General features: G+C 74.6%; 46 protein-coding genes and 1 pseudogene (1 of these 47 cut by a window edge). 22 read left to right on the top strand and 25 right to left on the bottom strand.

The features are described from left to right. Nucleotides 1–106: 106 nt before the first annotated feature. From IG94_RS0106070 to IG94_RS0106020, 11 genes are all read right to left on the bottom strand, one after another. The gene (locus IG94_RS0106070; protein ID WP_031032119.1) at nucleotides 107–1,360 is read right to left on the bottom strand and encodes a membrane protein; all 1,254 of its coding nucleotides are present in this window, start codon (nucleotides 1,358–1,360) and stop codon (nucleotides 107–109) included. Nucleotide 1,361: 1 nt separating this feature from the next. After that, on the bottom strand, nucleotides 1,362–2,936 hold the full coding sequence (locus tag IG94_RS0106065; RefSeq protein WP_031032117.1) for a right-handed parallel beta-helix repeat-containing protein: 1,575 nt from the start codon (nucleotides 2,934–2,936) through the stop codon (nucleotides 1,362–1,364). Nucleotides 2,937–2,974: 38 nt separating this feature from the next. Continuing rightward, a complete protein-coding gene (locus IG94_RS0106060; RefSeq protein WP_031032114.1) occupies nucleotides 2,975–4,936 on the bottom strand; it encodes an alginate lyase family protein in 1,962 nt (653 codons plus the stop codon). Beyond that, nucleotides 4,933–7,140 carry a bi-domain-containing oxidoreductase gene (locus IG94_RS0106055; RefSeq protein WP_031032112.1) on the bottom strand — a complete coding sequence of 736 codons (2,208 nt, stop codon included), beginning with the start codon at nucleotides 7,138–7,140 and terminating at the stop codon, nucleotides 4,933–4,935. Before IG94_RS0106055 ends, IG94_RS0106060 begins: the two co-directional genes overlap by 4 nt. Before the next feature lie 79 nt (nucleotides 7,141–7,219). Beyond that, nucleotides 7,220–9,154 carry an asparagine synthase (glutamine-hydrolyzing) gene (gene asnB / locus IG94_RS0106050; RefSeq protein ID WP_031032109.1) on the bottom strand — a complete coding sequence of 645 codons (1,935 nt, stop codon included), beginning with the start codon at nucleotides 9,152–9,154 and terminating at the stop codon, nucleotides 7,220–7,222. A gap of 3 nt (nucleotides 9,155–9,157) precedes the next feature. Beyond that, a complete protein-coding gene (locus IG94_RS0106045) occupies nucleotides 9,158–10,645 on the bottom strand; it encodes a Wzz/FepE/Etk N-terminal domain-containing protein (RefSeq protein WP_052410564.1) in 1,488 nt (495 codons plus the stop codon). 143 nt (nucleotides 10,646–10,788) lie between these two features. Continuing rightward, a complete protein-coding gene (locus IG94_RS0106040) occupies nucleotides 10,789–12,156 on the bottom strand; it encodes a Wzz/FepE/Etk N-terminal domain-containing protein (protein ID WP_031032105.1) in 1,368 nt (455 codons plus the stop codon). Next, nucleotides 12,146–13,456: a glycosyltransferase family 4 protein gene (locus tag IG94_RS0106035; protein WP_372459473.1), complete on the bottom strand. Its 1,311-nt coding sequence runs from the start codon at nucleotides 13,454–13,456 to the stop codon at nucleotides 12,146–12,148. Before IG94_RS0106035 ends, IG94_RS0106040 begins: the two co-directional genes overlap by 11 nt. Beyond that, nucleotides 13,446–14,765, bottom strand: a complete 1,320-nt coding sequence (locus IG94_RS0106030) for a nucleotide sugar dehydrogenase (protein ID WP_031032100.1) — start codon at nucleotides 14,763–14,765, stop codon at nucleotides 13,446–13,448. The genes IG94_RS0106035 and IG94_RS0106030 overlap by 11 nt, the downstream gene beginning before the upstream one ends. A 70-nt stretch (nucleotides 14,766–14,835) precedes the next feature. Beyond that, on the bottom strand, nucleotides 14,836–16,317 hold the full coding sequence (locus IG94_RS0106025) for a sugar transferase (protein ID WP_031032098.1): 1,482 nt from the start codon (nucleotides 16,315–16,317) through the stop codon (nucleotides 14,836–14,838). A 501-nt stretch (nucleotides 16,318–16,818) separates the two neighbouring features. Continuing rightward, nucleotides 16,819–17,478 carry a TetR/AcrR family transcriptional regulator gene (locus IG94_RS0106020; RefSeq protein ID WP_031032096.1) on the bottom strand — a complete coding sequence of 220 codons (660 nt, stop codon included), beginning with the start codon at nucleotides 17,476–17,478 and terminating at the stop codon, nucleotides 16,819–16,821. A 136-nt stretch (nucleotides 17,479–17,614) separates the two neighbouring features. Between IG94_RS0106020 and IG94_RS0106015 the strand changes: the two genes are divergently transcribed. Continuing rightward, nucleotides 17,615–18,262, top strand: a complete 648-nt coding sequence (locus tag IG94_RS0106015) for an SRPBCC family protein (protein WP_043482978.1) — start codon at nucleotides 17,615–17,617, stop codon at nucleotides 18,260–18,262. Between the two features lie 278 nt (nucleotides 18,263–18,540). Then, nucleotides 18,541–21,240 carry an AAA family ATPase gene (locus IG94_RS0106010; protein ID WP_211269654.1) on the top strand — a complete coding sequence of 900 codons (2,700 nt, stop codon included), beginning with the start codon at nucleotides 18,541–18,543 and terminating at the stop codon, nucleotides 21,238–21,240. Nucleotides 21,241–21,331: 91 nt separating this feature from the next. Here IG94_RS0106010 and IG94_RS0106005 read toward each other — a convergent pair whose 3' ends face one another. Continuing rightward, nucleotides 21,332–21,733: a hypothetical protein gene (locus IG94_RS0106005; protein WP_031032086.1), complete on the bottom strand. Its 402-nt coding sequence runs from the start codon at nucleotides 21,731–21,733 to the stop codon at nucleotides 21,332–21,334. 116 nt (nucleotides 21,734–21,849) lie between these two features. Beyond that, on the bottom strand, nucleotides 21,850–22,554 hold the full coding sequence (locus IG94_RS0106000) for a DJ-1/PfpI family protein (RefSeq protein ID WP_031032085.1): 705 nt from the start codon (nucleotides 22,552–22,554) through the stop codon (nucleotides 21,850–21,852). A gap of 230 nt (nucleotides 22,555–22,784) precedes the next feature. Here IG94_RS0106000 and IG94_RS0105995 point away from each other — a divergent pair, with 230 nt between their 5' ends. From IG94_RS0105995 to IG94_RS0105980, 4 genes and pseudogenes are all read left to right on the top strand, one after another. Next, on the top strand, nucleotides 22,785–23,573 hold the full coding sequence (locus IG94_RS0105995; RefSeq protein ID WP_078892167.1) for a FadR/GntR family transcriptional regulator: 789 nt from the start codon (nucleotides 22,785–22,787) through the stop codon (nucleotides 23,571–23,573). Beyond that, nucleotides 23,574–23,738, top strand: a pseudogene (locus tag IG94_RS40215) (galactonate dehydratase); the annotation flags it as partial. It abuts the gene before it with no gap. A gap of 222 nt (nucleotides 23,739–23,960) precedes the next feature. Further along, a complete protein-coding gene (locus IG94_RS0105985; protein WP_031032077.1) occupies nucleotides 23,961–24,593 on the top strand; it encodes a bifunctional 4-hydroxy-2-oxoglutarate aldolase/2-dehydro-3-deoxy-phosphogluconate aldolase in 633 nt (210 codons plus the stop codon). A 97-nt stretch (nucleotides 24,594–24,690) separates the two neighbouring features. After that, on the top strand, nucleotides 24,691–25,686 hold the full coding sequence (locus tag IG94_RS0105980; protein ID WP_043482975.1) for a sugar kinase: 996 nt from the start codon (nucleotides 24,691–24,693) through the stop codon (nucleotides 25,684–25,686). Nucleotides 25,687–25,757: 71 nt separating this feature from the next. On the opposite strand, the gene IG94_RS0105975 is transcribed toward IG94_RS0105980, so the two are convergent. After that, a complete protein-coding gene (locus IG94_RS0105975; RefSeq protein WP_031032072.1) occupies nucleotides 25,758–26,183 on the bottom strand; it encodes a hypothetical protein in 426 nt (141 codons plus the stop codon). Nucleotides 26,184–26,384: 201 nt separating this feature from the next. Between IG94_RS0105975 and IG94_RS0105970 the strand changes: the two genes are divergently transcribed. Beyond that, nucleotides 26,385–26,933: a hypothetical protein gene (locus tag IG94_RS0105970; RefSeq protein ID WP_031032070.1), complete on the top strand. Its 549-nt coding sequence runs from the start codon at nucleotides 26,385–26,387 to the stop codon at nucleotides 26,931–26,933. A 99-nt stretch (nucleotides 26,934–27,032) separates the two neighbouring features. On the opposite strand, the gene IG94_RS0105960 is transcribed toward IG94_RS0105970, so the two are convergent. Then, nucleotides 27,033–27,836, bottom strand: coding sequence for a thioesterase family protein (locus IG94_RS0105960; protein ID WP_031032067.1), 804 nt, complete (start codon nucleotides 27,834–27,836; stop codon nucleotides 27,033–27,035). Between the two features lie 184 nt (nucleotides 27,837–28,020). Here IG94_RS0105960 and IG94_RS0105955 point away from each other — a divergent pair, with 184 nt between their 5' ends. From IG94_RS0105955 to IG94_RS0105945, 3 genes are read left to right on the top strand one after another with little or no spacing between them, the layout of a single operon-like run. Further along, a complete protein-coding gene (locus IG94_RS0105955) occupies nucleotides 28,021–28,248 on the top strand; it encodes a hypervirulence associated TUDOR domain-containing protein (protein ID WP_031032066.1) in 228 nt (75 codons plus the stop codon). A 22-nt stretch (nucleotides 28,249–28,270) separates the two neighbouring features. Further along, nucleotides 28,271–28,612, top strand: coding sequence for a DUF3140 domain-containing protein (locus tag IG94_RS0105950; protein ID WP_031032065.1), 342 nt, complete (start codon nucleotides 28,271–28,273; stop codon nucleotides 28,610–28,612). Beyond that, nucleotides 28,605–29,063, top strand: a complete 459-nt coding sequence (locus tag IG94_RS0105945; RefSeq protein WP_031032063.1) for a hypothetical protein — start codon at nucleotides 28,605–28,607, stop codon at nucleotides 29,061–29,063. Before IG94_RS0105950 ends, IG94_RS0105945 begins: the two co-directional genes overlap by 8 nt. Nucleotides 29,064–29,117: 54 nt before the next feature. Here the strand turns inward: IG94_RS0105945 and IG94_RS0105940 are convergent, their stop codons facing one another. Beyond that, nucleotides 29,118–30,494, bottom strand: coding sequence for a cryptochrome/photolyase family protein (locus IG94_RS0105940; RefSeq protein WP_031032062.1), 1,377 nt, complete (start codon nucleotides 30,492–30,494; stop codon nucleotides 29,118–29,120). 153 nt (nucleotides 30,495–30,647) lie between these two features. After that, nucleotides 30,648–32,198, bottom strand: a complete 1,551-nt coding sequence (locus IG94_RS0105935) for an SDR family oxidoreductase (protein ID WP_031032060.1) — start codon at nucleotides 32,196–32,198, stop codon at nucleotides 30,648–30,650. 105 nt (nucleotides 32,199–32,303) lie between these two features. On the opposite strand from IG94_RS0105935, the gene IG94_RS0105930 reads away from it, so the two are divergent. Continuing rightward, nucleotides 32,304–32,825 (top strand): MarR family winged helix-turn-helix transcriptional regulator, encoded by a 522-nt coding sequence (locus IG94_RS0105930; protein ID WP_031032059.1) that lies wholly within the window; start codon nucleotides 32,304–32,306, stop codon nucleotides 32,823–32,825. Nucleotides 32,826–32,991: 166 nt separating this feature from the next. Then, complete coding sequence (locus IG94_RS0105925; protein WP_031032058.1) at nucleotides 32,992–35,082, top strand: MMPL family transporter; 2,091 nt, start codon at nucleotides 32,992–32,994, stop codon at nucleotides 35,080–35,082. A 23-nt stretch (nucleotides 35,083–35,105) separates the two neighbouring features. Here IG94_RS0105925 and IG94_RS0105920 read toward each other — a convergent pair whose 3' ends face one another. Continuing rightward, nucleotides 35,106–35,552 (bottom strand): PPOX class F420-dependent oxidoreductase, encoded by a 447-nt coding sequence (locus IG94_RS0105920; RefSeq protein ID WP_031032054.1) that lies wholly within the window; start codon nucleotides 35,550–35,552, stop codon nucleotides 35,106–35,108. Nucleotides 35,553–35,705: 153 nt separating this feature from the next. After that, nucleotides 35,706–36,005, bottom strand: a complete 300-nt coding sequence (locus tag IG94_RS42815) for a hypothetical protein (RefSeq protein WP_052410558.1) — start codon at nucleotides 36,003–36,005, stop codon at nucleotides 35,706–35,708. A 236-nt stretch (nucleotides 36,006–36,241) separates the two neighbouring features. Here IG94_RS42815 and IG94_RS0105910 point away from each other — a divergent pair, with 236 nt between their 5' ends. The 7 genes from IG94_RS0105910 (at nucleotide 36,242) to IG94_RS0105880 (ending at nucleotide 42,069) form a co-directional block, all read left to right on the top strand. Beyond that, nucleotides 36,242–37,243, top strand: a complete 1,002-nt coding sequence (locus tag IG94_RS0105910; protein WP_031032049.1) for a mechanosensitive ion channel family protein — start codon at nucleotides 36,242–36,244, stop codon at nucleotides 37,241–37,243. 181 nt (nucleotides 37,244–37,424) lie between these two features. Next, nucleotides 37,425–38,075, top strand: coding sequence for a class I SAM-dependent methyltransferase (locus IG94_RS0105905; RefSeq protein WP_031032046.1), 651 nt, complete (start codon nucleotides 37,425–37,427; stop codon nucleotides 38,073–38,075). Nucleotides 38,076–38,203: 128 nt separating this feature from the next. Further along, nucleotides 38,204–38,389: a hypothetical protein gene (locus tag IG94_RS0105900; RefSeq protein ID WP_031032044.1), complete on the top strand. Its 186-nt coding sequence runs from the start codon at nucleotides 38,204–38,206 to the stop codon at nucleotides 38,387–38,389. A 20-nt stretch (nucleotides 38,390–38,409) separates the two neighbouring features. Further along, nucleotides 38,410–39,117, top strand: a complete 708-nt coding sequence (locus tag IG94_RS0105895) for a hypothetical protein (protein ID WP_031032043.1) — start codon at nucleotides 38,410–38,412, stop codon at nucleotides 39,115–39,117. Then, entirely contained in the window at nucleotides 39,114–40,082 is a 969-nt protein-coding gene (locus tag IG94_RS0105890) for a DUF6895 family protein (RefSeq protein WP_031032040.1), read from the top strand. Before IG94_RS0105895 ends, IG94_RS0105890 begins: the two co-directional genes overlap by 4 nt. Continuing rightward, the gene (locus tag IG94_RS0105885; RefSeq protein ID WP_031032038.1) at nucleotides 40,079–40,999 is read left to right on the top strand and encodes a DUF6895 family protein; all 921 of its coding nucleotides are present in this window, start codon (nucleotides 40,079–40,081) and stop codon (nucleotides 40,997–40,999) included. Before IG94_RS0105890 ends, IG94_RS0105885 begins: the two co-directional genes overlap by 4 nt. Continuing rightward, the gene (locus tag IG94_RS0105880; RefSeq protein ID WP_031032036.1) at nucleotides 40,996–42,069 is read left to right on the top strand and encodes a serine hydrolase domain-containing protein; all 1,074 of its coding nucleotides are present in this window, start codon (nucleotides 40,996–40,998) and stop codon (nucleotides 42,067–42,069) included. Before IG94_RS0105885 ends, IG94_RS0105880 begins: the two co-directional genes overlap by 4 nt. A 155-nt stretch (nucleotides 42,070–42,224) precedes the next feature. Here IG94_RS0105880 and IG94_RS0105875 read toward each other — a convergent pair whose 3' ends face one another. After that, nucleotides 42,225–43,613 carry an alpha-lytic protease prodomain-containing protein gene (locus IG94_RS0105875; protein ID WP_031032033.1) on the bottom strand — a complete coding sequence of 463 codons (1,389 nt, stop codon included), beginning with the start codon at nucleotides 43,611–43,613 and terminating at the stop codon, nucleotides 42,225–42,227. 214 nt (nucleotides 43,614–43,827) lie between these two features. Next, nucleotides 43,828–45,492 (bottom strand): alkaline phosphatase D family protein, encoded by a 1,665-nt coding sequence (locus tag IG94_RS0105870; protein WP_031032028.1) that lies wholly within the window; start codon nucleotides 45,490–45,492, stop codon nucleotides 43,828–43,830. 246 nt (nucleotides 45,493–45,738) lie between these two features. Here IG94_RS0105870 and IG94_RS0105865 point away from each other — a divergent pair, with 246 nt between their 5' ends. The 3 genes from IG94_RS0105865 to IG94_RS0105855 all read left to right on the top strand — a co-directional run bounded on the left by IG94_RS0105865 (nucleotide 45,739) and on the right by IG94_RS0105855 (nucleotide 47,857). Continuing rightward, the gene (locus IG94_RS0105865) at nucleotides 45,739–46,044 is read left to right on the top strand and encodes a hypothetical protein (RefSeq protein ID WP_031032026.1); all 306 of its coding nucleotides are present in this window, start codon (nucleotides 45,739–45,741) and stop codon (nucleotides 46,042–46,044) included. A gap of 143 nt (nucleotides 46,045–46,187) precedes the next feature. Continuing rightward, on the top strand, nucleotides 46,188–46,871 hold the full coding sequence (locus IG94_RS0105860) for a helix-turn-helix transcriptional regulator (protein ID WP_031032025.1): 684 nt from the start codon (nucleotides 46,188–46,190) through the stop codon (nucleotides 46,869–46,871). Nucleotides 46,872–46,879: 8 nt separating this feature from the next. Then, nucleotides 46,880–47,857, top strand: coding sequence for a pyridoxal-phosphate dependent enzyme (locus tag IG94_RS0105855; protein WP_031032023.1), 978 nt, complete (start codon nucleotides 46,880–46,882; stop codon nucleotides 47,855–47,857). Nucleotides 47,858–47,865: 8 nt separating this feature from the next. Here the strand turns inward: IG94_RS0105855 and IG94_RS0105850 are convergent, their stop codons facing one another. From IG94_RS0105850 to IG94_RS0105835, 4 genes are all read right to left on the bottom strand, one after another. Further along, a complete protein-coding gene (locus tag IG94_RS0105850) occupies nucleotides 47,866–48,534 on the bottom strand; it encodes a LutC/YkgG family protein (protein WP_031032021.1) in 669 nt (222 codons plus the stop codon). Next, on the bottom strand, nucleotides 48,531–50,024 hold the full coding sequence (locus tag IG94_RS0105845; RefSeq protein WP_031032019.1) for a lactate utilization protein B: 1,494 nt from the start codon (nucleotides 50,022–50,024) through the stop codon (nucleotides 48,531–48,533). The genes IG94_RS0105850 and IG94_RS0105845 overlap by 4 nt, the downstream gene beginning before the upstream one ends. Next, entirely contained in the window at nucleotides 50,021–50,776 is a 756-nt protein-coding gene (locus tag IG94_RS0105840; RefSeq protein ID WP_031032017.1) for a (Fe-S)-binding protein, read from the bottom strand. The genes IG94_RS0105845 and IG94_RS0105840 overlap by 4 nt, the downstream gene beginning before the upstream one ends. A 111-nt stretch (nucleotides 50,777–50,887) precedes the next feature. Then, a protein-coding gene (locus tag IG94_RS0105835) for a rhamnulokinase (protein ID WP_031032014.1) crosses the window boundary here: on the bottom strand, nucleotides 50,888–51,882 show its 3' portion. Its footprint extends 451 nt past the window's final position; the window shows 995 of its 1,446 coding nt (coding positions 452–1,446); its start codon lies beyond the right edge, outside the window; it ends in the stop codon at nucleotides 50,888–50,890.

Raw genomic sequence — 51,882 nt, 5'->3', positions numbered from 1 at the left:
CCGGTGACCGGCTTCGCGCAGCAGCGCCACCTCCTGGTCGACGACCTTGTTCTCCCCGCTCGGCTGCGCCGAGGCGTAGCGGTTGTGCACCACGAGGACGTGCATGTCAGGTCACCTCCGACTGCCGGGCCCGGCGCGGCACACGACGACGAGGGGGTTCGGGCGCCGGGAGCGCCGCGGACGGGGCGGGCGCGGCCAGCAGCGAGGCGGCCACGGCCAGGTGCAGCAGGTACGGCGAGGCGTCACCCAGCCCCGCCTCGGTGTACGACGCGAGGGCGCAGTAGGCGATCAGGAAGATCGCGCAGGCCCGGGAGAGCGACGGCGGCCGCAGCAGCGCGACACCGCCCAGCACGAGGACGAACGCGGCCACCAGACCGACGCCGGTCAGCCCCTGTTCGTGGTAGACGGCCAGCCAGCTGTTGTCGATCGGCAGCCCGCCGAAGGACTTGTCGCCCAGGCCCACGCCGAACACCTGCTCACCGATCGAGCGGGGTTCGGCCAGCAGCGCGTCCCAGACCTTGGCCCGGCCGGTGAGGCTGGAGAGGTGTTCCTCGTCCTGCCCGCGCAGGAACCACGCCCGCAACGCGGCGGCGAACCCCACCGCGGCCACCGCCGCGCACAGCGCCGCACGGGCGAAGAACCGGCGGGCGGCGGCGCTGGTCGGGACGAGCGAGCCGACGGCCAGCGCCAGCCCGACGAGCAGCCCGATCGTGGCCGTCCTGGTGTGGGTCAGCACGAGCAGCACGAGCGAGGGCACGACGACCACGGCCGCGCTCACCCGGTCGGTGCGGCGGCCGAGGAGGAGCAGCACGGCGAGCCCCGTGACCACCGCGGCGTACTGCCCGATCTGCGGCGGGGTCAGCGGCCACAGCGCGCCGACCAGCCGCCCGCCGTAGAGGTCGGGCAGGGCCGCGCCCGGTGAGATCAGCGCGCCGGCGACGACCGACCCGAGGACCAGGAAGTACATCCGGATGTGGTGCCGGACGAAGGTCGTGCCGCCGTCCCACCAGCGGCTGAGCAGCCACAGCGTGCCGATGAACAGACCCAGCCGGGCGCAGCGGAACAGCGCCCCGAAGCCCGACTCCAGGCCGGCGCTGGAGACGAGGCTCGGCACCAGCAGCAGCGAGAGCAGGAACAGGTAGGCGCCGGCCCGCACCCGCAGCCGGAGATTGAGCGCGAGCGCCAGCGCGAACGCGGCGACCAGCGCGCCCATGGTGACCATCTGGATGAGCGAGCGGGGCAGCGGCACGATCGTCTCCGCCCCGGCGGAGCCGAGGGTGTTGAGGACCAGCAGCCCCCACACGGTGCCCACGGCCCTCGGCGCGCGCTCCGTGCGCGTCCCGTCCTGCCCGGCGCTCATCTCAACCACCGTCCCGTGCGCGCAGGGTGCTGCCCGCGTCCTGCCGGTACGGCGCGTCCCGCCACTGACCGAAGTCGAGCACCCGGCTCGGGTCGTGCACGACGAACTTCCACGGTCCGGCGTAGGTGTTGTCGTGCCAGCGGTTGTGCTGCCCGCTCGTGATCGCGTCGGCCACCAGCTCGCCCTGGTACGGCGACCATTCCGGGTAGGTGCCGTAGTTGGCCAGCACCGCCATGCGGTCGCACATCTCGGTGCAGTCGACGACGGAGGTGTCCAGCGTGAAGCGGTTGTCGTGGATGTCCACGCGCTGGGTCTTCCACCGGCAGTCGGAGTAGAGCGGCGCGGTCGCGATTCCCGGCCGGGCGCAGCGGTCGACGTCCTCCACCAGCAGCGTGCAGTCGCCGGAGGAGGTGTTGGCCGGGCTGTTGCAGAACCGGTCGGCGTTCTCCCACAGGGTGATCCCGGACCAGTTGTCCTCGAACACGTTCCGGTAGACCTCGATCCTGTCGGTCCGGGCCTCGACCCGGGGCTCGCCGCCGGACTCGGACAGGTAGACGGTCGCGAACGGGAAGGTGTCGCCGCGGTCGGCGTACCTGCGGCCCTCGACCCAGTTGTTGTGCCGGATCGTGTTGTCCCGGACGACCGCGTTGTAGCTGGTCTCGTAGATCAGGGCGGCGCCGTCGTTGGCCTCGAAGACGTTGCCCTCGACGCGGAAGTCGTTGTTGTTGGTGTCAGCCCACAGCCCGGTTCCGCGGTTGTCGTGCACCCAGTTGCCGCGGATGTCGGCGCCGTCGACGGCCCAGAACTTGACGCCCCCGGTGCAGCCGCAGCCCGGCCGCCGCCGCTCCCAGTCGCCGGTGTTGTTGCCCGTGATCTCGTTGCCCTCCAGGACCAGGCCGGTGATGGAGTCGTCGGCCTTGTACGCGTTCATGCCGTACTGGCCGTTGCCGCGCAGACAGCTGGCGGAGACCTTCTGGCGGGCGCCCGCCATCAGCCCGGCGCCGGAGTTGTACTGGATCGTGGCGTGCTCGATCACCCACCCGTCGGCCGAGTCGTGGTTGACCACGCCCTCGTCGTGCGGCGCGGCGAACTTCTGCACGGTCAGGTGGCCGATGGTGACGTCGCGTGCGGTACCGCCGAAGGCGTACTGGTTGGTCCTGCCGCCGTCGAGCACCGCGCCCGGCGCGCCGAGGTAGGTGTTCCCCTCCTTGGGGACGACCTGGGCGAAACGGTCCGGATCGAGCCGGTGCCTGCCCGGGCGCAGCCAGAACGTGGTGTGCGGCGGGTGCTTCCTGGTCTTGGCGGCCAGATCGCCGACGACGCCGGGGTCGACCGTCACCGCACCCGCGGGCGCCTTCCCGGGCCCCGCGGCGGGATCGGCGCACACCCGGGCCACCGACCGCTCCCCGGCCGGGGAGGACGCGGAGGGCGCGGCGCCCGACCCCGGCCGCGCGTCCGGCGCGCCGCGGTCACCGTCGCCGCCGCTGTCGCAGCCGGCCGCCGCCAGCAGGGCCAGCACCAGCGGTGCCGCCCGCCAGGCCCGGTGCCGCCGCTTCGTCCCGGTGTCCGTCCCCATGCGTCCTCCCTCCTCCCTGGTCGTCGCCGGTCGTCGTGTCACTGGTCGTCGAACGCGAGCACGGTGGTGAACCGCTCCGTGCCGTCGGCGAAGCCGGTGCCGACGAGCGTGGTGGCGGGCTCCCTGCGGCCGAAGCCGGGGGAGTACCAGCCCAGCGGCGGGTCGCTCTCGCCGCGGTGCGCCCGCCAGGAGAGCCGGCTCGGCAGGTCGAGCAGCGCGGAGCGTTCCTCGCCGTCCCGGGCCCAGGTGAGCACCGCCCGGCTCCCCGCCAGATCGGCGGCCACCGCCGGGCCCAGGTGGAACGCCAGCCGTACGGCACGGCCCTCGCCGCGCACCTCGTCGATTACCCGCAACTCCCGGCTCGCGTCCGCCAGTTCCACCCGGCGCCGGTGGACCGTACGCCCGTAGCCGTCGTGCTCGGCGCACCAGCGGGACACCCCCTCCTGCGGTGTCTGAACGGCCAGGACCCGGCTGCGGGCGTGCCGGGTCCACAGGAACGGGCCGCCGGACACGGACTGGTCGGTGCCGTCCAGCTCCAGGGTGTTGTGGCCGAGGGTCGAGCGGAAGTACCGCCGCCACACCGGCTGCCCGTGGTAGCAGAACGTCCCCGGGTCGGCGAGCACGTCGACCCCGTCGTGCCGGACCTCCACGGACAGCGCGTCCGCGTGGGCGTGCGCCGCGATGGACAGGAAGCCGTGCGGACCGCCGTCGCAGCGGCACCAGATCCCCGCCGGACCCCGCAGGACGGTGAGTCCCGCGTCCGCGAAGTGGGCGGGCCGGCGCGCCGGCCGGGACACGGCGGGCGCGGCGCCCTCCTTCCCGTACGGCCTCACGAGCGCGGTCAGCAGCGGGGTGCGCACGTCGGTGCCGGTGACGGCGGGCCACCAGTCGAGCGGGCCGAACACGGCGCCCCCGGTGGCCAGCAGCGACGCCCAGCGGTCGGTGCCCGCGCCGTCCACGACCAGCCCGTGCCCGTCGTCCGCGTCCCCCTGGCGCGGAGGCCGCAGCGAATCGTCCACGACGGCCGCGAGCGCGTCGGTCATCCGCAGCAGCACCAGCCGGACCGTCGCGGGCACCGGCACCCGGGCGGCGTCCGCCTCCGCCAGCGCGGCCAGGCCGAGTTCCAGCACGAGCCCGTGGTACTCGGTGGCCAGCTCGCGGTTGAGACCGGAGCCGAAGGTGTTGCTCCGCAGGTGCCGCTCCAACGACCGCAGCGCGTCCGCCCGCCAGCGCGCCGAGGCGGGGAACCACCCGAACGCGCAGGCCGCGGCGAACTGCCCGGCGGCCTCGGCGACGGCGTGGTTGTTGGCCGAGGAGCCCCGGCTGGGGAAGGCCGCCAGCCAGCGCTGGTGCTGCCAGATCTGGTCCAGCGCCACCGGGTTGCCCTCGAACAGGGCCGCCGCGCCCGGCCAGCCGTCGAGCAGCCGGCGGATCCACACCCAGGACAGCAGCCGGATCCCCAGCTCGATGCCGCTGGTCCAGTGCACGCCCCGCAGCGGCGCGTTGGACGCCCACCACGACCGCAGGTGCTCGGCGACGCGCTCGGCGTAGCGCTCGTCGCCGGTGACGGCGTAGGCGGCGGCGAGCACGGTGAGGTACTGGTGCCGGGACAGCTCCCAGATCTGCTTGATGTCCCCGACCGCCTCCTCGTCCCGGTACGGCACGTCGAACGCGTAGCCCCACGGCGCCCGGCGCCCGGTCTTCGGGTCGTACCACCAGTCCGGGTCGGCCAGGTCGTCGCGGAGCACTCCGAAGTACTCGACGTGCCCGGCCAGCAGCCGGTCCGCCTCGGCGACCAGCCGCTTCGCGGCGTCCGGCGCCACCGCGGCGACCGCCCCGGCGGGCAGGACGGCGGTGAAGCGGGCGCCGGTCACGGCCGGGCACGCGGGCCGCGCCGACCGCCACCGGCGCCTGCGCACGGCGTCGGCCGCCCGGCCGCCGACCTCCCGCGGCCCCATCCGGGACAGCCGCCGCAGATACCAGCCCGCACTCATGGTCATCGCGCCTCCGCCAGGGCCACCGGCGTGCCGGCCGCCAGCGAGGCGGGTACGGCGAGGGTCGCCGCGGTGGTGGCGACCAGCGACTCCAGCGGCACCGGCATCGCACCGCCGGTCCGCACCGCCCCGACGAACGCGGCCAGTTCGGCGGACTGGCCCTTGTCCCGGGCCCTGGGCAGCCGCGGGCCGACCCACCGCTTGCGGCGGCCGTCGTAGACGGTGGCGCGGAGGAAGTCGTCCAGCCGCAGCGCCCGGCCGTCCGCGACCAGGTCCACGGTCTCCTTGGGGAACCCGGACGGGCCCGTGGTGACGTAGGCGATGGTGGCGGTGGACCCGTCCGGGTAGCGCAGGACGACCTGGAGGTCCTCGCCCCCCGGCGTCGCCGTCGCGTACACCGAGACCGGGTCGGCCCCGAGCAGCCGGCTCGCCGTGTCGACGAAGTGCCCGCCCTCTCCGGCGAACCGCGAGCCCTCGGTGCCCTGCCGGAGGTACCAGCTGCCGTGGTCCAGCCGGCCCGCGTTGACCAGGTAGCGGACGTGTCCCGGCCCGGTGCGGGCGCCGAACTGCCGACTCGCCTCCCGCAGCAGCGGGGCGAACCGGCGGTTGAAACCCACCTGCAGCCGGTCGTTGCCGGACTCCTCCACCGCCGCGAGCACGCCGGACAGCTCGTCCTCGCTGAGCGCCAGCGGCTTCTCCACGAAGACCGCCTTGCCCGACAGCAGTGCCCTGCGGGTCAGTTCGGCGTGCGAGCTGTGCCGGGTGACGACGAACACCGCGTCCACGGACTTGTCGCCCAGTACGGCGTCGAGGTCGGTGGTCGCCCCGGTGAACCCGAACTTCCGCTGCGCGTTGGCTGCGGACAGCGCCGTCGTGGTGACGACCGCGGACAACTCGACGCCGTCGCGCCGGGCCAGGTGCGGCAGCAGCATCGAGCTCGCGTAGTTCCCCGCGCCCACGAAGGCGAGGCGCACCGGCGCGTTCGCGGCCCGGGCGGCTCCGGCGGCCCGGTTCCGCCTCCCGCCGACCGCGGGCACGGTCAGCGTCGGCGCCGGGATCGGTGTCGGTGTCGAGTCCGGGGACTCCTGCCCGGGGTACCGGAAGAGCACGGCCACCGCCTTCAGCCGGCCGTCCTCAAGGCTCCGGTACGTCTCGACCGCGTCGCCGAAGTCGGCGGTGCGGGAGATCAGGGGCGCCACGTCCACGCGGCCCCGGGCGGCGAGATCGAGGAAGCAGGCCAGGTTGCGGCGCTCGGTCCAGCGCACGTAGCCGATCGGGTAGTCCCGCCCCTCCAGCTCGTACTCCGGGTCGTAGCGCCCGGGGCCGTAGCTGCGGGAGAAACGGACGTCGAGCTCCTTCTCGTAGTACGCGTTCCACGGCAGGTCCAGCCGGCACTTGCCGATGTCGACGACCCGGCCGCGGTCCCGGCACAGCCGGGCGGCCAGCTCGACGGGCTGATTGCTGCCGCCCCCGGCGGCCAGGTACACCTGGTCCACGCCGTGGCCGTCGGTGAGTCCGGCGACGGCGCTCTCGACGGCGGGGGAGGACGGATCGCCGCAGGCCGCCGCGCCCAGCCGCTCGGCCAACTCGCAGCGCGCCGGGTCGGGATCGGCGCCGACGACGCGTACTCCCGACGCGGTCAGCAACTGCACCACCAGCTGCCCGATCAGCCCGAGCCCCACGACCAGGGCCACCTCGCCGAGCCGCGACTCGCCCTGGCGGACGCCCTGCAGGGCGATCGACCCGACCGTGCCGAAGGCCGCCTGCCGGGGTTCAAGGCCGTCGGGCACCGGAACATAGAGGTTCTGCGGCACCCAGTTCAGCTCGGCGTGCAGCGCGTGCTCGTTCCCGGCGCAGGCCACGAGGTCGCCGGCCTTCACGTCGTCGATCCCGGCGCCGACCTGTTCGACCACCCCGCACAGCGAGTAGCCCAGCGGCGTGTAGGAGTCCAGCTTGCCCATGACCTTGCGGTAGGTGGCGGGGACCCCGTTGGTGGCCACGCTCTGCACCACCTTGGCCACCTGGTCGGGACGGGAACGGGCCTTGCCCAGCATCGACAGGCCGGCCTCGGAGACCTTCATCAGCTCGGTGCCGGTGGAGATCAGCGAGTAGGCGGTCCGCACCAGCACACCGCCCGGCTTGCAGCCCGGCACCGGCACGTCGAGCAGCGCCAGCTCGCCGCTCCTGTAGTTCTGCACGACCTGTTTCACCCGAAGTCCTTCTGTCCGTCGGCCGGTTGCTTGCCTGTCAGTCGTCCGTGTGCCGGAGGTCCGTCCGGGCGGCGCGGCGTCATGTCGTCGGCGAGGGGGCCCGGCCCGCCCCGGAGACGGCGCCGCGGTACCAGTACTCGAGCGTCAGCACGTGCCACAGGTGCTTGGAGAAGTCCCGCTGCCCCGCGGCGTCCTCGGCGACCAGCCGCCGCAGCGCGTCGCGGCGCAGCAGCCCGGAGCGGACCAGCTCGCCGTCGTTCACCACCTCGCGCACCAGCGGTGCCAGGTCCCGGCTCATCCAGGCCCGCAGCGGGGCGCTGAACAGCCCCTTGGGCCGGTACACGATCTCCCGGGGCAGCACCGATACGGCCGCCTCCTTCAGGACGGCCTTGCCCTGCCGTCCGACGATCTTGCGGTCGCCGGGCACGGCGAACGCCGCCCGCACCACCTCGACGTCCACGTACGGCACCCGCACCTCGGTCGACGCGGCCATGCTGGCCCGGTCGGTGTAGGCGAGGTTGAGGCCCGGCAGGAACATCCGGGCGTCGCCCAGGCACATCCGGTTCACGAAGTCGTCCAGGTCGTTGTCCCGGTAGACGTCGGCGTGCTCGGCCAGCACGTCCTCGACCGTCCCGGCCAGGTCCGGATCGAGCAGGGCGAGCAGCTCCTCCCGGTCGTACATGGTGTAGCTGCGCCGGAACGCCGTCTCCTCCGGCAGATCGGCGAAGGAGAGGAACCGTTTCGCGAAACGCACCGACCGGTACCCGCGGCGGCTCGACGCGACCGGCAGCCGGTCCACCGCCGAGGACACCCCGCGCCGCAGGGGCCGCGGGACGCGCCGGTAGCGCACCGCGAGCACGTTGGCCAGGTGCTTGCGGTACCCGGCGAACAGCTCGTCGGCGCCCATCCCCGAGAGCATCACCTTCACCCCGGCCTCCCGGGCGGCCGAGCAGATCAGGAAGGTGTTGATGGCGGCGGGATCGCCGATCGGCTCGTCCAGGTGGTACGTCATCCGGGGCAGCAGGTCGAGCACGTCCGGGGCGATCTCGATCTCGTGCAGGTCGACGCCGAACCGCTCGGCCACCCGCCGGGCGTGGCGCAGATCGTCCGGCATCGCCTCGAACCTGGCGTCCTCGGCGCGGAAGCCGATCGTGTAGGCGGAGAGCCCGGGCCGCTCGCGCGCCGCCAGCGCGGTCAGGTAGCTGGAGTCGAGCCCGCCGGAGAGGAAGGCCGCCACCGGCACGTCCGAGAGCAGGTGGCGCCGGGTCGACTCCTCGACGACGGCGGCCAGGTCCGGCGCTTCGCCGCTGCGGGCGCGCTCCCGGCCCTCCGCGGCGACGTCCTTCAGGTTCCAGTACCGGCCGCGCTCCACCCGGCCGTCGGGCCGGCACCGCAGCCAGCTGCCCGGCGGCAGTTTCTCCGCCTCGCGGAACGCGCACCGCGAGTCCGGCACCCAGTAGTACAGCAGCGAGGCCACCAGCGCCGCGTGGTCCACCTCCAGGGACCCGCCGGTCACGGCCGCGAGCGCCTTCAGCTCGGAGGCGAACACCAGACCCGCGCCGCGCCGCAGCAGGAACAGCGGCTTGACGCCGAGCTGGTCGCGGGCGAGCACCAGGTCGCCGGTGCGCTCGTCGAAGACCGCGAACGCGAACATGCCGCGCAGCCGGGGCAGGCACTCCGTGCCCCAGCGGCGCCAGGCCTCCAGGAGCACCTCGGTGTCGGAGGTGCCGCGGAAGCGCACCCCGGCGGCCGTCAGCTCGGCGCGCAGCTCGGGCGCGTTGTACAGCTCGCCGTTGTAGGTGAGGGCGAGGCCGCCCGAGACCATCGGCTGGGCGCCGGTCTCCGACAGGTCGACGACCGCCAGCCTGCGGTGCCCGAGCTGCACCTCGCCGTCGCCGACGGGGTGGCTGTACCGGCCCGCCCCGTCCGGCCCGCGATGGGCGAGGACGTCGGTGAGCCGGTCGGTCACCGCCTTGCCGTCCGGCCACCCGTAGGTGCCTGCGATGCCACACATGATCTACCGCGCCTCCTGCTCGCCGTCCGCGACCCGTGCGACCGGCGCCGGCGGCCGCTCCGCCCGGGTCCGTGCCGTGCCGTTGTGCCGGTCCGGCCGCTCGTCGTGGCCGCGTGCCGCCGCGTGCGGCCCGTCCCACAGCACGCCGTCGGTCCGGTCCCGCGGATCGGGGTCGAGCAGCACCACACCGAGCACCGTGACGCGCAGGTCGGCGAGGTGCCGTGCCACGGTGTGCAGCCACGCCGTGCCGGCGTGCCCGGCGCGTACGACGAGCACGGTCCGGGAGCCGAGGTGCGGGAGGTCGGTCCAGGCCGTGCCGGGCGCGACCGAGCCGACGCCGAGCAGGCGCACCCCGGCGGGCTCGGCCGCCGCGCGCTCGGCGCCGACCACGGTGGGTCCGCCGGACCTGGCGCGGGCCCGGGCGAGTGCCGGGCCGGGCAGGCCGTCGACGACGACCACCGGGCCGTCCGCCGCCAGGGCCCCCGCGACGTCCAGGGCGATCAGGCTCGTGCCGCGCGCGCAGCCCAGCTCCAGGAGTGACACCGGTTCCGCGGAGCCGCGCACGGTACGGGCCAGGGTCGCGGTGAGCCGGTCGCGGGCCGCGCGGGTCCGCCGCCGGCCCCGCCCGCCCGGCCCGCGGGGCACCCGGCGCAGTTCGGCGAGGACCGAGGCGCCCAGGTGCGCCGCGACGTCCCGGCGCAGCACGGGGCGGTCCGCCACCACCGAGCCGACCGCGGCCAGCGCGAGCCCGAGGACCAGGCCGAGGGCGAGTCCGATCCCGGCGTCGGTGGCGGCGGCCCGGACCGGGGAGTGCCGCACCGCGTGCGGGGCGTCCACGATCTGCGTGCCGGCGACGACCGCGGGCGTGCCGGTGCGGGCCTCGGCGGAGCGCTGGTCGAACTCCGCGATCCGCGAGTCGAGTTCGGCCCGGCGGGCGAAGAGCGACTCGATGCTCGCCGACGCCTTCGGGTCCTCGGCGTCGGGCGACCGGTCGCCGATCGCCTCGTTGACCTCGGCGAGTTCGTCCCGCATGCGGTCGCGCTGGTCGAGCAGGGCGTCGGCCTCGGCCTCGGCGCTCTGCCGCATCCGCCGCACGTGGTCCGCGACGAACGCGTCGGCCAGCGCCCCGGCCCGGGCCACCGCCTCCGCGTCGCTGCCACCCGTCACGTCGATCCGCAGCAGGTTGTTGGTCAGGCCGGTGCCCCGGTAGTCCCGCATGAACTCCTCGGGCTCCTCGGACGAGCCGAGGGCCCGCAGCGCCTGGCCCGCGATCCGCGTGGTGCCCAGCAGTTCGACGTCGGTACGGATGAGCGTCCCGGTGTCGTTCGGCTGGTCGTCCTTGTGCGCGACCAGGACCTTGGCCACCGCGGCCGGCGACGGCGGCAGCAGGACCGCCACCGCCGCACCCGCCAGCAGCCCCAGCAGGGCCAGCGAGCACCACAGCCGGCGGCGCCTGCGCACCGCCACCACCAGCGCGTGCAGGTCGACCAGCGGAACGGCGGCCGGCGACTGCGCGGCCGTACGCGTCGTGTCCGCCGTGTCCGTCGCAGTCGTCGTACCCGACGGGCCCGGCGAACTCGTCGCGCCCGTCGCGGCCTTCGTGTTCCTGGTGTCCGTCGAGGTCACGTCCGTCGTCACGCGGTACCCCCCGTCGTGCCGCCCCCCACCGCGACGGCCGCGGTGCCGTTCTGTGCCGGCCGCCCGGCGGAGCGCGTCGTACGGGTCCGTACCGGCCGGGCGACGACCACGCCGACGACCTCGTGCCCGCCGTCCGCACAGGCCTCGGCGAGGTCGGCGAGCTGCTCCGCGGTCCGGCTGCCCGCGCTGAGCACGACCAGCGCGCCGGACTCCGTGTCGCGGTCCGGCACCACGGGCCGCTCCACCGCGACGTCCACCACCCGCAGCACCGGATCGCCCCCGGCCTCGGCGACGAGCTGCCCGGCGGCCCGGCGCGCGACCTCGTCGCCCTCCGGTACGAGCACCAGCAGCGCCGGGGCGGACGGCACCCGCTCCCGGAGCCGGGCGCACACCCGCCGGTGCCGGAGCCGCAGCCCCGCCTCGTCGCCGGACGCCCGGGGAACCGGCACGTCCCACCGGGCGTCGGCGCCAAGGAGCCGGCGGATCCGGGCCCGCGCGCCGCGCGCCGCCGGCCGGTCCGCGCGCCGCCCGGCCGGCACGTCGACGGCGCCCAGCGGCACCGAGCCCAGCGCCGCCGCGGTCTCCGCCTCGGTGCGCGGCCTGCGGCCGGCCCGGGCGGCGGCGAGATGGCCGGCCACCGCGAGCAGGAAGAACAGCAGCGCCCCGCCGGCCACGAACTGGAGCCGCGTCGGCGGTGCCTCGCCGGCCGGGCGGGTCGCAGGACCCATCACGACCAGCCCGGCCGCGTTGTTCGCCGGGTCGGCCTGCTCCAGCTTCTCCATGGCCTCCTGCAGCGCCGAGCGCAGCTTCTCCAGCTCGGTGCGGGCCTGCACGCTCTCCACCGTCTGCCCGGGGTCCGCGGCGCCCGCCAGCTCGCTGATGCGGCGGTTGGTCTGCGACACCTGCTGCCGCAGCGCCCCGGGCCCCGACGCCGCGCCGGGATCGGTGTCGCCGCCCGCGATCCGTGCGGCGAACGAGACGAACTCCCGGGCCGCCTCGTCGGCGAGCCGCTGAGCGCGTCCGGGGGAGTCGTCCGTGCCCGAGATCCTGATGATGTTCCCGTCGGCGGCCTCGGCGCTCACCCGCTCGCGCAGCTCGGCGCCGCCGAGTCCCGGCCGGTCCAGTGCCTCCGCCACGCGGTCGACCACCGTGGAACTGGTGGCGATCTCGACCTGCGTCACCAGCTCGCGCTCCTCCCACTGGCCCGGCAGCAGGACCGAGGCCGACGCCGTCCAGCGCGGCGGGAACAGCACCGAGACGCCGTAGCCGGCCAGCGCGCCGGCCACGGCGAGGACGGCGAGGAACCGCAGGCGGCGGCGGAGCAGCCGTCCGATCGTGACCAGGCGTATCGCGTCATCGCTCACCGGTGGGGCCCCCTCCCCGCCCGGGCCGGGGTGCCGGCGGAGTGCGGTCGCCGCAGGCGGCGGCGTACGCGGTGAGCAGCGCGGCCTGCGAATGGCGCCAGGAGAGCCGCCCGTTGATCCGTTCCCGGCCGATCTCGCCCATCCGGGCCCGCTGTTCCGGATCGTCCAGCAGCCGCGCGACGAGTCCGGCGAACTCCGCCTCGTCGTTGGCGGTCGCGTAGACGGCGGCGTCACCGGCGGAGACCCGGGCCTCCCTGAGGTCGAAGGAGACGATCGGGCGGCCCATCGCCATGTACTCCAGAACCTTGTTCATGGTCGACACGTCGTTGAGCGGATTGCGCGGGTCGGGGGAGAGGCACACGTCCGCGGTGGAGAGGTAGCGCACCAGCTCGGCGTCCGGGACCCGCCCGGTGAACTGCACCTGCTTGTCGAGGCCGAGGGCGCGGGACAGCTCCACCATCGCGTCGAAGGCGTCGCCGGAGCCGACGAACACCGCGTGCCAGTCGGTCCGGCCGTGCTCGTCGCGCAGTTTCGCCAGGGCCCGCAGGGCGTAGTCGACGCCGTCCTGGGGGCCCATGACGCCCAGGTAGCACAGCAGATGGGGCTTGCCCCGCTTCAACTCCGGCTCGGGCGGCACCGGTCGGAACCGGTCGGACGCGGGGGCGCTGCGCACCACGTACACGTCCTCGGGCCGGCGCCCGCCGCGGCGTACCGCGACGTCCTTGTAGCTCTCGTTGGTGGCGAGCACGACGTCCGCGGCCCGGTAGGTCAGCCGTTCCAGCGCGCACACGGCGCGGTAGAGCAGGTCCTTGCCGCGCCCGAACCGCGAGAGGTACAGCTCGGGTATCAGGTCGTGCTGGTCGAAGACGAACCGGGCGCCGCGCCGCTTCAGCCACAGGGCCGGCAGGAACAGCAGGTCGGGCGGGTTGCAGGCGTGGACCACGTGGACCGGTCCGACCCGGCAGGCCAGCCGCGCCGTGTGCCACAGCGCCGCGCCGTACTCCCGCAGGTACCCGGCGGGGCCGCCGGTGGCCGCGCGCAACGGGTAGCGGTGGATCCGCACCCCGTCGATCTCCGCCTCCGCCTCGGTGTCCCGCTTGCTGCCCCGGGGGCAGATGACGTCCACCGTCCAGCCCGCGTCGCGCAGTGTCGTGCACTCCTGCCAGACCCGCCGGTCGAAGGGCACCGACAGGTTCTCCACCAGGATCAGCGCGCGCCGGCCCGGCCGCCGGCCGCCGGGACCGCCGCCGGGCGGGGTGTCGCGGGAGGTTCTGCCGCCGGACGCTCTGTCACCAAGCAAGGCCCACGTACCCCGGTTCGGTCCGGCGCGCGTCGGCGTCGGGAAGGTGGACGAGGTCGATCAGCGCCGGGCCGCTCCCGCCGTGCGGCAGCGCCGACAGCACGGCCGGGTCCCTGGTCCCGACCAGGCACACCTCGGCGTGCTCCAGCACGTCGCCGACGGAGTCCGCGAGCAGTTGCGCGAGGTGCGGCAGCCGGGTCTCCACGTACTCGCGGTTGGCGCCGAGCAGCCGGGACAGGCTCACGTTGGCGTCGTGGATGCGCAGGTCGTAGCCCTTGCCGAAGAGCCGCTCCGCCAACTCGACGAGCGGGCTCTCGCGCAGGTCGTCGGTGCCGGGCTTGAAGGACAGCCCGAACAGGCCCACCCGGCGCTTCCCGGTGCGCTCGACCAGCTCCACCGCGCGGTCCAGGTGCGCGGAGTTGGAGGGCAGCACGTGGGAGAGGATGGGCACCGAGACGTCGGCCCGCCGCGCCGCGTGGACCAGGCTGCGCAGGTCCTTGGGCAGGCAGGAACCGCCGAAGGCGAAGCCGGGCCGCAGGTAGGCGGGGCTGATGTTCAGCTTGCGGTCGGCCAGGAACACGTCCATCACCTGGTGCGAGTCCACCCCGAGCGCCTGGCACACCGCACCCAGCTCGTTGGCGAAGCCGATCTTGAGGCCGTGGAACGCGTTGTCCGCGTACTTGATCGCCTCGGCCGTCGGAACCGGCACCCGGAACACCTCTCCGGGCAGGCCGTCGTAGAGCGCCGCCACCACGTCGCCGCTCGCCGGGTCGAGTTCGCCGACGACGGTCTTCGGCGGGTCGAAGAAGTCCCGCACGCTCGTGCCCTCGCGCAGGAACTCCGGGTTGACCGCGACGCCGAAGTCCACCCCGGCCGTGCCGCCGACGTACTTCTCCAGGATCGGCACCAGCAGGTTCAGGCAGGTGCCGGGGAGCATGGTGCTGCGGAAGACGACCGTCTGCCGTCCGCCCCGCTCGGCCAGGGCCGCGCCGATCTGCTCGGTCACCCGCTCCAAGTAGGTCGTGCACAGGCTGCCGTTGGGCTCCGACGGCGTGCCCACGCAGACCAGCGACACCTCGCTGTCCGCGATCGCCTCACGCACGTCGGTGGTGGCGCGCAGCCTCCCCGTCCGCACGACCTCGGCGACGAGTTCCCCGATCCGCTCCTCCACCACCGGGGCCCGGCCGTCGTTGACCAGGTCGACCTTCACCCGGTTCACGTCCACCCCGACGACCTCGTGCCCCATGTCGGCCAGGCACGCGGCCGACACACAGCCCACGTAGCCGAGCCCGAAAACGCTGACTCTCATGACCCGTTCCTCCCCCCAGGCAGGCCCCGGCGGCCTGCGGTCCGTGCACCGGCCCGACGTACCCGGCTCATCAGTAGGCCCCCTGTCCGAGGAGCACCGCGCGCAGGGTCTTCCACAAGATCACCGTGTCCAGGGCGAGCGACCAGTCCTCCACGTACCGCAGGTCCAGCCGGACCGCCTCCTCCCACGGCAGGTCGCTGCGTCCGCTGATCTGCCACAGGCCGGTGAGGCCGGGTTTGACCAGCAGCCGTCTTCGGATGTCGGGGCCGTACGCGGCGGACTCCTCCGGCAGCGGGGGCCGCGGGCCGACGAGCGACATCGATCCGGTCAGTACGTTGAAGAGCTGGGGGAGTTCGTCGACGGAGTACCGGCGCAGCACCGCCCCCACCCGGGTCACCCGCGGGTCCCGGCGGAGCTTGAACAGCAGGCCCGCGCCCTCGTTGCGGTCGGCCAGCGCGGCCCGCGCCCCCTCGGCCCCGGCGACCATGGTGCGGAACTTGACGATGGTGAACTCGCGGCCGTCCTTGCCGACCCGGCGCTGGCGGTAAAGGACGCCACCCCGGCTGTCGGCCAGGACGAGCAGGGCGACGAGCACCATCAGCGGTGCGAAGGCGACCAGCAGCAGCGTGGCGCCCACCCGGTCGACGACTTCCTTGACCGCGCGCCGGCCGCCGGTGAAGGCCGGCATGCTGACCCGCAGCAGCGGGATGCCGAGCACCGCGTCCACGTGCAGCCGGGGGCCGGCCACCTCCATCAGCACGGGCGCGACGACCATCTCGGCGTCACTGCCCTCGAGGTTCCAGGCCAGCCGCTGCAGCCGGTGCGGCGACCAGTGCGGGTCCGGTGTGACCGCGACGACCCGGTAGCCGTGGCGGTGGACGTGGTCGGCGACGTCCGCCAGCGGGCCGACGACCGGTACTCCGTCCAACTGGTCGCCGCCGGGTCCGCGACCGCCCGTCAGGCACACCGCGTCCACCCGCCACCCGAGGTGCGGGAACCTCCGGGTCCGGGCGATCAGATCGCTGACGGTGGCGGGGCTCCCGGCAGCGAGCACCGGCCTCAGGCAGCGTCCCCTCTTGCGCTGCCGGTGCAGCCGGACGCGCAGCGAATAGCGCGCGATCATGGTGACGACCGCGATGGCGGGAATGGCGACGAAGATCCAGAGTTTGATGTTGCGCGAGGTCAGCGCTATTCCGCCGAGCGCCAGCACCACGGTCGCCATGAACAGTGAGCGGCCCAGCCGGCGGAATTCCTCGGCGCCCTGGCCGAGTACCGCCGGGGACCACGAACGGCTCACCGCGAGCGCACCCAGCACCAGCACCTCGGTGCCGCACGCCAGGATGACCCACTTGTCGTGCCAGTCGGCGGCGTCCCGGACCCCGAAGAAATTGCCGATGCCCGCCGCCACGGTGGCGGTGGTCACGGTGTCGCTGGTGATCACGGTACGGCGGTACCGCTGCTCCCAGTCCGTCCCGGTCCGGTCGACCGCCCCGTTCACGTCCACGGGCCCGCCCGTGGACGTGAACGGGCTGAGCAGTCCCCCTTGTCGCACAGAACCCCCCAGGTCCCCAGTGGTACGACGTATTCGCCCAACACTGTTGTGTGCATCTCGGGAGGCCCCCGCCTCCCTGCGCCGCGCCGCTCCTCCCCACGGGAGGCCCCCGCCTCCCCGCGCACGACCTGCCGGCTGCTCCCCATCCCCGACGCGTGGACCCGGCTGCCTGTTTTACCGGCAGTCGCACCCATAGATCATCATTGGTCGCCTCATGTCCGAACAGCTGAAGCACGGTCAATCTAGACCATCGGAACCAGTATGTAGAGAGGATGTGTGCAATTCGTGAGCATGCTTTGAGACTTGTTCCACCGGCCGTCGCGGGACCGGCGCCCCTAGGTGGTGATCGCCGACGCGAACCGTGGAATGCGGCCGGAATCCTGGTTCGGTGTTCCCCCGCACCGAGAACCTTGTGATCCAGGAGAATTCGATGTTCCGCGCCACCCGCATCGCATTGTCCCGTCGGCGGTCCGTGGCTCCCGCGGCCGGCGAAGGCCCCGGTCAGGCGTCTTCGAGCCGGGCCACACGGGTGAGGATGGCGTCCGCGATGCTCTCCCCGGGCCACGGGAAGGTGCGGCTCACGGCGCGCTGCTGGGCGAGCCCGTGCAGGCAGAGCCAGAGGGTGACGGCGTCGAGCCGCGGGTCGGCCGCCGAGGACTGGCCCGAGGCGACGCAGTCCGCGAGCGTGTCCGCGACCACGCCCAGGGCCGTCGTGCCGAGGCCGGTCAGGTCCTCCTCGGTCAGTGAACTGCCGTCGAGGGTCGGCATCCAGAGGCCGCCGAACATCGTGCGGTAGCGCCCGGGGTGGCGCTGCGCGTAACCGAGGTAGGCGCGGCACAGGGCGCGGAGCCGGTCCCGCGGGTCGTCGCCGGCCCGGTGGACGGCGGTGCGCAGGTGCCGCTCCAGTGCGGCGAACTCCCGCCGGACGACGGCCAGCATGATCGCGGGCTGGTCGGCGAAGTGCGGATAGATCGAGGGTGCGGAGATCCCGACCCGGCGGGCGACCGATCGCAGGGTGATCGCACGCTCGTCGCCGGTCTCGTCCAGCAGCGCCGCGGCGGCGAAGACGATGTCCTCCCGCAGTCGGCCGCCCTCGCCCCGCCGGTTGCGTGCGCGGACTCGCGGGGGTGGTCCCGGCGTTGTCTCCTCGGCTTGTCTCATGCTCGTAACCTTACGACGCAAAACTTAAGGTTGTACATGCTTGTGTGCCGCCTTATTACGCCCGTAGGCTTACGTCTGTAAGTTCCTGCGGAATCCACTGCCGAACACTCGGCTCCCTACAGAAGGAACCCGATCCATGTCCCTGACCCGTTCCCGTTTCGCCAAGCACACGACGGCGCTCGCCCTCTGTCTCGCCGCGGCCGGCACGGTCCTCGCGGCCACCGGGCCCGCGCAGGCCGCCTCCGGCCGCCACCACGACGGTCACACCGGCGCGATCGAGTGCCGCGGGCAGGGCACCGACCCCGACGCCGTCGTCCGCTACCGCTCCCAGATCCTGATCGACGCACCGCTGAGCACCGTCTTCAGGACGCAGACGGACGTCGAGCAGTGGCCGACCTGGCAGGACGCCGTCTCCACCAGTGAGCGCCTCGACCACGGACCCCTGCGTCCGGGCTCCGCCTTCCGGTGGACCACCCCGGTCCCGGCCACCCCCGCCACGCCCGCGACGACCCTGGAGGTCACCTCGACCGTCCAGCAGCTCCGGCGCGACCAGTGCGTCCGCTGGACCGGCCCCGCGACCAGCGAGGCGATCCACATCGACGAGGGAACGCACGTCTGGACCTTCACCAAGGTCAGGGGCGGCACCCTCGTGCGCACCGAGGAGACCTGGACCGGTGACCAGGCCGAGGCGGACGTCGACCTCTCGACCGAGGCGCTCGGCGCGGGCCTGGAGGTCTGGCTGAAGGACCTCAAGGCCGCGGCGGAATCCCGCGCCGGCTGCTGACCCGTCCTCTCCCCGGCCCCGCCCGGCGCGGGGCCGGGACCCCGGCCGCCTCCCGTGCCGTCCCGGCCGACTGCCTGCCTGTTGTGCCGGGAGGGGCGCTTCCACGAAGGACGACCCATGAGCCGCATCCCCCCTCGGCCCGCCCGCATCCCCTCTCGGCCCGCCCGTATCCCCCCTCCTCGGCTCGCCCGGAGCCGCCTCGGGCGGCCTCCCTCCGGAGCGCCCGGCGGTCACGTGCGGACGCCCGGACTGCCGACGGGACCGCCGTGAAGCCTCCCGTGACCGGCTCCGCCGCGCCACCCCGCGGGCCGGGGGCCCGACTCGTCGGCCGACGGGACGAGATCGCGCACATCGACGAGCTGACCGGTGCCGCGCGCGCGGGCCGGGGCGGGGCACTGGTGCTGCTCGGCGAGGCGGGCATGGGCAAGACCGCACTCCTGGAGCACGCCCGGACGGCCGGCGGCCTGCGGACCGTCCGGGCGTCCGGGGCGCAGTACGAGGAGGAACTGCCGTTCGCCGCCCTCCACCACCTGTGCGCGCCGCTGCTGCCGCGCCTCGCGCAGCTGCCCGCCGAGCACGCCGAGACCCTGCGGAACACCTTCGGTCTGGGCGCGGAGGCGGCGGACGTGTTCCGCATCGGCCTCGCGGCCCTGGCGCTGCTGTCCTCGGCGGCCCGCGAGCGTCCGCTCCTCTGTCTGATCGACGACGCGCAGTGGCTGGACAAGGCGTCGTTGAAGGTACTGGCGTTCCTCGCCCGCCGGGTCGCCGGCGAACCCGTCGCCCTGCTGTTCGCCGTCCGCGGCCCCAGTGCGTCCGGCGAGCTGGACGAGCTGCCCGGCCTGCTCCTCGGCGGGCTGAGCGACACCGACGCCCGGACGCTGCTCTCGGCCCCGAGCCACGTGACGCTCGACGCCCGGGTCCGCGAGCAGATCGTCGCCGAGGCGGGCGGCAACCCCCTGGCCCTGCTCGAACTGCCCCGGGCCGGCGGGTTCGCGCCGCCGGACACCGCGTCGGTGCCCACGCGGATCGAACGCGGTTACCGGTCCCGCCTGGTCGGTCTGCCCGAGGGCGCGCGACTGCTGCTGACCGTCGCGAGCGCCGACCCGACGGGTGACCCGGGCCTGCTGTGGCCCGCCGCGGGGCGCCTGGGGATCGACCCGGAGGAGGCAGGCGCGGCGGCGACCGCCACCGGGCTGATCGACTTCGGCACCCGCGTCCGCTTCTGCCACCCGCTGGCCAGGTCCGCGGTCTACCGGGCGGCGGACGCCCGGCTGTGCCGGCTGGCCCACCGGGTGCTGGCCGAGGTCACCGACCCGGCCGCCGACCCCGACCGGCGGGCCTGGCACCGGGCCCAGGCCTGCACGGGCCCCGACGAGGAGGTCGCCGCGGAACTGGAACGATCCGCGGCCCGGGCCCGCTCGCGGGGCGGAACGGCGGCCGCGGCGGCCTTCCTCGAACGCGCGGCGGCCCTGTCGCCGGGCGCCGGCGAACGGGCCGAACGGACGCTCACCGCCGTGCGGGCCCACGCCGACGCGGGCGCCGTCGACGCGGCGGCACGGCTCCTGACCACCGTCGAGGACACCGCGCCGGACACCGGCCGGCAGGCCCGCGTCGACCTGTTGAGGGGCCGGCTCGCCTTCCTGCGGCGCACCGACGAGAGGGGCCCCGCCTTCGTGCTGCGCGCCGCGCGGCACCTGGCGGACCTCGACCCCGAAAGGTCCCGCGACTGCTTCCTTGACGCGGTGGAGATGAGCCTGGTCGTGGGCCGGGCCACCGGTGTGATGGACAGGGTGCTGGCCGAGGCGCGGTCCGCACCGCCGTCGACCAGCCCCGACGTCCTGGACGCGTTGATCCGGCTGGCCGCGGACGGGCACCGGGCCGCATACCCGCTGATGCGCAGCGTCCTCGACGGCGACACCACCCCCCTGTGGACCCGCCGTCCCGCGCTCGCCGCCATGCTCGCCGGTGAACTGTGGGATCCGCACACCCACGCGACCATCGCCGAGTGGCTGGTGCGCGCCGGCCGTGACGCCGGATCGCCGCACCTGCTGCGCCTGGGACTCGCCCAATCGGCGTCCTACGCCGTCCTCACCGGCGACCTCGGACGGGCGATGGCGGCGATCGCCGAGGAGGAGGCGATCGCCGACGCCACGGACGGCCACCCGGTGACCTATCACCGGCTGCAACTTGCCGCGATGCGCGGCCGCCGGGAGGAGGCGCTGCCGCTCTTCGCGTCGGTCACCGCCGCGGCGCGGGCGACGGGCGCCGGACAGCTGATCGCCAACACGCACTGGGCGAAGGCGCTGCTGCACAACGCCCTCGGCGACCATCCGACCGCGCTGGACGCGGCCCGGCAGGCCGTGGCCGACGGCGACCTCTTCCTCGCGGGCTTCTCCCTGCCCGAGCTGATCGAGGCGGCCGTCCGCTGCGGCGAGCACGCGACCGCCGTCACCGCCCTCGCCTCGCTGACCGAGCGCACCGACGCCGTCGGCACTCCCACGGGTCTCGGCATCGCCGCGTACGCGCGGGGCCTGGTGACCGGCGTCGAGGACGACTACCGCCAGGCCGTCGAACACCTCGACGAGAGCCCGCTGGTCCCGTACCGGGCCAGGGCCCGCCTCCTGTACGGGCAGTGGCTGCGCCGGGCGCGGCGTGGCCGGGAGTGCCGTCAACAGCTGCGGCTCGCCCACGAGATGCTGACCGACGTCGGCGCCGAGGCGTTCGCCCGGCGGGCCGCCGGGGAACTGCGTGCCGCGGGCGAACCCGCCCGCACCCGCTCCGGGCCCGGCCTCGTCGGGCTCACCGAGCAGGAGGTCTGCATCGCCCGGCTGGTCGGCACCGGCGCCACCTCCAAGGAGGTCGCCGCCCGGCTCTTCCTCTCCCCGCGCACCGTCGACGCCCACCTGCGCAACATCTTCCGCAAGCTCGGCATCGGCTCCCGCAGGCAGCTCCGCGACCTTCCCGGCCTCGGCGGCTGATTGCGCGGGGGCTCCCCGGCTGCGGCCCGTGGCAGGCGGCGGTGCCGCGATCCGCTTGCGCGGATCGCGGCACCGACCGCCCTTCCCGTCCTCAGTGGTGGCCGTGCGGCCGCAGCCACCCCGGCCGGTGGGCCGCCGGCCGACGGTGCCCGGCGGCCTCGCTCCCCGCGTCGGTGGTCGAGCCGCCGTCCTCCAGCCGGCCGGCCAGTACGTCACGCTCCGTCGCGGCCTGCTTGGCGGACTCCCGGTCCCTGCGGCGCTTCTTGCTGCGGTGGCGCGCCAGTACCGTTCCGGCCAGGAGCATCCACATGCCCAGGCCGAAGATCAAGGTCAGGGCGATACCGCCGAGGAAGGCTCCGAGCGTACTGATCGTGAATGGATCGCTCCCCAGGAGAGTCACCGTGTAGTCCGGACCGCCGGACAGGTTGTACGCGATCAGCAGGCCCGCGAAGGCGGCGGCGCCCGCCATGAGCAGGAGACCCAGCACCAGCATGTTTCTCACCTCGTCGCATGTGGATGTCCGCCGTTCGAGTCACCAGTGAGGAAAAGGGTGAAACACCACAAAGGGGATTGAGGTCGGAAGGTGCCCGGAGTCTTCACGGGCGGGTGTCAGAACGGGGCGGGTTCGGGGCCCTCGGCGCGCCAGACGGTGCCGCGGCGCTCATGGGCGAAGAGCTCCTCCACGGCGTGCGCGATGCGCGGGCCCACCTCCCGTTCCAGCAGGTAGAGGGCGAGGTCGAGGCCGGAGGTGACGCCGGCCCCGGTGACGAGGTCGCCGTCGTCCACCACGCGGGCGCGCACCGCGTGCACGCCGGTGGCGTCGAGCGTGTCCAGGCCCATGTGGTGGGTCGTGGCACGGCGCCCCGCCAGGAGCCCGGCCATGGCCAGGACGAGTGAGCCGCCGCAGACGCCCGCGACCACCACCTCGGGATGGACCATCGCCTCCTTGAGCAGCGCGGGCAGACGGGTGTTCAGGGTGCGGCCCAGCAGTACGGGAATGGACTCGTCCGCTCCCGTGGATCCCGGTGTCCCGGCACCGTCGGCGGGGGCGTCGGTGGGGGCGTCGGCGGGGTCCCCCACCCGCCCGGACGCGCCGGGGATCACGATCAGGCCGGGGCGGTCCGGGGCGAGGGCGGCCGTGGCGCGCAGGGCCAGCCCGCCGGTGCCGCTCACCACCTCGCGCGGCCCCTCGGCGGAGACCAGCTCCACCGTCACCGCGCCCCCCGAGGCGGTGCCGCCGGCGGTCAGCACCTCGTAGGGGGCGACGACGTCGAGCGGGTCGAAGCCGTCGAACAGGATGATCTGGGCATGCATGGAGAGACCCTCCGGGGGTGGTTCGGTGTGGAGTGGACAGGTTCCGAACGTACGAGCCGGACGCCCCTGCTCCCAGAGGGAAAAGTGACGGCTGCCGACGGGATGGGGCCAGGAGGGAAGGGCGTGCCGCCGTCGAGGATGGGGATTCGTGGAAGCCCTCTTTGAAGTGATGAGAATAAATTAGTAATAAATATTGACGAGGGGTTCCCGGCCGGGGGAGGGTCAGCGGCATGACTCCCTACGCCCGCCGCGGCGTGCACGGCCAGACCGTGGAAGCCCTCGCCCGCCGCATCCTCGGCGGACGGATCCCCGAGGGTGCCACGCTCGACCTGGTCGCACTCCGGAGCGAGCTGGACGTGAGCCTGACCGCGCTGCGCGAGTCGCTGAAGGTGCTGGCCGCCAAGGGGATGATCGACGCCCGTCAGAAGCGCGGCACCTTCGTCCGCTCCCGCGCCGACTGGAACCTGCTCGACGCCGACGTCCTGCGCTGGCGGTTCGAGGGTGCCGACGGCAACGGCCGCGACCAGGCGCTGCTGCACGACCTCGCCGAGATGCGGGCGATCGTCGAACCGGCCGCCGTCCGGCTCGCCGCCGCCCGCCGCACCGACGCCGACCTCGCCGCGCTGGACGCCGCGCTGGCCGCGATGGCGGAGCGGGACGCGGGCCCGGCCCGCGCCGTGGACGCCGACCTCGCCTTCCACCGGGCCCTGCTCGCCGCCACCCACAACGAACTCCTCGAACGCATGCGGGCGGTGCTGGAGTCCGGACTCGCCCACCGCGACCGCATCGTGCACAGCTCCCCGCACAGCGGCGACCCGGTACCGGCGCACCGGGCGGTCCTGGACGCCGTCCGCGACCGCGATCCGGACGCGGCGGAGGCCGCGATGCGCGCCCTGCTCGACCAGGCGCACCGGGACCAGCGCCGCGTCGGCGACGTCACCCGCGTAAGCGACGTAAGCGACGTAAGCGATGTCACCGACGTCGGTGACTCCGACGACACGGAAAGGCTGTCCGGCTAAGTGAAGATCACCCGCATTGAGACGTTCCTCGTTCCGCCCCGCTGGCTGTTCTGCCGGGTGGAGACCGACGACGGCGTGGTCGGCTGGGGCGAACCCGTGGTCGAGGGCCGCGCCGAGGTCGTCCGCGCCGCCGTCGACGTCCTCGCCGAGTACCTCGTCGGCCACCGGGCCTCGGCGTCGACATCGACGAGAAGGCCGTACGCGCCGCCGACCGCGCCGGGCACGCCTGGCGGAACCCGGTGTGGCGGCACCCGGACGGGTCGTTCGCCGAGTGGTGACCCCGACCGCCCCCCCTGTCCCCGTCCCAGGCGGGGCGAGCCGGCGCCTGACCGTCGCCGTCGCCGCACGACCGACCGACCCGCACCAACCCGAGAAGGAGGCCCGCCAGTGGACCTGCGAGCCGCCCTGACAGCACACCGCCTCGTCGCCATCGTGCGCGGAACCGACCCCGACGCCGCGCTGCGCACCGTACTCACCCTGACCGAGGAGGGCGTGGAACTCGTCGAGGTCTCCCTGACCGGCGCCGACGCCCTCCGGGTCATCGAGCGGGCCAGGGCCGCCCTCGGACCCGGCAGGCCCCTGGGCGCCGGCACGGTCCTCACCACCGAGGACGCCCGTGCCGCCCACCGGGCGGGCGCCGACTTCGCCGTCACCCCCGGGCTCGGCGAGGGCGTCAGCGAGGCCCGCGAACTGGGCATGCCCGTCCTGGCCGGTGTCATGACGCCCACCGACGTCATCATGGCCCGCACCCTCGGGGCCGCCGCCCTCAAGATCTTCCCGGCGGCCCAGGCCGGCGGGCCCGACTATGTGAAGGCACTGCGCGGACCGTTCCCCGACGAACCGCTCGTACCGGTGGGCGGCGTCGACGAGGAGGCGGCCCGCGCCCACCTGGCGGCCGGCGCCACCGCGGTCGGTGTCGGCTCCCCGCTGATCGGCGACGCCGCCGACGGAGGCGACCTCGACGCCCTGCGCAGCCGGGCCAGGGCGTTCCGCGCCGCTGTGCGAGAGGCCCGGCCATGAGGCGCGCACACGGCGACCGGCGTACCGCGCGGCTCGTGACCGCGGGCACGGAACGAGGCGCGCCCTCCACCACGGCCACGGCGACGGGGGAGCGGGCATGAGCGCCGTGCGTCCCTGGCGCCCACCACGCGGCCCGGTGGTCTGCGTCGGGGAGACGATGGCCGCCATGTCCCCGGCCCCGCCCGACACGCTGGACGGCGCGGAGTCGGTGCGCCTGTCGGTGGCAGGAGCCGAGTCGAACGTCGCCATGTACCTCGCCGACCTCGGCCTGCCCGTCTCCTGGCTCTCCGCGGTCGGCGACGACGCGCTGGGCCGCCGGGTGACGGGGGCCGTCGGCAAGGCGGGGGTCGACGTGTCCGGCGTGCGCACCGACCCCGGCCGGCCGACCGGCCTGCTGCTGAAGGACCCCGACCCGGACGGCACCCGCGTGCACTACTACCGGAAGGGTTCCGCGGCCTCGGCCCTCGGCCCCGGCGTCCTCGACGACGAACGGGTCGGCGCGGCGGCCCTGCTGCACCTGACCGGGGTGACCCCGGCCCTCTCCCCGTCCTGCCGGGCCCTGGCGGAACGGGCCCTGCACACGCCGCCGCACGAGCGCACCCACGCCGTCAGCTTCGACGTCAACCACCGCCCCGCGCTGTGGCCGCCGGACACGGCGCCCTCGGTCCTGCGCGACCTGGCCGACCGCGCCGACATCGCCTTCGTCGGCCTCGACGAGGCGCAGGGCCTGTGGGGCGCCGGTCTCGCTCCCGCCGACGTGCGCGGGCTGCTGAGCGGTCCGCGCGTCCTTGTCGTCAAGGACGGCGGGCGCGGCGCCACCGCGTTCACCGACGAGGGTGTGTGCACGGTGCCCGCGCCGGCCGTCGAAGTGGTGGAGCCCGTCGGCGCGGGGGACGCGTTCGCCGCCGGATTCCTCGCCGGCCTGTGGCGGGGCCCCGGCCTCACCGGGGCGCTGCGCCTCGGCCACATCGCGGCGGCCTCCGCGCTGACGGTGGTGGGCGACCACGGCCCCCTGCCCGAGGAGGCCGCGATCGAGGCCCTGCTGGCCCGCCCGGACGACGACTGGAACACGTCGGCGCCCCTGCGCCGCTAGACCGGCAGCCGTCGTCCACGCCGCTGGACCGGCAGCCGTCGTCTAGGCCGTTGGACCGGCCGCCGTCGCCGTCACCGGCACCGGCGCTGGATCCCGTCGACGACGAACCCGATCCCGATGCCCAGCATCCAGGTGTCCTTCGCCAGGGCGGTGCCCTCCTGCGTGGGGCGCAGGCCGCCCTCCTCCCGCATGCCGGGCGTACGCAGGTACAGGCCCAGGAGACCGGCGGAGAACGCGGTCAGGCCGGCACCCGCGAGGGCCGTCGGAACCACCGGCAGGAGCAGCGCGGCGCCGAGCGCGATCTCGCCGGCGGAGAGCAGCCGGACGAACTTCCCGGGCTCGACCTTCCCGAGGAAGGGATAGGTGTTCTTCGCCATCCCGTGCATCATCGCGGCGGTCTGCTCGTCGGCCCCGCGCTTGGCCAGACCGGAGTTGAGAATGAAGGCCCCGGTCGCCAGTCGCGGGGCGACGTGCCTGAGTTCGACGGGCAGACGCATGGGAACTCCTAGAGGCGTTTCCTCGACGCACCGGTCGGTACCGGTCGCACCGGTCACGCTAGGGCGCACGGCGACCGCCCGCCCGGCGAGCGGCCCGGCGCTGCTCCGACCGGGGCACGGCGGCACCCCGCCGAGTACGCCCGGGCCGGTATCCGGGGTTACTCCCGCCGCCGGACGTCTTCGCCGCCGTGCCCCGGCAGCGTGGGCGGGGTGAAGAAACTCAGCCGCCCCGCACGCCGGGGCCTCCTCGTCGTCCACGTCGTCGCCTCCGCGAGCTGGCTCGGGCTCACGCTCGGACTGCTGGCGCTGGGCGCGACCGCGGCCACCACCGCCTCCCCGACCGCGGTGGAGGCCAGTGTCCGCTCAATGAAGCTGTTCGCCGACTGGCTGCTGCTTCCCCTCGCCCTCCTCACCCTGACGAGCGGTGTGGTGCTCGCCCTGGGCACGCAGTGGGGTCTGGCCCGGCACCGGTGGGTGTTCACGAAGTTCTGGCTGACCTCGGCCACCACCGTCGCCACGGTCCTCGCGCTGCGGCCCGGCGTGAACTCCGCGGTCGCCGCGGTCGCCGCGGGCGAGGCCCTGCCCGACGCGGGGGACGTGCTGGCCGGTCCGGTCGTCTCGCTGTCCGCGTACGTCTTCATGACGGTCATCTCGCTCCTCAAGCCCTGGGGCCCGACGCGGCGCGGACGCAGGGAGCGGGCCCGTCGGCCGGGAGCCCGCCCCGGCGTCTCCCGGGCGGGCACGGCATGAACGCGCGCCCGCGCATCGCCGCCCGGCTGCCCCTGTCGCAGACGGCCGAGGCCCACCGCAGGCTGGAGGCGGGCGGGGTACGCGGACGCCTCGTCCTGACTACCGGGGCAGCGGCCGGACGGTGAGCAGCTGCTGGGCGTGGCCCACCGGACCGTCCACGTCGTGCAGCACGGTGCTGGTGATGCCCTGTCCGGTCGGTCCGAAGACGACGGTGGTGTCGAGGCCGGTCCAGCCGCCGCGCGGCGCGCGGTGCAGGTGCAGCGTCAGGTCGACGTTGGGGAACATCCACTCCCGCGGCGACTGCCGCACCGCGATGCCGTTGGCGGTGTCGACCAGCGCGACGTAGGAGGCCAGCGGGCTCGCGCTCTCCCCGGCGACCAGGCCGAGACCGGTGGAGACCCAGGCGGTGGTGCGGCCGGGGGAGGGCGGTGCGAGCGGACGTACGTCCAGGGAGGCGATGTATCCGCCCGGCCACTCGGTGTCCATCGGCCAGCGCCCGAGCGTCTCCGGCGCGGCGAGGCGGTCGGCGCCGCCACCCGCGACGGCGCTCGTGTCCACGTCGGCCAGCAGCCAGGCCCTGGCGCGGGCCACCGACCGGCCCGCTATGAGCACGGTCGCCTCGACCAGCTCGATCGTGCGTCCCGGGCGGACGGTCTCCACTCGTATCTCGCACTCGTCCAGCGCCGGACGGCCCAGGATGTCGAAGCTGATCCGGCTCATCGACAGGTCCGCACCGGCACGGCCCGCCAGATGGCGGTCGACGGCGTGCACGATCAGGCCGCCGAGCGGACTGAAGTGCTGTTCGTCCGCGCTCCACGCCCCGCCCGCGTGCGGGGTGGGCTTGTAGCGGTGCTCGTCGATCCGCTCGTAGTAGCTGTCCGGGGTCGCTGTACTGGTGTTCAACGGGCTGCTCCTGGAACGACGACGGCGGCGGTGACGGCGACGGACCCGGGCACGGCGGCGCCGGGGCCGTGACCAGGATAGTTCGGCCCGGGACCCCGGCCCCCGGCCGAGTGGTCCGCCACGGGCTGGGAACCCGGGCGGCCGGGGGAGAGCCAGGGGGGCACGCGCGACAAGGAGCAGGACGATGGCGAAGAACCGCGACGACGGCGAGAACCTGAAGAAGGGCGACAAGGTCACCTGGAGCAGCCACGGCTCCCGCACCGAGGGCGAGGTGGAGAAGAAGATCACCGAGCGCACCGAGGCGGCCGGCCGCACCGTGGACGCCTCCTCCGACGATCCGCAGTACCAGGTCCGCAGTGACAAGTCGGGCGGGTCGGCGGTCCACAAGCCGTCCGCGCTCAAGAAGAAGTGAGCCGGAGAGGGAGCGGGGCGCCATGGACGGCGACGAGCAGAGGGAAACCCGGGACGAGTTCCACGAGCTGGTGAACTTGACACCGGCCGAACTGGACACGTGGCTCGACAGCGACGAGTCGCGGGACGCCGGGCACCACCAGGACGGGGGCGAGTCCGTCGGACACGCGTCCGGCCGCCGGATCGTCGAGATCCTGCGGAAGAACAAGGGCGACCTCACGGACGACGACTACGAGCACATGCGCAAGGTCGTCGGCTACGTCCACCGGCACCTGGCCCAGCGCCCGTCCGGCGACGTCGGGGACACCCGGTGGCGGTACTCGCTGATGAACTGGGGCCACGACCCGCTGGAGCACCATGGATGACGACGGGCACCGGCGCCCCGAGGGCGTCAGCGACGAGACGGTCGAGGCCCTCGGCTCCCTGTCCAAGGCGCTGGAGACGACCGAGTGCGCCCGCGGCCACCTGTTCGCGTTCCACCAGCTCACCGGCTCGGCGGACTTCGAGCTCGACCGCGCGGTCGAGCTGCTGCGCGCCGCCGGACACGAGGACTGGGCGGAGCGCGTCCGCACGGAGCTCGTGGGCCGCAACGTCATCCCCGGCCACTGGACGTTCCAGATCGTCGAGGCGTACGACCGGACCTACTACCAGGCCTTCAGGGACCTGGAGCGGTCGGCGGTGGACCGGCTGGCCGGGGGCCGCGGCCACCTGTACGAGGCGGAGCTGAAGGAGGCGCGGCGGACCCGCGACCACCCGGACCACACCCCCCGCCCCGACGGCTCCGCCACCCGCACGCCGGACGGCCCCGCCGGCTGAGACGCCCGAGTGCCGGGCCCGCCACTGCGCCCTTCCGCCGGGGCGCGGCGGGCGTCAGTCGCGTCCGCGGGCCCGCTTGAAGCGCTCCAGGCCCTCCGCGAGGCCGACGATCGGGTCCGGGTACGCGCCGTACGCGGACCGCTCGGCCTCCGGCAGCCGCCACGGCTCGTGCACGGACCGCCCCTCGAGACCCGCCAGCTCGGACACCCAGCGCCGGACGTACACCCCGTCGGGATCGAAGCGCCGCGCCTGCGTCGTCGGGTTGAGGACGCGGTGCGGGCGGGTGTCGGTGCCGGTGCCGGCGGTCCACTGCCAGTTCATCTGGTTGTTGGCCACGTCGCCGTCCGCGAGCAGGTCCAGGAAGTGCCGGGCGCCGATCCGCCAGTCCACGTAGAGCGTCTTGGTGAGGAAACTGGCGACCAGCAGGCGGCCCCGGTTGTGCATCCAGCCCTCGTGCCGCAGCTGGCGCATCGCGGCGTCCACGATCGGGTAGCCGGTCCGCCCGTCCTTCCACGCCGCCACGTCCGCCTCGGCGGCGGCGCCGGTGCGCCAGCGGTCCCGCCGGGTGCGGTAGTCGGCCGCGGAGCTGCGCGGGCGCGCGGACAGGACCTGGGCGTGGAAGTCCCGCCAGGCCAGCTGCCGCACGAACGCCTCGGCGCCGGGGCCGCCCCCGCGCCGGGCGCGGTGCACCAGCTCGACGGGGGAGAGGGCACCGAAGTGCAGGTGCGGGGAGAGCCGGGAGGTGGCGTCGCCGGCCAGGTCGTCGTGGTGGTCCGCGTACCCGGTGACGCCGCCGCGCAGCCAGGCCGACACCCGCTTCCTGGCCTCCCGCTCCCCGCCCCGCGCCAGTCCCGGTGACAGTCCCGCCAGGTCCTCGCGGGCGGGCAGCGGCTCCGAGCGGAGGCCGTCCGGGACCCGGACCTTCCGGGGCGCGGCCAGGGCGTCCCGGACGGAGCACTCGGCCCAGCGCCGGAAGTACGGCGTGAACACGGCGAAGTGGTCGGAGGCGGCCGGGGTGACGGCCCCCGGGGCCAGGACGGTGGTCACGGCGTCGTGGACGTGCAGCCGGCGGCCCTGTGCCTCCAGCGCGGACCGCAGCGCCTCCTCGCGCCGGTGCGCGTGTCCGCTGACGTCGGCCGCCACGTGCACCTCGTCGGCCTCCGCCTCCGCGGCGACCGCGCACACCTGCGCGACCAGGTCGCCGGAGCGGACGATCAGCCGCCCGCCCCGCTCGCGCAGGCCCGCGTCCAGGTCCCGCAGACAGTCGGAGAGCAGGGCGAGCCGGTTGGGCGCGGCGAAACCGGCGGTGTCGACGGCCCGGTCGCGGACGAACAGCGGCACGACGGCGTCGGAGCCGTTCAGGGCCGCGCGCAGCGGTGGGTGGTCGTGCAGCCGCAGATCGCGGGTGAACAGGACGACCGACGTGGTCATGTGACTCCTCGCGCGGGGGTGTCGGGCGACGCTACCGGAGGGACGGCCGCCCGGGCCGGGGACGCGCGGGGACGCCCGACACCCCTCGCAACGCGGTGCTCAGCGACGACGGACAACCGTGCCGGCCCGGGACGCACGCGACTGCGGGCCGGGTCAGGGGGCGGGCGCGTCGGCCGGTGCGGAGGCGCGGGCCGCGGCGCGGGCGATGTTGCGGGCCATGCCGCCGAAGACCACGGCGTGGAAGGGCCACACGCTCCACCAGTACGCCTGGCCCGCCAGCCCGCGCGGATGGAACAGCGCCCGCTGCCGGTACCGGGTCCGCCCGGCGTCGTCCGTCTCGGCGTACATCTCCAGCCAGGCGAGCCCCGGCAGCCGCATCTCGGCGCGCAGCCGCAGCAGCCGGCCCGGCACGATCTCCTCCACCCGCCAGAAGTCGAGCGAGTCGCCGACCCGCAGCCGCGCGGCGTCCCGGCGCCCGCGGCGCAGGCCCACCCCGCCGGCCAGCCGGTCCAGCCAGCCCCGTACCGCCCAGGCGAGCGGGAAGGAGTACCAGCCGTTGTCGCCGCCGATGCCCTCGACGACCCGCCACAGCGCCTCGGGCGGCGCGTCGACGGTCAGCACGCGGTGGTCGGTGTAGAGGCTGCCGCCCGCCCAGTCGGGGTCGGTGGGCAGCGGGTCGCTGGGCGCGCCCGGCACGGACGCGGACGACCAGCGGGTGGTGACCCGGGCCTCCCGCACCCGTTGCAGCGCCAGCCGCAGCGCCTCGTCGAAGCCGAGCGGGTATCCCGGCGGTGGCGGCACGTACCGGACGATGTCGTTCTCGCGGCAGACCACCTCGTGCCGCAGCGACTCGGTGAGCGGCCGCGCGATGGCCGCCGGGACCGGCGTGACCAGCCCGACCCAGTGGCTGGACAGGCCGGGCGACAGCATCGGGACGGGCAGGATCAGGCGCCGCGGCAGCTCGGCGACCTGGGCGTAGCGGGCCATCATCTCCCGGTACGTGAGGACGTCGGGACCGCCGACGTCGAAGGCCCGGGACACCTCGGGCGGCATGGTCGCGCTGCCGGTGAGCGCCCGCAGCACGTCCCGTACGGCGACCGGCTGGACGCGGGTGTGGACCCAGCTGGGCGTCACCATCACCGGCAGCCGCTCGGTGAGGTAGCGCAGCATCTCGAAGGACGCCGACCCGGAGCCGATCACGATCGCCGCGCGCAGCACCGTCGTGGGCACGCCGGACGCCAGCAGGATGCGGCCGACCTCGGCGCGGGAGCGCAGGTGCGGCGAGAGGTCCCGCTCCGGCACGCCGGACGGCGTCAGGCCGCCCAGGTAGACGATGCGCCGCACTCCGGCCGCCTCGGCCCGCTCGGCGAAGGTGCGGGCCGCCCGCCGGTCGGTCTCCTCGAAGTCGTCGCCGCTGCCCAGCGCGTGCACCAGGTAGTAGGCGACGTCCACCCCCTCCAGCGCCCGCGCCACCGAGTCGGCGTCGGTGACGTCGCCCCGCACCACCTCGGCCCGCCCGGCCCACGGATGGTCGCGCAGCTTGTGCGGGGAACGGGCCAGGCACCGCACCCGGTGCCCGGCGTCGAGCAGTTCGGGCACGAGCCGGCCCCCGATGTATCCGGTGGCCCCGGTGACCAGGCAGCGCAGTCCCGTGCCCGCACCGTCGCCGTCCACCCGGTCGTGTCCTTCGCTTGCCTGGCTCATGGAACTCCGTCGCTCTGGTCGTCAGCCGTCACCGTGACCCCTTCCCCGAAGAGGGCCACGGTGGCCGTGCCCCGGCCAGGGTTGACCCTTCTATACGCTGATCACGTGGCGACAGCGAACCAGCGCGGACAGCACGGGCACGAGCGGGGGAACGGGCCGGGGAACGGGCCGAGCGACCTGCACGTGCTCGCGGCCGGGCTCAGGCGGATGAACGGCGAGGTCAACCGCCTCGTGCACAGCTTCGCGGGCACCCGAGGACTGCACGCCACCGACGTCCAGGCGCTCGCCGCGATCCTGGACGCGCGCGAGCCCATGACACCCGGCCGGCTGCGCGACCACCTGGGACTGACCTCGGGCGCGGTGACGGCCTGCGTGGACCGGCTGGAGCGGGCGGGGCACGTGCGCCGGGTGCGGGAGAGCGCCGACCGGCGCGTCGTGCACCTGCACTACGTGCCCGAGGCCCGGGAAGCGGCCCGGACGTACTTCCGTCCGCTGGCCGAGGCCGCCGCCGCCACCCGCGCCCGCTTCGACGAGGACGAACTGGCGGTCGTCATCCGGTTCCTGACGGCCATGAACGAGGAACTGCGCTCGGTGCGGTCGGACGACGACCGCCGGTCTCCCGCCTGATCGGTCCCGATTGCCCGCCGCCGAGCCGCATCCGGAGGAGCGACCGGGGCAGTAGTCGGTGTGTCCGGAGTGTCACGAGGCCTCAAAGTAATTTAATCATTGAGATTGTTTATGATCGAGTGACTTCCGCACCGCCCGTCCGTCGAAGCCCTGGAGTGCCGCGCCGATGTCCACCCCCACGCGACGGGCCCGCTGGCTCGTCCCCGCCCTCCTGCTCCTGGTCTGGCTCGGCATCGGCGGCGCCCTCGGCCCCTACGCCGGCAAGCTGGGCGACGTTGCCACCAACGACCGGGCCGCCTTCCTGCCGCAGAGCGCGGAGTCCACCCGCGTCACCGACGCCCAGGAGGCCTTCCAGCAGGACGAGACGCTTCCGGTGATCGTCGTGTGGACCGCCGACGGCGGCGGCTCCGTCACGGGCCACCGGGCCGAGGCCACCCGCTCCCTCGCCTCTCTGGCGGGCACGCCCGGCCTCGTGGGGCGGGCGTCGCCCGCGCTGCCCTCCGAGGACGGCGAGGCGCTGCAAGCCGTCGTCCAGGTCGAGTCCGATCTTGGCGACGCCCTGCCCGCCACGCTGGAGCGGATCGCCGACGCCGCCGACGAGGTCTCCGGCACCCGGGCGCAGTTGGCCGGACCCGCGGCGTCCCAGGCCGACCTCTCCGACGCCTTCTCGGGCATCGACGGACTGCTGCTGGGCGTCGCGCTGGTCACCGTGCTGGTGATCCTGCTGCTCGTCTACCGCAGCGTGCTGCTGCCGGTGGTCATCATCCTCGGTGCCGTCTTCGCCCTCGGCCTGGCCTGCGCGATCGTCTACGCGCTCGCGGAACGCGACGTCGTACGCGTCGACGGCCAGGTCCAGGGCATCCTCTCCATCCTGGTCATCGGCGCCGCCACCGACTACGCGCTGCTGCTCACCGCCCGCTTCCGCGAGGAACTCGCCCGGCACCCCGACCGCTTCGGCGCCGTCCGCGCCGCCCTGCGCGCCTCCTGGGGCGCCGTCGTCGCCAGCGCGGCCACCGTCGCCCTCGGGCTCCTCGCGCTGCTCCTGAGCGACCTCACCAACAACCGGGCGCTCGGACCCGTCGGCGCCATCGGCATCGTCTGCGCCGTACTGAGCACGCTCACCTTCCTGCCCGCCGTCCTGGTCCTGCTCGGCCGGGCCGCCTACTGGCCGGCCAAGCCGGTCCGCGGCGGCGACCCGGAGGCAGGGCACCCGCTGTGGCACCGCATCGCCGCACTCGTGGACCGGGCGCCGCGCCGCATCTGGGCCATCTCGCTTGCCGCGCTCCTCGCCTGCGCCGCCTTCGCGCCGACCCTGAACTCCAAAGGCGTGCCCCTGGACGAGATCTTCGTGAACGACACCCCGTCGGTCGCCGCCCAGCAGACCCTGGCCCGGCACTTCCCCGGCGGTTCCGGCAACCCGGTCGTGATCGTCGCCGCGGCCGACCGGCTCGACCCGGTCCTCGCGGCCGCCCGCGGCACCCGGGGCGTCGACTCCGCCGCCCCGGTGGGCGACTCGGGGCGCCCCGGCGGCGGTGAACCCAAGGTGGTCGACGGGCGGGTACGGATCGATGCGACGCTCCGGGCGTCCGCGGACAGCGACGCCGCCAAGAGCGCGGTGGCCCGCCTCAGGACCGCCGTCCACGACGTGCCCGGCGCGGACGCCCTGGTCGGCGGCTACACCGCCCAGCAGTACGACACGCAGCGCACCGCCGAGGACGACCGCGCCCTCATCGTGCCGGTGGTGCTGGCCATCATCCTGGTCATTCTCATCGCCCTGCTGCGCTCCCTGCTGATGCCCGTGCTGCTGGTGGCGACGGTGGCCCTGAACTTCCTGGCCACCCTGGGCGTCTCGGCCCTGGTCTTCACCCACGTCTTCGGCTTCAGCGGCACCGACGCCTCCGTACCGCTGTACGGGTTCGTCTTCCTGGTGGCCCTGGGCGTGGACTACAACATCTTCCTCATGTCGCGGGTGCGGCAGGAGTCGCTGCACCACGGGGTCCGGGAGGGCATCCTGCGCGGACTGACGGCCACCGGGGGCGTCATCACCTCGGCCGGAGTGGTCCTCGCCGCGACCTTCGCCGCCCTCGGGGTCATCCCGCTGGCCTTCCTGGTGCAGATCGCCTTCATCGTGGCCTTCGGCGTCCTGCTGGACACGCTGGTGGTGCGCTCGCTGCTGGTCCCGGCCCTCGCGCGGGACATCGGCGCCGTCACCTGGTGGCCGGGGCGGCTGGGCCGGCGGAGTCGGGCGGGGGAGTGACCCGCGCCCGGTCCCGCCGGGGTTCACGCGCCCGGGCGCCCCGCGCCGCCGGGCCGCACGGTGCCGAGGAACCGCCGTACCGCGATCTCGACGACGACCCGTTCGGGGTTCGCGCGGGGCTGCCGGTAGCGGGCCGCGTACCGGGCCTCCGCGTCGCGGACCGCTTCGGCGTCCTCCCGCACGGTCGCGACGCCCTCCAGGGTGGACCAGCGCCTGCCGTCCACCTGGCCCACGGCGACCACGGACCGCCCGGCCCGCGTCACGTTGCGCGCCTTCGCGGTACCGCGGCTCGTGATGACCCGTGCCGTGCGGCTCGCGTGGTCGTACGTCACCCCGACCGGAACCAGGTGCGGGCTGCCGTCGGCGCGCGGCGTCGACAGGAAGCACACCCGGCGCTCCTGCCAGAACCCGACGAAGTCGTCGTCCGCGTCCCGGTCTCCCGCGAGGTGTCCCTGCCCGCCGCCGTCCATCCCGTCTCTCCCTGCGTCCGTGCCCGTTGCCGTGCGGCCCGTGTCTTCTCGTCCGAGCCGGCCGGCGTCGTCCTGCTCAGGACAGCATCGCCGGTAGGAGCGCGCGCCCGCGCGGCGGGGTCCGCCGGCGCGCGCCGGCGACGTGACAGGACCTCAGGCGGCGTCCCGACGCGCCGACGCGGTCTCGGAGTCGAGGGCGGGGGCGGGAGCGGAGGCGGAAACGGCGTCGACGGGCTCGGCGTCGGACGCGGAGGCGGAGGCGGAGGCGGAGGCGGGGGCCGAGGCGGAGGCGGGGGCGCCGTCGTGCGCCCTGCCGCCCGGCAGGAGCCGCAGATGCCCGCGCCGGGCGTGCCGGGGCGGCCCCGGATCAGCGAACAGCCGGTCCTCAAGACACGTCATGCTGAACAGCAGCAGACCCAGCCCGGGCAGTATCAGGACGGCAACGGTAATCACGCCGCAGGTCCTCCTCCGCTGTGGACGACCCCGTGCGGGTACCCCGGCGTACGCCGGTGATGACCGGTGATGCACCGGTACCGAGTGAAGATGTCGTAACTGTCCGGCATAAGGGGTGAGTGAGGAAGGGTGTCACGGCCGTGACACGACACACCCGGCGTCATGTTCGGGCGGCCCGTGGGTAGGCGGCTGCGACGTCAGACACGTCGTCCCCGAAGAACGGAGCAGCCGAGCCGATGTCGCACACCTCCCCACCGGCCGACCCGGTCACGACAACCCAGCTGGCGGCCTCGTGGTCGGACTGGGCCGGCGACCACACCGCGGCACTGATCGGGATACCCCTGCGCATCGCGGTGATCGTCGTCATCCTGCTGGTGGTGCGCGCGGTGGCCAAACGGGCCATCACCCGGGTCGTCCAGCGGGTCCTGGAGCCCTCGGCGGGCGAGACCGAGCGGAGCCGCCCCCGCCGGCAGGCCCGCGGCGCCGCCGTCCTGCACCGCGACCGTTCCCGGGTGCGGCAGCGACGGGAGCAGCGCGCCCGTACCATCGGCTCGGTGCTCAGCAGCGCCGTGACCATCGTGCTGTTCATGGTCGGCGTGGCCATGGTGCTCGACCAGATAGGCATCGCCCTCGGCCCGCTGCTGGCCAGCGCCGGAGTGGTCGGCCTGGCCATCGGCTTCGGCGCGCAGAGCCTGGTCGCCGACTACCTGTCCGGGCTGCTCATCATGGTCGAGGACCAGTACGGCGTCGGCGACTCGGTCGATCTCGGCGAGGCCGTCGGCGAGGTCGAGCACGTCGGCCTGCGCCTCACCCACGTGCGCGACCTCAACGGCGGCCTGTGGCACATCCGCAACGGCGAGATCCTGCGGGTCCGCAACGACAGCCAGGAATGGGCGCGCGCCGTCCTGGACGTCGCCGTCGCCCACGACGCCGATCTCGACACCGTCTACCGCGTCCTGGAGGCGACCGGCCGGGCACTGCGCGAGGAGCCGGACTTCGCGGACGCGCTGTTGGAGGACCCCGCGGTGTGGGGCGTGCAGTCGCTGGACGCCGACGGGGTGCTGGTGCGCCTCGCCGTCAAGACCGTGCCGCTCCAGCAGTGGGGCGTCACCCGCGAACTGCGCCGCCGGGTCAAGGAGGCGCTGGACGAGGAGGGCATCGGGATCCCCTTCCCGCGGCGGACGGTGTGGGTGCGCACGGACGGCCGGGAAGCGGAGCCGGACGCCTTGACGGGCTGACGGTTCCCCACCGTTCGGAGGGGGTGGGCCGACGGCCCCTTCCGGGTCGGCCTGCCGGCGGCCCGGTTTGCCGCTCCGGCAAAGAACTTTGCCGCCGCCCGCCCGGTCGGGACAGCCTGCCTGCGGGGTGCCGCGCCGCGCGCCCCGCCGAGCAGACCGTCCGACCACCTCAGGAGGCGTCATGACCGACCTGCCCGCCACGGCAACCGCCGCGGAGTTCTGGGAAGCCCGCTACCGCGACACCGGCCGTGTCTGGAGCGGCCGCCCCAACACCTTCCTGGTCCGCGAGGCGAGCGGTCTCGCCCCCGGCACCGCGCTCGACCTCGGCTGCGGCGAGGGGGCGGACGCCGTGTGGCTGGCCTCGCGCGGCTGGCGGGTCACCGGCGTGGACATCTCCGCCACCGCCCTCGAACGGGCCGCCGCGCACGCCGCCGGGGCGGGGGTGGGCGACCGCGTCGCCTGGGAGCGGCACGAGCTGGGACAGTCCTTCCCCGGGGGCTCGTTCGACCTGGTGAGCGCCCAGTACCTGCAGTCCCCGGTCGCCCTCGACCAGCAGACGGTCCTGCGTGCCGCCGCGCGTGCCGTGGCGTCCGGCGGCACCCTGCTGCTCGTCCTGCACGCGGGCTGGCCCTCGTGGCAGACCGAGCCGCCCTTCGACGCGGTCTTCCCCACCCTGGACGGGGTCGTCGCCGAACTGGGACTGGCGGAGGGCGAGTGGGCCGTCGGAACGAAGGAGACCGTCCGCCGGGAGAGCACCTCGCCGGAGGGCGTCGAGGGCTACCGCGAGGATCACGTATGGCGTCTCAGGCGCCACACGGCGACGTCTGCCTGATATATCCAATGCGTCCGAAAAGTTGAAGAAGTTATCTTCTGAGAATTTTGAGAAAGAAGGCATGTTTTGTGACTCACCGGACACCCTTGGACGTGAAGGCCACTTGGCTACCAGAGGGAGATGGTGACATGCCTTCCAACGAGGTGCTCGAGGAAGTCGTCCGCACCGAGAACATCGACATCGACGCGGCACTCGACCCCGCCGAGCCCGACGGAGTCTTCCGCGACAGCCGCGAGTGCGCCGCGCTCGCACTGCAGTCCGGAGGTACCAACCTCCTGCTCTCCCCGCCGACCCCGCGCCCGAAGAAGGGCTGACGGACCGACGGGAGAGTGACATGGAGCAGTCGAGCACGTCGGCCCTCCTGCAGGGCACGGTGCTGGACCTCGCTTCCGACGTGGTCTCCGCTCTTCGGAGCGGGGACCACGTGCGAGCGGGGAGCACCCTGACGGCAGGCGGCGCGGGCGAAGGCGTCGCCCGTGCGGCGGTACGAGTGCTGGGCGCCGACGCGCTGCTGCCCAGCGTCCTGCTGCGCGTTTCCCCCGCCCCCGGCCAACTCGCCGTGTTCAAGGACGCCGTGGCGGCCCATCCGCCGCGCGCCGACGCGGCCCCGGCCGTCGTGTGGAGCCACTGGGCCATGGCGCGCACCCTGCGCCGGCTCGAACACCCCCTGACCGGACCCGATGCCGCCGAGCCGGCCGCCGAACCCGGCGCCGACTGGCTGGACGCGGCCGGATGGCAGACACTGACCCACCAGCTCGCCGTGCTCGCGCCGCTCGCGCTGCCCGGCGAGGAGTGCGCGGTGACCCGCGCGGCACGGCGCCGGCCGGTCGACGTCGCCCGCGGCTTCGTACGGGCGGTGCGCCGCCGCGACTGGCAGCAGGCGGCCGGTGCCGGACGCTGGCTCACCCTTCTGGACGGGGTGCCCGACACCCTCGGCCTGGAGGCCGGTCTCGACTTCGTGCGCCTCATGGGCGGCTCGGACCCGCGCGTGGTCCTGCAGTTGGAGGCGGCGCGGCTGATGCCGGCCGCGGTCCTGCTGTGAGCGTCGAGGGAGTCGGGGAGGCCGCCCTCGGCTGGGTGTGGGCGCACCGCGACGACTTCGCGCTCGGCGACGACGCGCTGGCGGCCGACGGACAGGTCAACCGCACCTGGAAGCCGCTCGGCGAACTCACCAGGGTCTGCGCGTCGGTGTCCCTGTGCACCCCGCCGGCCGGCCCGCTGCACGCCCGCGCTCGCGACCTGCTGGACTTCGCCTGGCAGCAGACCCACCGGGGCGAGCTCTTCGGCCTGATGCAGTCGCTGGAGCCGTTCGCCACCTACCCGCTGGAGATCTACGCCGCCTTCGCCTCGGCCGGATTCCGCAGCCCCGGCTACGAGGCGTCCGCCGCCGTGGTGGCCCGCACCCGGGGCTGGCGGCTGACCGAGCAGTACCCCACGCGGCGGCTCGGTGTCCTGGAGGCCGAGCGGCACAGCGGCATCCGCCCGCACGGGAGCGCCGCGCAGGCCCTGGACCGGACCTGGCTGGGCGGCCTGCCCGAGCCCTGGACCTTCGAGCGCGCGGCCGGGTACGCCCTCACCCACGTCGTCTTCCACGTCACCGACTGGGGGCTCGCCCCCCGGGGCGTGCCGCCCGGCCTCGCCGACTACCTGCCGCACTGGCTGCCGCCCTGGCTCGACACCTGCCTGGAGGCCCGGATGTGGGACCTGAGCTGCGAGCTGCTGGCGGTGGCGGCCAGCCTGCCGCGCCCGCCCGAGCCGGCCGTTCTCGACGACGCCTGGCAGCGTCTGGCGACCGCCCAGGACTCCTCCGGTGCCGTCCCCGAGGAGGGTGCCGCGCAGGACGCCGCCGGGGCGGACGCGGGCCCCGACCCCTACGACTTCGCCGACTGCTACCACTCCACCCTGATGACCGTGTTCGCGGCGGCCCTCACGGCGGCCCGGCAGCGGGACGCCGACCACGCCGGACAGCACGCCGGACAGCACGCCGGACAAGGAGTGCCGGGATGACGGACACCCGCCTGATCCACCGCGTCGGGGCCGGCGCACTGGAGTGGCTGTGGGCCCACCGCGACGGCTTCCGCCTGGAGCCGGACGTCGACCCCGAGACCGGCTTCCTGGAACGCTTCAAACCCGTCGGCGAACTCGCCTCCATCTGCGCGGTACTCTTCCGCGAGGGCGTCGCCGGCTCCCGGCAGGCCCAGCTCGCCCGCCAACTGCTCGACCACGCCTGGCGCGAGACCCTGGACGGCGGCGCCATGCTGGCACGCGGCCAGCGCGTCGAACCCTTCTCGCCCGTGCCCTTCGAGACGTACCTGCCGTTCAAGGAGCTGGGCTACAGCCAGCCCGAGGTGGAGCGCGCGACGCTGCTCAACCACCGGCTGGACAGCTGGGCGCGGTTCCCGGTGACCCCGACCCGGCGCCTCGGCCTGTCCGCCTTCCAGCGCCGCTTCGGCCTGAGCGCCCGCCCGCCCGAGGCCGACCTGGTGCCCGCCACCTGGCTGGCCGGCACCCCCGAACCGTGGACGGTCGAGGGCCACACGGCGTACGACATCACGCACACCGTCTTCCACCTCACCGACTGGGGCGAGAATCCGGGCGGACTGCCGCCGGCCCTCGCGGAGTACCTCGCCACCTGGCTGCCGGTCTGGATCGACGACTGGCTGGACCTCGAACGCTGGGACCTGCTCGGCGAACTCCTCGTCGTGGACGCCTGCCTGCCCCGGCCCACCCTGGACGAGGCCGCCTGGCGGGGTTTCGCCGCCGCGCAGCAGCCGGACGGCGCCATGCCCGCCGTACGCACGATGCCGGAGGGCGACCCCGGCACGCTGTTCGACCTGGTCTACCACCCGACCCTGGTCGCCGCCTTCGCCTCCCTGCTGGCCACGTCCCGCGCGCTGTCCGAGCTGGCGCACACCGCCTCATGACGGCCCGACCCGCACCGTGGCCCGGCGTACCCGACGGCGAGGACACCCCCGTACGCCCCGCGGCGGCCGACGAGGCCGCCCTGCGCGCGCGGCTGGCCGAGGCGGCGGACGCCTGCGACGCCCCCGACGTCGTCCTCGCCGTCTCCCGGAACGGCCGGCGCACCGTGCACAGCGGCGGCACCGCCAAGCCGCCCGACGTCCCCCGCGAGGACCTGCGCTACGAGATCGGCTCGGCGTCCAAGACGTTCACCGCGCTGCTGCTGACGCGGCTGATCCGGCGCGGTGTGCTCACCGGCGCCGAACCGGCCGCCGCCTGCCTGGACCCGGGCCGCCCGCCGGACCGGGACCCCGTGACGCTCGCCCACCTCATCACCCACACGTCGGGACTCCCGGCCCTCCCGGCCGACTTCGTGCGCCGGGGCCTGCCCGCCTGGCGCACCAACCCCTACGCCCGCTACCCGGCCGGGCGGCTGACCGACACCTTCCTGCGCCACCGCCCCCGCCACCGGCCCGGCACCCGCTGGCACTACTCCAACTACGGCGTCTCCGTGCTCGGCCACGCGGTCGCCGCGGCCACCCGCACCTCCTGGGACGACCTCGTCGACGGCCAGGTGCTGCGCGCGCTCGGCCTGAGCGGTACGGCGCTGCGCGCGGAGGGCCCCGGAACCGACGCCGTCGGACACCGCAAGGACGGCCGCACACCGGTGCCGGCCTTCGACGCGGGTGGCTTCCAGGCGGCCGGGGCGGTCCGGTCCACCCCGTACGACCTGCTCACCTTCCTGGAGGCCCACCTGGACCCGGCCCGTTCGCCGGCCGCCGGCGCGCTGCGGGCGGTGCGGGTGCCGGTGCTCCGGCGCGGACTGGGGCACCGGCACGTGCACACGGTGGGCTGGTTCCGGCATCCCACGGACGGCGGGCCGATGTACTTCCACAGCGGCGCCACCCTGGGCCAGCAGGCGTTCCTGGGCTTCAGGCCCGACACGGGCACCGCGCTGGCCGCGGTGTGCAGCCGGCGCTTCCGCGCCCGGGACCCGTTCATCGCCACCGCCTACGCGTTGCTCGCCGAGTAGCGCCCCGGCGGCGGCGCGGCCGGACAGCGGCCGGCGCGGGCCCGCCGGGCACGGGCGGCCCCGCGCCGGAACCGTGCCCGGGGGCGGCCGACAGCGCGTCGGATCCCCGCCCCGGGGCCGGCTCCCTCATACCGGATGCCTCGGGCCGGGCTCTCTCAGACCCGCTGCCACAGGGCCGGAGTGCTCGCCGGGGAGCCGGCGCCCTGCGCCTGGTGGCCCTGCAGGCACCGGTAGCGCGCGCCGTCGTAGGAGACCGTGACGCCGACCTGGTAGACCCGGCCCGCGGCCCACGCGTCCGCCGCCGCGTTGTCCTGCGGCGCGGGCGTCTCCGCCGCGGCGGAGGTGGTCTTCAGGGTGAGGCCGAAGTCGCTGAGCAGCGGGTTGACCGGCTGGTAGAAGGTGGTCCCGCCGCTGGTGCAGTCGCCGGAGCCGCCGGACGTGGTGCCCTGCGCCTGGGTGCCCGAGACGAAGGGGCCGCCGGAGTCGCCGCCCTCGGCGCACGCCGTCGTCCGGGTCACCCCGTCGATCGTGCCGTCCGGGTAGGTGACACTCGTGTCGTGCTGCTCGATCGTGCCGCAGCGCCACCCCGTGGTCGAGCCGGAACGGCAGACCGAGGCGCCCACGAGCGCCTCCACCGACCCGGCGACCTGGATCTTCTCGCCGCCCTCGGCCTTCACGTCCGGCGTGGCGGTCCAGTCGGAGTTGACGCCCACCCAGGCCATGTCCTTGCCGGGGAAGGTCGAGGCCTGGAAGGTGCCCTGAGGGGCCTCGTTGTACCCGGTGGTGGTGGCGCCCGGGTCGCCGCAGTGCCCGGCCGTGGCGAAGCCCTGCTGGTCGTCCTTGGTGACGGAGAAGCCGATGGAGCAGCGGGCCTCGTCGTTGATGTAGTAGGCGTCGCCGCCCACCAGGTCCTCCAGCACCCGCGGCTGGTCGGCCGAGATCCGCACGCTCACGTCCTGGCCGGACAGGCCCGCGGCCTCGGTGAAGCGGGCCGCGGCGGACTCGCTGGTGGCCTGGACCGTCACCCGGTTGTTCGGCACGTCCACGTACCAGACCGGACTCTGCCGGGTCGCGGTGCGCACCGCCGCGGCGTCCAGCTTCTCCTTGACCGCGCGCAGTTGGGCCAGGCCCATGCCCACGACGGCCGCCTTCGCGCCCTGCGCCTCGATGGCCGCGGTGTCCGCCGCGTCGGTGGTGGCGACGGTCAGCTCGGCCGAGGTCGCCCCGCTCACCCACGCCCCGGCGAAGCGGTCGCCGAGGGTGTTGTGCAGCAGGCCCGCCCGGGTGCCCGCCTCCGCCTCGTTGGCCAGCCGGACGGCCGCCTGACCGGGCGCCAGTTTCAGGTCGCGCTCCATCGCCCGCAGCATCCGCGCCGGCGCCGCCGCACCCGCGCCGGGGGTGCCGGCGACGACGGGGACGACGGGACGGGGCCCGGGGGCGGGCGGCGGCGCGGCCGACGCGGCCGAGGGGAGTGCGGTCAGGACCAGGGCGCCGAGCGCGGTGAGGGCTGCGCGGCGGCTGCGCGCGGCGTGTCTGCCGACCATGCGATGTGCCTCCTTGGAGAGCTGTGCGGGACAGCGGGTTCGGTGGGCGATCGCGGGACGCGGTGGGCCCGCGACGAAGTGTCAGGCCTTGCCGGAACGGCCCCGGCCGATGCCCGGCCCCGCTCTCATTCGCGCGATGGGGGACCGTGGGGGTGCCAAGTGCAGTACGCGGGCGTGTCCCCGCGGGTGCGGCGGGGCCGGTCCCCCTCATCGGTCAGGCGGGCTTCAGTCCGGGCGCGCCCGCCTCGGTGACGAAGGAGGCGACCGTGCTGATGGCGGCACCGGGCGTGCTGATGGCGGGGACGGTGCGGAAGTCGAGGTGGGCCGCCGACCGGCCGAGCTCGGCGCGGACGTAGCCGCGCTTGCCGTTGTAGAACTTCATGTGCGGGTTGGCCTGCAGGTACAGGTCCCAGTTGGCGGGCTTCTCCACGCCGTCCCGGCCGCTGGCCACCGACGTGCAGGTGACCTCCGTGCCGACGGTGGCGGACGCCGGGTCGTCGAAGTCCTCCTTGACGTCCAGCGCGTAGCCCACGTGCACGTCACCCGTGAGGATCAGCCAGTTGTCGACCCCGGCGGCCTTCGCCCCGGCGACGACCCGGTCGCGCGAGGCCCGGTAGCCGTCCCAGGCGTCCATCGAGAGCGCGGCGTCGGCGGTGGTGTCGAACTTCCGCTGGGAGAAGCAGACCTGCTGGGGCATCACGTTCCACAGCGCGGTCGAGCCCTTCCAGCCGTCGAGCAGCCACTGCTCCTGCTCCGCGCCGGTCATGGTGCGCGCCGGATCGTCCGACTCGGGCCCGGGGGCGTGCGGCCGGTCGTCGTAGGCCTGGTCGGAGCGGTACTGGCGGGTGTCGAGGATGTCGAACTGGGCGAGCGTGCCCCAGTGCAGCCTGCGGTACAGCCGCGCGTCCGGTCCCTGCGGCAGCTGTGCCGCGCGCAGCGGCTGGTTCTCCCAGTACGCGCGGTAGGCGGCGGCCCGGCGCAGCAGGAACTCCTCGGGCGGGATGTCGTTCTCGGCGTCGGCGCCCGCGTAGTTGTTCTCCGTCTCGTGGTCGTCCCAGGTGACGACGAAGGGATGGGCGGCGTGCGCGGCCCGCAGGTCGGCGTCGCTCTTGTAGAGGGCGTACCGCAGCCGGTAGTCCGCGAGCGTCATGGTCTCGCGGTTGAACACGTCGGGGAGGGTGAGGTCGGTGTAGTGCCGCTCCCCGCCCTCCGCGTTCACCGCGTACTCGTACAGGTAGTCGCCGAGGTGGAGGACCACGTCCACGTCGTCCTGCGCGACGTGCCTGAGCACGGTGTAGTAGCCGTCCTGGTAGGCCTGGCAGGCGACCGCGGCGAGTTTCAGGGCCGATGTCGCGCTGCCGGCCGGCGGTGCGGTGCGGGTGCGGCCCGTGGGGCTGATCCAGGTGCCGGTGCGGAAGCGGTAGTAGTAGACCGTGCCGGGCGTCAGGCCCTTGACGTCGACGTGGACGCTGTGGGCGTACTCGGCGTGGGCGTCGGCCGTGCCCCGGAACAGGACCGCGGCGAAGTACTCGTCGAGGGCGACCTCCCACTCCACCGCGACCCGCTCCGTGCCCATTCCGCCGTCCTCCAGGAACGGCTCGGGCGCGAGCCGGGTCCACAGCAGTACCGAGTCCGGCAGCGGGTCGCCCGAGGCGACACCGAGGGTGAAGGGGTCCTTGCCGATCCTGGCGGCGCCGCGCAGGGGGGCGGCGACCGCGCCGCGGGCCGGCAGGTTGGTGGTGAAGGCGAGTGCCGCGGCGGCCGCGGTCACGGTGAGGAAGCGCCGGCGGCCGAGGTGGCGGGCGGCGGCGCCCAGCACCGCGTCGTGCGGGGAGAAAGCGTGCTCGGCCAGTGCGCTGGGACGGCCCGTGGGCGCCATCTGCTGTCCTCTCGTACGGGGCGGGACGGGTCCGTGCCGGGCCCTGTCGCGCGCGGACGCCGGGCCGCGAGGCGCGGACCCCGCATGCTAAGCAGACAAAAGCCGTAAAACAGGCAGGGCTTGCGGGATGATCACACAGGAGGCGGTACGCGCGTGTGGCCGCGCTCCCGCCGGGGCACCCGCAACGGACGGGCACCGGACACCGGGAGCCGGGTGCAGGGGGAGCGGAAGGCGGGCGAGGAGCCGATGGCCGGGACGCGGCACTACGACGTGGCGGCCTCCGGCCGCTGGTGGGACGAGGACGACCACCGCTGGCTGCCGGCGGGCGAGGTGCACGCGTGGGAGCCGGGCCGGAACGAGACCGTGTGCGGACTCTCGCTGCACCGCTCGGGGCTGTCCCGGTTCGCGGCCGTCGCCTGGACCGACGTGCTGCCCGAGTCGGGTGGCGCGGCCGACGCGGTCCGCCGGGTCTGCCCCCGCTGCGCCGCCGCGGCCGGCCGCCGGGGCGCGGACGCCCGGCCCGCCTGGCGCCGCGTCAACCCGCGCCCGTAGGCCGGGCCTCGTGGCTCCCGTGCCCGTGCTGGTGGTGCGGCAGTGGTCCTGTGCGAGGGTCCTGGACTATCTGTCCAGTGTCTGGATGTGTAGTCTGAAGAGTGAGGAGTGCGACACCCGAGGACCGCGAGGAGGACGCACCGATGAGCGACGAACCGGCACCGGACGCCGAACGCGACGCCGTCCTCGCCGCGCTGCGCCCCGTCGTCGACGGCGTCGCCGCGACGTTCGGACCGGTCTGCGAGGTGGTCCTGCACGACTACCGGCGTCCGGAGCGGTCGGTCGTGGCCGTCGCGGGGTCGGTGACCGGGCGGACGGCGGGCGGGGCGATGAGCGAGATCGGCATGCGGGTCCTGGCCCGCGGCGACGAGGCCCGCGACGAGCTGAACTACGTCACGCGCACGGACGACGGAACCCTCCTGAAGTCCTCCACGATGGTGCTGCGCGACTCCACGGGGACCGTCTTCGGCGCCCTGTGCGTCAACCTGGACGTCACCGCCGTCGACCGGGCCCACGCCCTGCTCGGCGCCCTCGCCGGCACCGCGGGCCTGCCCGCCGACCCGCCCGCCACCACCTTCGGCGACGACATCGACGCGGTGGTCGACGCCATCGTGGACGCCCACCCGCTGCGCCGGGACACCAGCTGGGCCGCGCTGGACCGGGCCCAGCGCCTGGAACTCTTCCGCGACCTGGACGGACGGGGCGTGTTCGCCGTACGCCGCTCGGTCGAGCACGTCGCGAACCGGCTCGGCATCTCCCGGGCCTCGGCGTACCACTATCTCTCCCAGGCCCGCGCCGCGACCGGCCCGGCCGCCGACACCCCCTGAGGACCCCCGTGACGACCACCGCCCCGCCCCTCACCCTCGACGACGTACGCGCCGCCGCCGCCCGTATCGAGGGCGTCGCGCACCGCACCCCCGTACTGCGCTCGCGCACCCTGGACGCCCTCGCGGGCGCCGAGGTCCACCTCAAGTGCGAGAACCAGCAGCGGGTCGGCGCCTTCAAGTTCCGCGGCGCCTACCACGCCGCCTCCCGGCTCACGCCCGACCGGCTGGCCCGGGGGATCGCCGCCTACTCCTCCGGCAACCACGCCCAGGCGGTCGCCCTCGCCGCCCGCGAGCTGGGCAGCACCGCCGTGATCGTCATGCCCGAGGACGCCCCGCCCGCCAAACGGGCGGCCGCCGCAGGCTACGGCGCCGAGATCGTCACGTACGACCGCTACCGCGAGGACCGCGCGGCCATCGCCGAGGCCTTGGCCGCCGAACGGGGCCTGGCCCTGATCCCGCCCTACGACCACCCGCACGTCGTCGCCGGACAGGGCACCGCCGCCCTCGAACTCGTCGAGGAGACGGGGCCGCTGGACGCTCTGATCGCCCCGGTGGGCGGCGGCGGACTGATCGCCGGGTGCGCCACCGCCGTCAAGGGCCTGCACCCCGCCACCCGGGTCGTCGGCGTCGAACCGGAGGCCGGTGACGACACCAGGCGCTCCCTGGAGGCGGGCCGGCGCGTCACCGTCCCGGTCCCGCGCACCATCGCGGACGGCCAGGCGGTGGCCACGCCGGGCGAGCTGACCTTCGCCGTCAACCGGCGCCTCCTGGACGGGATCGTGCTGGTCTCCGACGACGAGATCAGGGACGCGATGCGGTTCGCCTTCGAACGGCTGAAGACCGTCCTCGAACCGAGCGGTGCCACCGGCCTCGCCGCCCTCCTGAACGGACGGATCGACCCCCTGCCCCGCCGGATCGGCGTCGTCCTCTCCGGCGGCAACGTCGACGCCGCCCGCTTCGCCGAACTCTGCGGCACACCCCGCTGACCCCGTGGTCAGGAGGCGGTCCGCCCGTCCTGCCCTCCGCCGGCCAGCACCACCTCCAGGGTGCGCGGTCCGTGCACCCCCTCGACCCGGTCCAGCTCGATGTCACTGGTCGCCGAGGGACCCGAGATCCAGGTCAGGGGGCGGGCCGGGTCGAGACGCCCGAGGGCCTGCGGCACGGCGCCGACGACCTGGTCCGGCACCCGTACGACGCAGATGTGGTGGTCGGGAACGAGGGTGATGCGGCGGCGGCCCTGGTCGGGCGAGCCGTCCAGGACGATCGTGCCGGTCTCGGCGACGGCGACCGCGCAGCCCGTCACCACGCTGTCGACCCGGTCGAGTTCCTGCGGGGTGTCCGCCGCACGGTCGTGGACGATCTCCGCGCCGGCCCCTTCGAGCCAGCCCGGCGGCAACCCCGGCGGAACCACCACGTTTCGCGAGCCGTGCGCCGCCAGGAGCCGCGCCAGCAGCCCTGGCAGCTCACCGTCGGCGCACCGGTGCACGATCGCCCGGTAGTCCGCCAGGTTCTCGGCGAGCAGATCCACCGTCTCCGCGACGCTCCGCCGCCCGTGCTCGCGCGCGTACTCCCGCGCGACGGCCCGCTCGTACGGCACCTCGTCGGCCGGTACGTCCGCCAGCGCGCGCCGTACCCGCCCCAGAATGCGTTCCCTGCTGCTCACTCGGACCCGTCCTTCCCGCCGTGCGTACGCTGCCACCAGTCGCGGAACGGCTCCGCGGGCACCGGGGGCAGATCCCGGCTGCCGCTCCAGGCCCGGCCGGGACCCGGCAGGGTGCGCGGATGCAGACGCCGGGTGCGCGAGGCCAGCCGCTGCCCGGTACGCAGCACGCCCGGGTGCGTGAACGCCCACTGCGCCGCCCGCATCGCCGCGCGCTCGGCGGCATGCCCCTTGGCGGGCCTCAGCACCACCCGGTTGCCGTGCCGGACGGCCGGCCCGCCCTGCACCACCCGCTCCCGCAGGTGCACCAGCACCTCGGGGATGTCGATGGCCACCGGACACACCTCGTAGCAGGCGCCGCACAACGAGGACGCGTACGGCAGGGAGGCGTCGACGTCGCTGCCCGTACCGCGCAGTTGCGGGCTGAGGATCGCGCCGATCGGGCCCGGGTACACCGAGCCGTAGGCGTGGCCGCCGGCCCGCTCGTACACCGGGCAGACGTTCAGGCAGGCCGAGCAGCGGATGCAGCGCAGCGCCTGGCGGCCGACCTCGTCGGCGAGGGTGTCGGTGCGGCCGTTGTCCAGCAGCACCAGGTGGAAGGTGCGCGGGCCGTCCTCGTCGGTGGTGCCGGTCCACATGGACGTGTACGGGTTCATGCGCTCGGCGGTGGAGGAGCGGGGGAGGGTCTGCAGGAAGACCTCCAGGTCCTGCCACCGCGGCACGATCTTCTCGATGCCGACGACCGAGATCAGCGTTTCCGGCAGCGTCAGGCACATCCGCCCGTTGCCCTCGGACTCCACGACCACCAGCGTGCCGGTCTCGGCCACCACGAAGTTGGCGCCGGAGATGCCCACCCTGGCCCGCAGGAACTTCTCCCGCAGGTGCAGCCGGGCCGCCTCCGCGAGTTCGGCGGGCGTGTCCGTCAGGTTCTCGGGCGCGGGACGGCCCCACTCGCTCATCTCGGAGCGGAAGATGTCCCGGATCTCGCCGCGGTTGCGGTGGATGGCCGGCACCAGGATGTGCGACGGCCGGTCCCTGCCCAACTGCACGATCAGCTCGGCGAGGTCGGTCTCGTAGGCGTGGACGCCCCGGGCCTCCAGCGCCTCGTTCAGCGCGATCTCCTGCGTCGCCATCGACTTGACCTTGACGACCTCGTGCTCGGCGGAGTCACCGCCGCCGGCCTCCTCGACCAGCCGGGCGACGATCTCGTTGGCCTCGTCGGCGTCGGCGGCCCAGTGTACGGTGCCGCCGGCCGCCGTGACCGCCTCCTCCACCTGCACCAGGTACCGGTCGAGGTGGCGCAGCGTGTGGTCCTTGATCTGCTTCCCGGCCTCGCGCAGCGCCGCCCAGTCGTCCAGCTCCGCGACCGCGCGGGCCCGCTTGTCCCGGATGGTGTGCGTGGCATGGCGCAGATTGCCGCGCAGCGTGCTGTCGCCCACGGCCTTCCGCGCGGCCTCGGGAAAGGCCGGCATCCCCAGGTACGTCCCGCTCATACGGCCGCCTCCTCCTCCGTGCTCGCCAGGATCTCCGCGATGTGCACCGGACGCATGCCCGTGCGCAGCCGGCCCATGGTGCCGCCGATGTGCATCAGACAGGAGTTGTCGGCCGCGCACAGCACGTCCGCGCCGGTCGACTCGGCGTTGCGCACCTTGTCCGCGCCCATCGCCGCCGACACGTCCGCGTTCTTCACGGCGAAGGTGCCGCCGAAGCCGCAGCACTCCTCGGCGCCGGGCAGCTCCACCAGTTCCAGTCCCCGCACCGCCTCGAGGAGCCGCCGGGGCCGCTCACCCAGGCCGAGGCTGCGCAGTCCGTGGCAGGTCGGGTGGTACGTCACCGTGTGCGGGTAGTACGCCCCCACGTCGGTCACCCCGAGCACGTCCACGAGGAACTCCGTCAACTCGTACGTCTTCGGCACGACCGGCGCCAGCGTGGCCGCGAGCGCGTCCCCGCGCCCCTCGGCCCGCGCCCGCTCGCCCATCCGCGGATACAGCTCCCGCACCATCGCACCGCACGAACCCGACGGCGTCACGACCGCGTCGTACGGAGCGAACACGTCGGCGAAGTGCCGGGCCAGGGGCTCCGCCTCGTGCCGGTAACCGGTGTTGTAGTGGGCCTGGCCGCAACAGGTCTGGGCCATCGGGAAGTCGACGTCGACACCGAGTCTGGTCAGCAGTCCCACCACGGCACGGCCGGTCTCCGGATAGAGCGTGTCGTTGACGCAGGTCAGGAACAGAGCGACACGCATCGCGGCTCCTCGTGTTCGGTGTGGCCGACGTGCTCGACCACGCGGTGCTCGGTCATCGGATGAATGATGAGTGCAGAGTAGTCGGCGGGGCCGACCGTGGGGAGACCCGGATCACCGGTCGGCGAGTCGGGCCTCGGCGGCCCGCCAGGCATCCGTGCCGCCGCGCGGCTCGTACCGCGTCAGCGGCTGGGTGCGCGCCAGCAGCCCCCGCATGCCGGCCAGGTCGCCGACCAGCCCGTCGGTCCGGGCCTGCACCAGGACGTTGCCGAGCGCGGCGGCCTCCGCCGGCCCCGCCACCACCGGCAGCCCGCAGGCGTCGGCGGTCAGCCGGCACAGCAGCGCGTTTCGGGTCCCGCCGCCGACGACGTGCACGACGTCCACGGACTGCCCCGCGAGCCGCTGGGCGTCCAGAACGGCCCTGCGGTGGGCCAGCGCCAGCGAGTCGAGGATGCACCGCGTGACCTCGGCGGGCGTCCCGGGCACCGGCTGCCCCGAGGCACGGCACGCCGCGGCGATCCGCTCCGGCATCCGGCCCGGCGCCAGGAACGCCGGGTCGCCCGCGTCCACCACCGACCGCAGCGCCGGCATCCCGGCCGCCCGGGCCAGCAGCCCGTCCAGGTCCGGGTCGCCCCAGGCCCGCAGGCACTCCTGGAGCAGCCAGAGCCCCATGATGTTGCGCAGGTAGCGCACCGTGCCGTCCAGGCCCAGCTCGTTGGTGAAGTTGGCCGCGCGGCTCTCCTCGGTCAGTACCGGAGCGGTCAGCTCCAGGCCGGCCAGCGACCAGGTGCCGGTGCAGATGTAGGCGAACCGCTCGCCCGACGCCGGTACGGCGGCCACCGCGGAGGCCGTGTCGTGCGAACCGACCGCCGTCACCGGCACCGGCCCGGTCAGTCCCGTCTCCTGAAGCACCGCGGGCCGCAGCAGCCCCGCCGGGTCGCCGGGCCGCCGCAGCGGCGGGAACAGCCCGAGGTCGATCCCCAGCCGGTCCGCGACCTCCCGCGACCAGTCGCGGGTGCGGGGGTCGATCAACTGGGTGGTGGACGCGTTGGTCAGCTCCGTGCCCTGCTCGCCGGTCAGCCAGTGGGTCAGCAGGTCGGGCACGAGCA

It is taken from the genome of Streptomyces olivaceus, assembly GCF_000721235.1.
GTDB classification, from domain to species: domain Bacteria; phylum Actinomycetota; class Actinomycetes; order Streptomycetales; family Streptomycetaceae; genus Streptomyces; species Streptomyces olivaceus.
The sequence above is the reverse complement of the archived record's forward strand: the minus strand, read 5'-3'. Positions and strand labels throughout refer to the sequence as shown.

Bases quoted from the DNA above. Each gene is read 5' to 3' on its own strand.
- IG94_RS0106070 (WP_031032119.1), bottom strand. From the start codon at position 1,360: ATGAGCGCCGGGCAGGACGGGACGCGCACGGAGCGCGCGCCGAGGGCC.
- IG94_RS0106065 (WP_031032117.1), bottom strand. From the start codon at position 2,936: ATGGGGACGGACACCGGGACGAAGCGGCGGCACCGGGCCTGGCGGGCG.
- IG94_RS0106060 (WP_031032114.1), bottom strand. From the start codon at position 4,936: ATGACCATGAGTGCGGGCTGGTATCTGCGGCGGCTGTCCCGGATGGGG.
- asnB (WP_031032109.1), bottom strand. From the start codon at position 9,154: ATGTGTGGCATCGCAGGCACCTACGGGTGGCCGGACGGCAAGGCGGTG.
- IG94_RS0106030 (WP_031032100.1), bottom strand. From the start codon at position 14,765: ATGAGAGTCAGCGTTTTCGGGCTCGGCTACGTGGGCTGTGTGTCGGCC.
- IG94_RS0106020 (WP_031032096.1), bottom strand. From the start codon at position 17,478: ATGAGACAAGCCGAGGAGACAACGCCGGGACCACCCCCGCGAGTCCGC.
- IG94_RS0106015 (WP_043482978.1), top strand. From the start codon at position 17,615: ATGTCCCTGACCCGTTCCCGTTTCGCCAAGCACACGACGGCGCTCGCC.
- IG94_RS0106005 (WP_031032086.1), bottom strand. From the start codon at position 21,733: ATGCTGGTGCTGGGTCTCCTGCTCATGGCGGGCGCCGCCGCCTTCGCG.
- IG94_RS0106000 (WP_031032085.1), bottom strand. From the start codon at position 22,554: ATGCATGCCCAGATCATCCTGTTCGACGGCTTCGACCCGCTCGACGTC.
- IG94_RS0105995 (WP_078892167.1), top strand. From the start codon at position 22,785: ATGACTCCCTACGCCCGCCGCGGCGTGCACGGCCAGACCGTGGAAGCC.
- IG94_RS0105980 (WP_043482975.1), top strand. From the start codon at position 24,691: ATGAGCGCCGTGCGTCCCTGGCGCCCACCACGCGGCCCGGTGGTCTGC.
- IG94_RS0105975 (WP_031032072.1), bottom strand. From the start codon at position 26,183: ATGCGTCTGCCCGTCGAACTCAGGCACGTCGCCCCGCGACTGGCGACC.
- IG94_RS0105955 (WP_031032066.1), top strand. From the start codon at position 28,021: ATGGCGAAGAACCGCGACGACGGCGAGAACCTGAAGAAGGGCGACAAG.
- IG94_RS0105950 (WP_031032065.1), top strand. From the start codon at position 28,271: ATGGACGGCGACGAGCAGAGGGAAACCCGGGACGAGTTCCACGAGCTG.
- IG94_RS0105945 (WP_031032063.1), top strand. From the start codon at position 28,605: ATGGATGACGACGGGCACCGGCGCCCCGAGGGCGTCAGCGACGAGACG.
- IG94_RS0105940 (WP_031032062.1), bottom strand. From the start codon at position 30,494: ATGACCACGTCGGTCGTCCTGTTCACCCGCGATCTGCGGCTGCACGAC.
- IG94_RS0105935 (WP_031032060.1), bottom strand. From the start codon at position 32,198: ATGAGCCAGGCAAGCGAAGGACACGACCGGGTGGACGGCGACGGTGCG.
- IG94_RS0105925 (WP_031032058.1), top strand. From the start codon at position 32,992: ATGTCCACCCCCACGCGACGGGCCCGCTGGCTCGTCCCCGCCCTCCTG.
- IG94_RS0105920 (WP_031032054.1), bottom strand. From the start codon at position 35,552: ATGGACGGCGGCGGGCAGGGACACCTCGCGGGAGACCGGGACGCGGAC.
- IG94_RS0105910 (WP_031032049.1), top strand. From the start codon at position 36,242: ATGTCGCACACCTCCCCACCGGCCGACCCGGTCACGACAACCCAGCTG.
- IG94_RS0105905 (WP_031032046.1), top strand. From the start codon at position 37,425: ATGACCGACCTGCCCGCCACGGCAACCGCCGCGGAGTTCTGGGAAGCC.
- IG94_RS0105900 (WP_031032044.1), top strand. From the start codon at position 38,204: ATGCCTTCCAACGAGGTGCTCGAGGAAGTCGTCCGCACCGAGAACATC.
- IG94_RS0105895 (WP_031032043.1), top strand. From the start codon at position 38,410: ATGGAGCAGTCGAGCACGTCGGCCCTCCTGCAGGGCACGGTGCTGGAC.
- IG94_RS0105885 (WP_031032038.1), top strand. From the start codon at position 40,079: ATGACGGACACCCGCCTGATCCACCGCGTCGGGGCCGGCGCACTGGAG.
- IG94_RS0105880 (WP_031032036.1), top strand. From the start codon at position 40,996: ATGACGGCCCGACCCGCACCGTGGCCCGGCGTACCCGACGGCGAGGAC.
- IG94_RS0105875 (WP_031032033.1), bottom strand. From the start codon at position 43,613: ATGGTCGGCAGACACGCCGCGCGCAGCCGCCGCGCAGCCCTCACCGCG.
- IG94_RS0105870 (WP_031032028.1), bottom strand. From the start codon at position 45,492: ATGGCGCCCACGGGCCGTCCCAGCGCACTGGCCGAGCACGCTTTCTCC.
- IG94_RS0105865 (WP_031032026.1), top strand. From the start codon at position 45,739: ATGGCCGGGACGCGGCACTACGACGTGGCGGCCTCCGGCCGCTGGTGG.
- IG94_RS0105860 (WP_031032025.1), top strand. From the start codon at position 46,188: ATGAGCGACGAACCGGCACCGGACGCCGAACGCGACGCCGTCCTCGCC.
- IG94_RS0105845 (WP_031032019.1), bottom strand. From the start codon at position 50,024: ATGAGCGGGACGTACCTGGGGATGCCGGCCTTTCCCGAGGCCGCGCGG.
- IG94_RS0105840 (WP_031032017.1), bottom strand. From the start codon at position 50,776: ATGCGTGTCGCTCTGTTCCTGACCTGCGTCAACGACACGCTCTATCCG.